Source organism: Flavobacterium sp. SP2 (genome assembly GCF_057626655.1).
Map to the genome: position 1 here is coordinate 1 of NZ_JBVHBT010000001.1, position 57,671 is coordinate 57,671.

The window sequence follows — 57,671 nt, forward strand, 5'->3', positions numbered from 1 at the left end:
GACAAAGTCCTTATCAATTGATAAGTCTATTAACTTTGCGGGCTTGATGGTTCACTTTGTCAGTTTTGGTTGTTAGCATAAAATTACGAATAATTCAATGCACAAATCTAAAGGCTGGGCTTGCGCTTGCTATTTTGTTCTTCGTGGAAAATAATCTGGTAGCTACAATTCTATCTTTCAAAGAAATTCAGTAGATTTGTTTTGGTTAGTGTTCGCAGCAGCAACAGAGCGAAAGCTTGGAAACTTTAACAGCAACAATTTCAATAATGACTAAAAAAACAACTCTTCTATTTTTAGCAATAATTACAACTCTTTCAGTCGGTTTTTTTGCTCAATCTAGGAAAGTAGAAATTGAAGACGAAAGATTCATCAGTTATATTGTAAATCCTAAAAAGCAGAATATTGAATTTTATTGGCAAAATGAAAATGGAAAAAGCTTTAAAAATGCTGAAAATCTAAAGTTGTGGTTAAAAACAAAAAAAAAGAAACTTGTGTTTTCAACAAATGGTGGAATGTACAAAAAAGACAATTCGCCACAAGGTTTATACATTGAAAACAAAATAAAGAAAGTTGCAATTGACACAACTTATGGAACTGGTAACTTCTATTTAAAACCAAATGGTGTTTTTTATATTTCAACTGATAGAAATCCAATTATATGCAAAACCAATGAATTTACAGACAATGGAAAAATAAAATTCGCAACACAATCTGGTCCAATGCTTGTTGTCAATGGAGAAATTCATTCTGCTTTCAAGGAAAATTCAACTAATTTAAATATTAGAAACGGTGTTGGAATTTTGCCTAACAACAAAATTATATTTGCGATGTCAAAAAGAGAAATAAACTTTTATGAGTTTGCAGAATATTTTAAAAAATTAGGTTGCAAAAATGCATTATATCTTGACGGTTTTGTCTCAAGAACATATTTACCTGAAAAAAATTGGTCACAAACTGATGGTGATTTTGGAGTAATCATTGGAGTTACAAAATAAATTAATAATTGCAGCTGTTAACATTGGTTTTCATCAATGGCGAGGCTTGCGCTCATCAGGAAAGTACGCTGATGCATTAAAATTTTGTTTATATTTGTTAGCGTCTGTGTTCAAAAAAGGCACTAAATGCAAGCCAAGAGACGCTGACTATTTTAGCAAAATTGCCGGATATATAGATAATCAAATTAAAAAATGAAAAAAATGAAAATTATAACTATACTTATTTTTACAATTACAATTACATCTTGCGGACAAAATAAAAAAAATGAAATCGAAAAAAATGAGATAACAAATACTACTGAATATAGTATTTATGAAAACAAGAGCATAAAAGAAGTTACTGAAAATTTACAAATTGGAATGATTAATTACCTTCAATATGCTGATAATGAATATACAAAAAAAGATGTAGAGAAGTGCATCAAAATAATCAAAACTTTTGAAGTAAATAGTGCTAAATCTAAATCTAAAATTGAAGGTCTAAAATTAATTGATAGTACCGTCATGCAATTAAATGAATTAAATAAAAAATGTGGAGGAAGATTAATTGAAACTGACCAAAGAGAAGCTATTTGCCATATAATCAATAGTATTGGATTTAAAAAAGGTTATAATTCTAAGAGTGAAGACACTACAGCAAAGTTAAGAGAATGGTAAAATCAAAAAAGAAACTAAAATTAAAAACAGCCACCAACAGCATTTTGAAGAAATGACAAAGCACTAGTTTTATAAGAAATCTGAAAGCTTTTTAATTTTAAAGTTTTCGTTATATTTGTGAAGGCTTGGTCTTGGTTCATCGCCACTTTATGAAGCTACAAAACGGTAGCAGCAACCAATAAAATATACTAGAAACTTGCAACCTACAATGTGATGACGGATGAGGAATTAAATCATTGGATAAAATTTAAATCATTAATTATTAGTGAACTTAACTTTTCACATAATAAACAAAATTTTATTGGTTTAACAATTAATCCCACTTTTGATGCCTATGAAACATTAAGTGTATCAAAAAAAAATAATACATTCGAATGGAAATATGCTTCATGGGATTCAATTACAGATTATCGAAAGTACAGTGAATTTAAGGATGAACGTATAAAACTAAAATTTGGAAAATTTATTCCTAGAATTTTAAATTTTAAGGGAGAAATTGACGCAAATTTCTATTTTGAAACAGAAAAAATCCTAGAAAACTTAAATCTAAAATCGTTTGTAAAGTTCGATTCAATAGGATTAGACGGAACACAATACCAAATTTCGATAGGTGATTATTACAGCCAGTCAACGTTCTCATGGTGGGAAAACCTGCCTGATGAATGGTACGAACTTGAATTTATATTTAAAAGACTTTTGGAGAATATTCAAATTGCAAGAAATCGATAATTAACTTAATTGACAGCTGGTAACAACCGTTTTGCGCAATTACTGAGCTTGCAGATGCTATTTTAGTATTCGTGGAAAATAACCAACTGATTACTACGCTATCTTTATAGGAAATTTTGTAGTTTTGTTTTGGTCAATGATTGCAGCAGCAACAGACGGCAAGCCTTAGAACGCAAGCAGCAAGTTAAAACCAACTGTATGAAAAGAGTACTTCTACTATTTATATTCTCTTTTGCAGCTTATGCTCAAAAAGGACAAGATGTGGAGCAGAATTTTACGAAAATTTTGAATGCTAAAAATTCAAAAGAAATTGTAAAATCGTCTGGATTTAAATACATCCAAAATCAATATGGAAAAAAGCTTTGTTATATTTAGCTAAATTTTTTGATCTTCCAACAAAAACAAATTTATTTTCAGATTGTCAGAATAGATACCTCACAAAAGGAGAAGTTGCTATTATAGTTGCCGATAGAATTGAAATGATGCCGTATTTCAATTTAACTGGTATTCAAAATTGTAATTTATCTCACTGTGAAAACAATTCAAATATAATTGAGTATTATTTTTCGCAAATAAGTTCATATTCCGAATTTCAAAGAAAATACTATCAATACTTACAATCAAAAAAATAAATAACCTACTGCCAACTGCCGTTTCAAGAAATGACAAGACACAAGATTTATAAGAAATCGAAAATATTTTTAATTCAAAGTTTTGTGTATATTTGTGAAGGCTTGGTCTTGGTTCATCGCCACTTCTTGAAGGCGAAACGTTAACTAAAATTTTAAGAACCAACATAATTGGAAAGAACTACAGAAATAATAAAAATAAACTCGGTTGGACAAATCCCAACAATTGAAACAATATTAGACATTTCTAGAGAACGGACTATGAAGCTTGTTTTTGATAAAAGCGTTCAAAATAAAAGAGAAGCAATTGGTCAGGATTTAAAAAACAAACTACTTAACTTTCAAATTGGAATACATACAATTGAACCAGAGATTAATATTGTAAAACTGATAACTGACAAAGAAATTGAAGATAATCAAGATTTTTTTGAACAATGTGCAAAAGATTATAGACAATTGGGAGAAGAATTATTGTTAAAGTTAGTTGATAAACTTGAACTGAAATTAAATAAAGACTTTCCAATGGAAACTTTTAACTTACTTAAACGAGACAAAAGACAAATTGGGAAACTTGAAGACTGGAGATATTTTGTTCACGGCTTTCATTGTGGTTTTGAAAACAACAGGACAGGACAAATTATAGAAGTTTCTCTTGTATTTGGAAAAGAATTTGGCGACTTAGATCCATATTTTTTTTCCAAGTTCATTAATTCAACACCAAAATATAGACCTTTACCTATTGAAATTTTTGAAGATTATGCAGACGGAAAAAGAATTAATGATAAAATGATTTCACTTGGTAAATTTGAAGAAATCAGTTCAAATATTGGCAATCATTATGGAATTGTTGTTAAAGACAGACAAAAAATAGAAATCAAATCATATTTGGAGCTGGAAAAAATCTACCAAGAACAAAACAAACCAAACCAAATAAAAAAACAAAATTCAACTTTTGGAAATTTATAGGACTAAAAAAATAAAAAACGTTTCGCAACAGCCGTTTCAAGAAATTACGAGACTTGGCATTTATAAGAATTGGTACTTTTTGAAACTAAATTTTGTCTATATTTAAAATAAAAAATGTTGAAAATCCGCAACTTAGTGAAGCGGCAACATGTTAGCAACAAGTTTATATGAACGAAATCGATAAAAATATTGTTAAAAGAATAATTGACGAAAATATCGGTCACGATTATACAATTGGTACAATCACCAATACTTCAAAATATATATTTATTAATTATAAACATAAAATTTATCAACTTGACGATGAAAGAGGACAATTAATTGGAACTGGTCCAATTGCGTTTAATAGAGAAACTTCTGAATATAAAATTCTTGGTTCAGGTGATTATATTACTAGTGATTATATTGATTATTTGCCAAAAGAAACGGAACGCAATCAAATAAATGAAAAAATTAATCAATTTGATAATATTGTAGTTAGAATAAAAAAAAGAAACTACATTAATACTGATGAATACTACTATCTTCTAGAAATTCTTGAAAAAGAATACAATGACTTTCAAGCTTACATAAAAATGGATAGAAACTTAGACTTATCTAGTCATTTTCTATTTGAATACGAAAACTCGCAGCATAAAAATAGAATAATTGAAATTTGGAAAATAATTCAATTTCCATATGCAATTCGAAATGGAAAAGAAATCATTTTGTATCGATCAGATAAAACCAGCTGTCAATAGCGCTTTCAAGAAATGACAAGACACAAGATTTATAAGAAATCGAAAATATTTTTAATTCAAAGTTTTGTTTATATTTGTTAAGGCTTGGTCTTGGTTCATCGCCACTTCTTGAAATCGCCGAACGTTGGCAGAGATTTTGAACGACAGAAACTAAAAGAAAACTTAAAATTATGAAAGAATATAAATTTGAATATTCTAATCAAAAATATGCGTCTAAATTATTTTTAATATGTATTGGGTTTTTCTTATTATCATTATTTGGAATTATTAGAATATCAAAAATTATTCAATTGCCTAAAATTTTATTTTTTCCATTAATTCTAATTTTATGTTTTGGTATTCCTTTTTTATTTTTTAGGTTAAATCGAAAGAAAATTCGAAAAATAGGTTCCGCAGAATTAGAAAATGAAAAAGTAAAAATTATACTTGAAAATGAAAAAAAGGAAATAGAATTTAATCAAATTGAAAATTATTTAGTTCAAGTTTATAATGGCACATTATTACAAATTAAACTCTTAAATGGTGAGAAATTCAAAATGTACTCAAATTCAAATTTTTGTAATACAATTGAATTTGACGAATTTAGTATTGATTTAGAAACTAAAATTCAGAATTTTAAAGAATTAAACAAAATAAATATTATTAGGAAAAGAACTTTTTTTGAAAGAGTTTGGATTTATCCATTTCTTATTATAATGACAATATCAGTAGTTATTATTGTTATTTACGGAATATATAAAGGAAGAGAAATTCCAACGCTAAAATTGATTGCGGCAATAGCTCCTCTACTGTCACTTTGGGCAGGATATTATGGAACCAAAAACAGAAGCAAAAAGAAATAAAAAAACCTACTGCCAACAGCCGTTTCACGAAATTGCGAGACTTGATATTTATCAGAATTGGTAATTTTTGAAACTAAATTTTGTCTATATTTGAAATTGTCAGTGATCAAGTACGCAACTTCTTGTAACTGCAAAACTGACTAAAACATTTAAAAAACTGCAAATGAAGATATTTTTATTAGGAATTTCATTTTTCCTGTCTTTTCCTATTAATGCACAAAAGGATGAAACCATAAAATGGATTAATGAAAATTCAATCAAAATTGAAGATGCTAATCCCAATACAAAACTTTCAATATTCAATGACAATATTCCAAAGAGATTTGAAAATGCAAAAATATTTGGATTTGGAGAAGCTACTCATCATGGAAAAGAGTTTTTCGATATAAAGGCTAAATTCTTCAAATATTTAGTCGAAACTCAAAATATCAAAGTTTTTATAATTGAAGATTCTTATCCTTCAGAAGCTGGAATAAATGAATGGATCAGTGGTGGTAAAGGTAATGCAGAAACTATTGCCAATTATTTCGGTATGGTTCCTTGGTATTGCAAAGAAATTGTAGACCTCTTAGAATGGATGAGAAATTACAACCTCAATAAAACAAAAGACGAGCAAATTCACTTTTATGGAATGGACATTCAGAACGTAAAAGGCATCAATCAAGAGATACGAAATGTAGTTAAAAAATATAACATTCCTATAAGTGAAGAACTTCTATCAGTAGTAGATTCGTGTGTGGATAGAAAAGTTGAATATAAGAAATCAAACGATTGGGCTACTATTCAAATTCCAAAGCTAAATGAAATTGAAAATGTTTTAGTAGATTTTCAAAAAAGTGTTAAAAATGAAGTTAATATTGAGTTCAATACTACAATTAGAGCCCTAAATTATTTAAAAAAATACACTTACTATGTACAAAATTATAATTTTCAAGACCGAGATTTGAAAATGTTTGAAAACGTTAAATGGATAATTGAAAATAAAGCAAAAAATGGAAAAGCATTTATTTGGGCGCATAACGAACATATAAATAATAAGGGCTTTGGAAATTACAGTAATCGAAACATGTATAATTTAGGCAGACATCTGAAAGAATATTATAAAGATGATTATTTTAGTGTAGGATTTGATTTTGGCAAAGGTACTCTTGGTGGCTATATTTTCAACAAAAATGAACCAGCTACGTTAAAAACTTATCAGATAAATGAACCATTTCCTAATACGTACGCAGAAACACTTAATGAAGCAAAAGAAGATATTTTCTTTATTGATATTTCAAAAGCATCAAATAATGATACCACCAATTTCTTCAAAAAGAAAAATAAACAACTAGTATTAGGTGCACCAGGTTATAATCCAGAACAAATTAAATTGTACACACAAAAATTTTCAGAAATGTACGACGGGTTAATCTTTGTAAAAAGTATTTCAGTTCCGAATTATAAATTGAGTGCAAAATAAACGTTGTAAAACAACAGTTTGCAACAATTGGGCTTGCGCTTTTTATTCTACGCTTCATGGAAAGTAAGCTGGTTACTACTACGCTATCTTTCTTAGAAATTTTGTAGATTTGTTTTGGTCAATCATTGAAACAGCAATTGGTGCAAACTGTATACGTTAGCAGTAATTAGAACAAACCTCCAATAAAAATAGAAAAAATGAAAATTCACAAAATGTTATGTATCTCATTGTTATTCATTTCCATTGCAGCGGTTTCTCAAGAAGGAAACAAATCTGACGCAGGCGGTTGGCCAGAAAGAAGTGAACTAGTAGGCATTTGGAAAATGGTAAGTTTTCCCAAACTAGAAAAAATGAATAAAGAAAATCCTTGGCCTCAACCCTATCAATGGTTTGCATTTTATGATGACGGCAGGGAATTTTCAATGATGACAGATAAAGATGCAAACTATACAAAACAAGAATTGCAACAGATTTTTGAAGCACTACCAAACAGCACTCCAACTTTTAAATATAATGGTAAATTCATGATTATTGTAAATCCTGAAATTAAGGATTACAGAGAAATTTGGGGTGTAAATTTATTTGCAAAAGATATTGGCAGCACTATAAAAAAAGGCGATTTAATGATGAGTTTAGATGATGGTAGTGGAAAAGGAAATAGCAGCATAATATATTATCGTTTGTTACGAAAAGTAGAATAACTACCGCTAACAGCCGTTTCTCTTAATTGCGAATTTTGTGGTAAATCACGTTCACGTTGCGCAAGAATTTTTATCTTTAACGGAAAATAAAAAGTTCCGAACTTCGCAACTGACGAGAAGCGGCGGAACGTTAGGAGAAATAGCACAAACCTCAAACTAATCAGACATTTTGTAATGGAAAAGAAAAACATTTTAGCTTTATTTCTTTATACATTTGGCATTTTATACATGCTAGATTGGATAATTTTTGTTGAGAAAAATAATGACCTATATGATGATTTCCCTACAATGAAAGCAAAATATATTTCGAGATTTCCAGATGCTTTAAAGCCTTTAATTGAAACTAATCCTCAACCAGCAGCTATTATATTTACAATATTATTTAGCCTTTGTGGAATAGTACTTATTCGAAATAAGAGTATAATTTTAAAATTTTTAGGAGTAATTTCATTCCTTTTAGCGTTTTGGAATTTATTTTCAATCATGTAATGAAAAAAGCTACTACTGCTAACAACGGTTTAAAGAAATTGGGGGTTTCGGGCTTAATTTAAAGTTTGTTTTGTACTTTTGAACTTCGGTCTTAATTGAAAGTTCTGGAATTACTAAATCCCCAACTTCATGAAGCCGCAGAACGTTACAAGCAATTTTGCCGAAAAAAAAATCGTATGAAAATTAGAATTTTACTACTTATATCATTCACATTTTTATTAGTTTCTTGTAAAAAGGAAATTATTAAGCCGAAATTTGAATATAATAAAAAGGCTAATGAACTTATTGAATATATTATTTCTCAAGAAAATTTAGATTGTTTATTAGATATCCCTAAAAAAAGTATGATTGAAATTGATACACTTGAAAGTCCAACGTTTCAATATGTCAATTATTACACTAAAAAACTTTCACTAAAAAACAAAAAGGAACTTGATAGCTTGAATAAACTTTCAGAAAATTTTGTATTAGATGAAAATATCTTGTTAAAAAGAAACATTAAAATAATAAATCGTGATTCACTAAGAATTTTAAATAAAGATTTGAATTTTCAAACAAAAATTTGTAAAGATTTAAAATATATATTGAAACCAATATTCAATAAAGAATATACAATTGCAATAATTGATTACGGTTATACAGGTATGTGTTTGAGTAATTTAAAAACTATATATGTTTACAAAAACAAAAAATGGAATAGAGTAAAAGATGAATATCAATAAAAACTGCTGGTGACAGCGGTTTCAAGAAATGACAAAGCACAAGTTTTATAAGAGATTTGAAAGGTTTTTAATTTAAAGTTTTCGTTATATTTGTGAAGGCTTGGTCTTGGTTCATCGCCAATACTTGAAGCCGCGACACGTTAGCAGCTATATTATACAACATAACATCCTGCATGAAAAGCATAACCGAAATTTTAGAATTCGTTAAAGAAGAAATTGGCACCAAAAAAGTAGCCGAAGATAGCGACATCGAAAATGATCTTGGTTGTTATGGAGATGATTTTCACGAATTGATTGAGAAATATTCGAAGCATTTTAATGTCGATATGACAACCTATTTGTGGTATTTTCATACTGGAGAAGAAGGTGTCGGAAGTATTGGTGGATTGTTATTTAAACCGCCTAATAGTCACGTCCAAAGAATAGCAGTTACACCAAATATGTTGCTTGAATTTGCACAAAAAGGAAAATGGAACATAGAATATCCTGAACACAAAATTCCCGGAAAGAGATACGATTTATTAATTAATCAAATAATCGTTGTGTTGGCAATAATTGGTGGAATTTGTTATTGGTTATTAAAATAAAATACAGCTGCTAACAGCCGTTTCTCTTAATTGCGAATTTTGTGGTAAATCACGTTCACGTTTCGCAAGAATTTTTATCTTTAACAGAAAATAATTCGCTCCGAACTTCGCAACCTTGCCAAGCGTCGGAAAGTTTGTGACTATTTTGCCCTAGCAGAAACGAAAACAAAACAGAAAATATGCTACCGACAGATTCTGAATATATAATGCTTTATATTTGTTACATTTTGTTACTTTTATATCTAGTTAGAGGATTGATTATTCATAGAAAAACATTTTTTAAAGTAAATCTTATATTTTACATAATTTATTTCTCTTTAATGGTATACCTATTTTCGGATGAAGAAAATTTCAAATACGGAAATTCTTTAGCAATTTTGTTTTACGGTGGATTATTTTTATTTGCACACTTAATACTAATTGGAATTACAAAAACTGCCGAAATAGTAATGCTCAAAAGAAAAAAACATAAAAACAATTAATGTTTAACTTAAAATTGCAATTAAAATTAAATACTAAATTATTGAAATTGAATGATTACTAATTCAAAAAAGAAATGCATAAAGTTTTTGAAATAATAACTGAAATTATAGGTTGGATTCAAATTGTATTGTCGCCTACTCTGCTTGGAATTGGTTTTGGTTTTGGAATTTATTATTATTTCCCAAACCAAAATGGAATGATATTCGGAATTATTATTTCGGTTATTGGTTTTATTATTGGACTAATTTGGGCGACCAAAAAATTTAAAACAACTGGAACAATTCATTTTTTATCAAGAATTAGTGCAACTCCAGAATTAGACAACATAGAAAAAAATGAAGATGGTAAAACAGAAAGTGGAAAAAATAAAAATAAACATTAACAGCCGTTTCAAGAAATGGCGAGAGATATGAAAAATTCACATTTTTCTTTCGCATGACATTTTATCTTTGATAGAAAATAATCAGTTCCGAAGTTCGCAACCTCGATAAGCACCTACCCGTAAGACGCAAGCAATCAGAAACCGGAAAACTACAAACAAATAATGAAGCACATCAAAGCATTTTATAGGCTAACCTTATCGTACTTTAAAAAACAATGGGATTTTGAAGATTATCCATTAGAAATTTGGAGAAACGAAAATGCAGAACAAGAAGATATTAAATATGTTGCAAGTTTAACAAATTGGTGTCTGTTTATGGAGCATGGAGCAACTTCAGAAATTGCAAAACAAAAACTCAAAGATAAATTCCGTAACTATAGAAATGAAAATAGCAAACTTCCAAGACCAGGAAGTACTGTCCCAATTCAATTTGCATGTACAATTGAAATTGAAAAATATGAACATATAGCAGTTGACTTTTTTAATAGAATTATTGAAATGGATTATTATAGCTGTTTTATTTCTGATGAAAGTAGTCTCTATGAATTTGGATTTGAAAAAAAAGATCCAATTGAATAAATTAAGGAAGAATATAATATTGAACCAGACGAAAGTTTAGTTTTATATCTACTATTCAAGCAAATACATTTTGCAATCGCCTAACTCTCGTTTGGTTTAATAACTTGTTTTGTCTTTCTTGGAAAATACTCCAAATTTCAGTATTTCTTATTACATTTTTCTTTAACTTGCGATTACTACGCCAAGCGACGAAACAGTAGTGACAAGCCTAAAAAAACCAATTTCATGATATTATGAATTTAGAAGTACAACACATAGAAGTTCACGTTTCATCAATAGAAAACGCAAAAGATTTTTACGTTACCAAACTTGGTCTTGAAATTATTGAAGAAACTCCTGCTATTAATTTGTTTTCAGTTAAAGCTGGAAATGTAAGAATTTCTATTTTCGCTGGTTATGAAGTTAATTCTAATCGTAATGAAAAAATGACCAGCACTCACATTATCTTCAGAACTAATAGTATATATAAAACTGTCGAAGAGTTAAGAAATAGAGGAATTGTCTTTACTAGTGAAATTTTTGAAGCTTCTGGTTTCCTTAAAGGTATTGCTACAACTGATCCTGATGGGAACATAATAGAAATTGCAGAATACTTGCGAGATCCTTTAAAAAAACAATAAAACTAACTAAAAATCCAAACGCTAACATCAGTTTTCGTCAATGGCGAGGTCAGAGCCAATCAGGAAAGTACGCTGGTGTAATTAAATTTTGGTTATATTTGATTGGTCCGTGCTAAAAGTTGCCACTTTATGCAGCCATGAGACGTTATTGATAATGTTATTAACTATGAAACTGAAAATAATTTCAATAGTAATATTTTTAATATCTACACACATAAAAGTAGATTATACTCCTTACTCAATTATTGAACTGGTTGAAAAGGCCGAAGTAATTGGTAGATGCAAAATAATAACAGTTAGCAAAGATACTTTCACAGTTGAATTTGAAGACATAATAAAAGGCAAACCAAATAAACAATTAGAGATCGTCAAATTTAAGAATTGGACTTGTGCATCTCGCTGGATAGATTATAAAGTTGGCCAAACAGAATTGATTTTTTTAGAAAAGAACGAAAAAGGATGGCAAGCATTAGGCTCAGGAAATGAGGGTGAGGTATTTATACAAGATAATTCCATTTTTTATAGACACTATATTCCGGTCAGAAAGAAAAACGAAATGTTTGAACTTCAAGGAAAAAAATATTTTGGATTAACTTTTAACTACGCAGAAGTAAAAGATGCAATCACTTATTACTTGACAAATTCGAGTAATCTCAAGAAAATGAAAGAAGAAGAAATTAAAAATTTCAAATCTGACAATTTATTTCTTCAAGGCATAATTAATTGTGCGACTCACTCTTTTAATTAAATAAACACTATCGATATCAACGGTTTACTTCAATGGCAAAGGCTTGGGCTATTTCAGCAAGCGCTTGGTGAGAGAATTCATTCCTTCGGAATGGCGTCAAGTGTTTTAAATTTTTCGGTATATTTGTCAAGGTCAGTGTCAAATCATTGCCAATGAAAGCCAGCCGCCGAAGGTTGTAGTGCATAACTGAAAAAATGAACGTAAATGAATATATTTCCAATTAAACATTATGAAATAGAATTATTAAATGACAGTTCGAAAGCATTATCGAAATTGGAAAACAATACGATGATTACGGATTCTCTTTCTTCAGAATGGACTAAAAAAGCGTTTATTGGACAAGTAAATGCAAACGGATTTAAAATAATCACATCAGAACCTGGACGTGGAGCATTTTGTGTTTTACATGGAAAATTAGAATCACAAAAAGGATTAATTGAAATTACAATTAATAAAGCGTTCCGTATAATGTTATCAATCATATTTTTATTTCCAATCGTTGGATTTATTATATCATTTTTTATCAAGGAGATTGAAGTTTCAATTGCACTAATTCTTCCGACATTAATGTCTATTGTGGTTTTTAGATTTATAATAACTGAAATCGCATTTAGAATTATTTCTAAAAACGGTTTGAAAAAACTAACTGAAATAATCGGAATTACAAACCTAAGGGAAGTGCAAAATACGTAGCCATTTGCGAAATGAAAAGCAATAAAACCAAAAACAAATTGAAATTAAATTTAAATAGTAAAAGTTTGTTCATATTGTTACGCCCTACAACACACGCTACAAGCAATATGGGCATGTGGCTTAATGGAAAAATTGGTTTGTATTTGGAGGATTTGGTAAATCCGAAAGATAACGCTTATTTAACACCAAACTGCTTGTATCGCAAGAACGTTAGCAGTACCCCTATTTGAGCACCTTGAAAACAAAGAAAAACATAACGAAATATTTAATTGTATTAATAACTGTAATATTATCAGTTTTTGTATTTCTATATTTCTATACAAAACCAAACGTCAAAATAATCATTGCTAAAAAAAATGAAAAGAATAAAAAAATGTACCCTAAAAGCTGTTTCTTAAAGTTTGAAAATACAGATTTCTTAATTCAAAATATTTATAGATATAAAAACGGAATACTTAATGAATATTGGTTTCTTGGAAGTGAAGGATTTGCAGTTGAAAAATTAGGCTTTTTAGAAAATGATTATAGCAATGAACAAAAACCTTATAAATATCTAAATTCAGTTAATGATAAAGAACACTTAAAATTCGGTAATAAAAGTTATAAAATTGACACAATACAAGGCGATACAATAATTTCGAAAATTGATAAAAATAAAATAATAATGTTCATAAAAGAACGCGAATAGTAAGAATAACTACCGCCAACAAAGAACTGTGCTTAAAAACAAACTTAAGACGGTTCCGCTTCATTGGGGATTTGCGATTGATTTACTTGCTTTTTTGTATTTATACTATTTTGGCTAATCCAAAAATTCTCTGTTAATTTGTCCGCAACAAAGGCGAAGCCTAAGGACGATAGCGACAAGATTATGAAAAATCTAAACTACCTATTATTTTTTGCTTTTTTTCAACTGACATTTGGACAGGAAAGAATAATTACTGGAAAAATTTTAGATGGGAGTAGTAATTTAGAACCTTTTCCTGGCATTCAAATTACTAGCAACTCAAAAGTGATTGCTACAACTGATTTAGACGGAAACTTCCAATTTACTTTAACTAGTGAAATCAAAAAAATAGAAATTAATTGTATCGGAATTCAAGAAGAGCAAGTTATTATTGCTGAAAATTGCAATCACATAGGATTAATTGTACTTAATGAGTCATCATATTGTTTTGCTACTTTAAAAGAAGCTGAACGAAAAAGAAAACGTCATAGAAAGAAAGTGCTACCGAAACTCTATGCGGAAGCTTACGATAAAAAATTGTTTGGAATGTAGCAACACATTCCGCATGGTCTCTCTACCTTGCGGAATTTTTGATTCTATAAAATTGAAGAACTTTAGCAACGCTTTTATCACATTCAGTTAGGAAGCTTTAGACCTTTTTAACTCCGTAAAGTTAGGAGACCAAGCGGAGCGTGACTTATTATGAATCAGAATGCCCTTTAAAAAGTGTTGCTTTGATGAAAGTCCGAACTTATATCATCGCGTATTTTTGTTTCTAATACTGTGGACAAATTGTCGAAGCCTTGTCGAGAAAATGTCGAAGCCTTGTCGAGAAGTTGTCGAAGCCTTGTCGAGAAAATGTCGAAGCCTTGTCGAGAAGTTGTCGAAGCCTTGTCGAGAAAATGTCGAAGCCTTGTCGAGAAGTTGTCGAAGCCTTGTCGAGAAGTTGTCGAAGCCTTGTCGAGAAGTTGTCGAAGCCTTGTCGAGAAATTGTCGAAGCCTTGTCGAGAAGTTGTCGAGGCTGCGTCGAGAAATTATTGAATTCAATTCGGAAGAGTTCAAAAAAAGATGTCCTTAAAAAGCAGCCACTAACAAAGGCTTCAAGAATGACAAGACACGGGATTTATAAGAAATTATAAAGGTCTTTAGTTTAAAGTTTTATTTATATTTGTAAAGGCTTGGTCTTGATTCGTAGCCACTTCGTGAAGCCGAGACTCGTTAACAACAATACTATTTGGACATTCAGTTTTAAAAAACTACTTTTGATACTATCAAATGATATTATCAATGAAGCCACCATATGACATTACTCCTACGATTTTAAAATTAATTACTTCCATATCTGAAAAGCTTGGAGAAGTAAATGCCAATTACCTAAGCAAACAATCACCTCAATTAAGAAAACAGAATAGAATTAAAACAATCCATTCTTCTTTACAAATTGAAGGCAATACATTAACAGAAGAGCAAATCACTGCCTTAATTGAAAATAAAAGAATTATTGGTCCTGAAAAAGATGTTTTAGAAGTATTAAATGCAATTAAAGTTTACGAAAAACTTGAAGAATATAAATTCAATTCAGATAAAAGCTTTTTAAAAGCTCACCTCCTACTAATGAATGGATTAATTGAAAGTGCTGGAAAATACAGAACGAAAGGAGTTGGAATAGTGAAAGGAAATAAAGTGGAACATGTGGCTCCACCTTTTGAAAATGTTCCTTTTCTCATGAAAGATCTATTTGACTATTTGAATGACTCAGAAGAAATAACATTAATTAAAAGTTGTGTTTTCCACTATGAAATGGAATTTATTCATCCTTTTTTGGATGGGAATGGAAGAATGGGAAGATTGTGGCAAACTTTAATATTAATGCACGAATATCCAATATTTGAGTTTTTGCCTTTTGAAACTTTAATTAGCCAAACACAAGATGAATATTATAAATCGCTGTCGCTTAGTGATCAAAATGGGAAATCAACATTCTTCATTGAATATATGCTTGATGTAATTAACAAATCTCTAGAGAACTTACTTAGTTACAACAATAGAATTTTAAAAGATATTGATCGTTTAGAATACTTCATAAAGCTTGGTGCGAAAGTATTTACTCGTAAAGATTATATGAATACATTCAAAGATTTATCATCCGCAACTGCAAGTAGAGATTTGAAAAAAGGAATTGATTTACAACTATTTGAAAGTGTTGGAAATCTGAATAAAACAAGATACTTTGTAAAATAATTACTGTTGTTAACATTGGTTTGCATCAATGGCTTGGCTTGGGCAAGTCAGGAAAGTACGCTGGTGATATAAATTTTTAGTTATATTTGTTTAGTCCGTGCTGAAAGTCGCCACTTCGTGAAGCCGAGACTCGTTAGCAGCAATTTTAATACACATCACGATCATGACAAACTTAAATAAAAAACTACTTACGATTTATCTAAGTTTAGGTATAATTTTCTTTATTGCAGTGATTTATCTATTTGTGAAAAACGAAATTTTGCCTGAAATAAATTCAGATATAAGCCATAAAGTACGGCTGACTAGTGTAAGAGTAATTAAAAATGATTACTATAACCTGAAACTAGTGGAAGATGGTACTAGATATCCTGAAGAAGAAAGTATGGTCGATAGGTCAATTCGTGAAAAATGGCAATCGTTTTTCTTATTGGTTAATCAAACAGACAATTTAACTTACCTGCAATCAAATCCATTTTACGTTAAACGTTTTAAATCACCATTTTCAGTCGGATTTTCAGATGATGAAATAATTCCATTAACAACATTAAATGATAAATACAGATTAGATATTCAAGAAGATGGAAAAATAATTACTAGTTTCGAAGTACCTAATTTAAATAATCTTTTGGCCATTAGTGAAAAGTATGATACTGTCACTGCCGAAAAAACAATAAAGCTTGTGAGCACTGACAAAAGAGTTATTCTTTTTTTAATCTTTACAATAGACTAACAAAAAACAACTGCTAACAACGGTTTCAAGAAATTGCGAGGCATGGCATTTATCAGTAATCGGAAAGGTTTTTAATTATAAGTTTTGTTTATATTTGTAAGTTTCAGTGAATTAAGTACGCCACTTCTTGAAGCGGCTACACGTTAGCAGTAACTATATGAAAAACGAACTTAAAATATTACTATTTAGCACTTTGCTCCTCTTTGTTTCTTGTAAACAATCGAGTGAAATCAAAACTGAATATTATCAAAATAGAGAATTAGTTCCAAATCCAGAAGGAGTACAAAAAGATAATTTATCAGTTTCTGAAGCAAATAATGAAGAGTGTAAATGCGCAGAAAATGATTTTGCAGGTACAAAAACAGATACAGTTTATCAATTATCTAACGGAAAAAGAATTGCATTATGTGGTTATAGAAATGGTGAAAACAAACCAATAGATTTTTCTGAATTTGTTCTAACTATTTGTGGAGAAAAAAAGATAATTGATTTTTGGGGCGCAACAGAAACGTGTAATTTAAAAACAACAAAAGACACTTTAATTGTTGAAGAACTAATTAATTTACCAACTGGAAAAAACAGAACTTATACTTCAACTATTTGGAGCATTGAAAAATTTCACTTTCAAAATGAACAATTAAAAAGAAAAAAATTTCTTAATCAAGAAATTAGAAAATATAATAACGCTGAAATATTACTTACTTTAAAAGAATTTGAAAGCGCAGACGAAAAACTTAATGATGAAAAAATGCAATTAGTGAATCGGCTTTTCATTGCAACAATCTCAAAAAACAATAAAGCACGTGACTATTTTTATAAATTCGAAAATAGATACAAACCTGATGGAGCGTTTTTGGAAGAGTATAGCGATTTAAAAACAATGCTTGAAGTTTGGGATAAACAAAAATAGCTACTGCTAAAAGGCGTTTGGCGAGATTGCGAATTTTGTAGTAAATTCACCTCTTTCTTTCGCAAGAATTTTTATCTTAGTAGTAAATATGTCTTTACGAAATTCGCCATTTCTTGAAGCCGAGAAACACAATAGGACACCTTATCAGAATCCATGAGAAAATATATTTTTTTAATTTTACTTTCAAGCTTTTGTGCTTATTCACAAAATAAGTTTATTCAAGTGAACGACTCAATTGTAAAGCAAAAGTTTGAAGAAATAGCTATGGTCAAAAATGAAAATAAATATCGGGGTCGTACTACTTTGTCTTTTCAATGTGAAAATAAGAAAGAAATAGAGTTTTCAGATACTGATTCTGACGAAAATTTTGTGAAATTTGAAGAGCTTGGTGTAATTAAAAACACAATCATAGTTATACAAAAAATAGAATATAATTCAGAGAGCTACATATTATTGGAAACCAAAAGTTGCAGACAACTACTACTTGAAGGTTTTCCGTTGAGAATAGAAAATACCGAAAAGTATATAGTTTTAAATAATCCTGGAACTGACGAAGCATATAACATGCAGATTCTTGAATATAAAAATGACTTTTTTGAAATTAAACACACTATTTCATTTCCAAAAGAGATTACTCCAAAAAGAATTCAGAAAGTTGATAATAAAGAAGTGATTGTAGTGGACACTGAAAAAAGAATGTGGAAAACTGAATTGTAATGGCGCTATATAAATGCGATTACTATTCCTTAAAAGAACAACAAATTTTATGAAGACATTTCTTTTTATATTTTCATTGATAACTTTAGCTTCATGCCAATTTGAAAGTAAACCGAAACGTTCATTTATTGAATCAATTAAACAAGAAGATACTACTTGCTTAAAAGAAATTTCAGAAGCAGAAAAAGAAATAAAAAATGGTAAATTAACTTATTGTCATCATTCAGGGAATATTTATAATCATTATCTACGCTATGAAAAGGAATTAATAGAAATACTTAAAGAAAACAATCTTGAATTTAGAAATGAAGGCTCTTCTTGTATTGTTTACGAAAATCAAACTGAAGATTGTTATTGCAAATTAATGGATGAAAAAATTAATCAAAAATATGGAGAAAAATTTGTCGACTCATTGCTAAATAGCGCAGATGAGAAATATTTAAATAAGCATATTAATGACACAATGTATTATGCTAAATGTGATATAAGACCAAATTATCCAAATGACAAGGATGATAGCGAAGATGAATATAGTGAAGTAATGCAAGACGAAATTGATAAAGCAATTATCTACCCAAAAGGTTATGTAAAAAGACCTAATTATGATGTTTCAGCTTTTGTAAATATATATTTCTTTGTGGACAAATATGGAAATGCAAAAATTACAAATTTTGGATTTTTATTTGAAATAAAATCTAATCATAAATTTGAAAAATATTTTGAAAGTGAATTGAATAAAATTATTAAAACGAAAGAATGGAAACCTGCCCAGATGAGAAAACGAAATGTAAATTCTAACATGGTTTTGAGATATGGTTTTGAGTAAAAATATAACAGCCGTTGCAAGAAAGGTTGTGGCTTAGGATTTATCAGAAATAGGAAAGGTTATTAATTATAAGGTTTGTTAATATTTGTAAAGGCTTTGTCTTGGTAGTTCGCAACTTTATGAAACTACGAAACGTTCTGCGTCATTATAGAAAACCCGTAATAGAAAATGAAATTTATCAAATTAGCTTTAATCATATTGATTTTCACGTCTTGTTCAGAAAAATTTACAACTGTAGATGAGTATATAAATTTACCTGTCAAATTCGCAAAAACAAAAATTACTTATCCAACAAATGATTTTTCAATCTTAATTCCAAAAAATTGGTATTGGAAAGTTGAAGAATATGACAATAAAAAAATAATTCATGGAATTGATGCTGGACAAACAGATTCGATAACAAGATTTACTAAAATAATCTCTGTCCAAAAGTATAAAAGCGAAGAAAATAATAACGATTTGAAAACAGAATTTGAATCAATGAAAAAGTTAATTGAGAAAAATTCTAATGAAAAAATTGTAGAAAGTGGTAAAACAAAAAATACAAGTTATGAATCTTACTTTTTTCACTTTAAATCGGATAATAAAAAATCTACAAAAACAATTTCTTTACTTTTAAAAAGCAAACAGAAAGGTGTATATTACTCATTAACTGCTTCTTGTCAATTGGAAGATAATCTTGAAACTAATATGAGTATTATGTTGAAATGTTTGAATAGTTTTGAAGAAAAATAATGTCGAACGCACAACAGGAGTTTGGCAAGATTGCGAATTTTGCAGTAAATTCAAGTTTAAGTTTTACAAGAAATTTTATATTTGATAGAAAATATAAAGTTCCAAACTTCGCAACTGACGAGAAGCGCAGAAACTTTGCCAGTAACTTTCACTACGTAAGCATAAAACGAGAAAATGATAACTTCAGAAGAATTGATTACCGCTGTAGAAAATGATGAGACAGAAAATAACTTTAAACCTGTTGCGGAAAATTTACTAGAAGCAATTAGCGATTGGCCAACAGAATTAAGCGAATCAAGTGAGCTTATATCCCAATTGAAACTCGAAATAAATGCGAAACTTACATTTCAGAATATTGAAAGGTTTTCAAAAACTTTAAGCGTGGAAAAAGAAGCGTGGAAAAGGGAATCTCTGACTTCATTGTTAAAAGTATTTGAAATTGAACAGAATGAAAATGTTGGTGGAGAAATAGAATTGGAAGTGTTACTAGAAAGAATAGCAAACCGTAGAAAATAAAAGCTACTGGTAACAGCCGTTAAAGAAATTGCTACACAAGGGATTTATCAGAAATAGGAAAGGTTATTAATTATAAGGTTTGTTTATATTTGTAAAGGCTTGGTCATGGTAGTTCGCAACGTCTTAAAATCAGAAAATGCTGGTAGAAAAAAGTCAGCAAAATAAATCAAATGAAAAAAATATTCTACATTGTCTTTTTATTTTTGACACTTCCGATATTCAGCCAAGAAAGAGAAGCCACAATTATTTTTATTGATTCAACTTCAATAAAAGGATATGGAGAAATTAAAAATGAAAAAATCTATTTCAGAGTTGATTTAAAAAGTGAAAAAAGTGAATGGAAATATGATACTGCTAAAGGATTAATTTTTTCAGGTTATGGATTCACTGAAAAATATGAATATATCAAACCCGATAAATATTCGAAACCAATAATTATGCAAGTTATTGAAGAAGGAAATGTCAATTTATATAAAAAATCCTTTTATGGATTAAAAATAAATACAGGTTTTAATACTTCTGGACGAATCATCGATTATGATTTTTCAAGTGCATACTATGTTAAAAAGAATAATGAGGCAAATGCGACAGAATTAACATTCAGTTTTAAAAGTAGATCATTAAGGTACTTTTTTGATTGCCCAGCTGTAATTGAAAAAATTAAAAAAAGAGAATTTAAAGTTAGTACAATACCCGAAATGATCTATTATTATAATGACTATTGCGGAACAGAAGATGAAAATTAAAATGCACTTCTAATTAAAGCTTTTTTAAGAAATTGGTTTTTTCAAACTTAATTTTAAGTTTGTTATAAAAATTTAATTTTTTGTGATAATCATAAGTTTATGGAACCACTTACCTATTTCGTTTAGTCAAAAAAATGTAGTATGATTAAATACCTTACCAAAAAAATCAAAACATGAAAAAACTATTAGTACTACTTTTTATGATTTCTATTATAACGAATTGTAAAAAATCAGAAAACGATATAGAAAATAAAACTATTGAAAAACAAGTAGTTACAAAAAAAGATGAACCATCTGAAAAAGAAAAAGTAATCAAGCCTGAGTTGAACCAAGACTTATGTCATTTTTCAAATCCTGATACTTCGGTTGTGGGTATTAAAATTAGTAATGTAGAAAGTACTTTAGATATTTTAGGTGAAAAAACTAGCTTAAGAGGTGACACAACGCACTATTTTTATTCGAATGACAAAAAACAACAACTTGGTTTAACAGTTCATCCAGGTAGTTATCGCAGTCAAGTAAGTATTTTTAAGATTTCTTATTCGGAAAATTCAAATGAAAATAATAAGCTACTAAATTTTACCGAATTTAAAACCGAACAAGGAATTAAACTAGGTTTAAGCAAAAATGAAATTATTAAAAAGCTCGGAAATTGCTATACGACAAAAGACAGTTCAAAAAACAGCATTGAACTTAACTACAGAATTGAGCAACCCAATGATAGTAAAACCAAATTGTTGTACAATAACAACATGCCTATTTATTATGCTAGTTACAAATTTAAAAATAACAAACTTAAAAATATAGAATTTGGATTTGAATATCCATGATTAGAACCATTGCAGTAATAAGATAAAAAGCTTGACTTAAAGTTTGTTTTTTGTTTTTGAATTTGAACTTAAATTAAAGTTATCGGCTTATAAATACTATACTTTTTAATTAAAGACATAAAATCCTTCAGTAATTATATGAAAAACGGAATAAGAATACTTGTACTTTTAATTTTTAATTTGAATTGTGGTCAAAATAAAATTAACTCTGAAAAATTTAAAGAACTTGAACCAGCAGTGTGGCAAAACATTTGGGATAAAGTAAATTCAGATAAATCATTAATAATAGATACAATTTCATACGACGAAATTCCTAAATCTTTAGATTTTAAAGGAACAGTGGTAGAAGCACTAAAATGGAACGACTCTTTGGGTGAAAACATTTTAATTCAAACTGTCACAGGACAATTTAATTGGAAAGACTACGATGAAAATTCAACTAGTTTTGTTCTTCAAGATAAATCAGAACTTTATGCGTATCTATTTAGAAAAACCAATTTAGAAACAGAATTCACTCGTATTTGGAAATTATATGATTTTAATAAATGTTACGGCGTTGATTGGTACACCGGTTTTATTCCAAAAGCAACTACTATAACAGATGTAGATACAGATGGTATTACTGAAATTACTTTGCCGTACGTAATTATCTGCCGAGGCGGAATGGATCCTGGCGATATGAAAATTATTATGTATGAAGACAATACTAAATATGCTTTAAGAGGAACAACCATGATGATGTGTACTAGTAAAGAACCTTATGGCGGAAAATTTGAAGCAAGCGAAAACACAAAGAAAAACAGTGTGATTTATAATTTTTTAAAAAACCGTTGGGAATTGCACAAATGCGAACAAGAGCGATATTATTAAAAGGCCAACAACAGTAGTTTAAAGAAATTAAGTTTCAATTTTCATGTACGCCTATGTTAAACTTTTGGATATTAATTTTTGATACTAATTCACTAATTTAAAAAAAACAAAAATTCTAAATCCAAAAAAAACTTCACTACGTAAATTAATACAATTAATTTACACCCCATGAAATCAATTGATCAAATAAAATTTGATAAAAAATTTGGAATTATAACTGATAAACAAATCATTATCAATGCTGGCAATGCTATTGAAAACAAAATTTCTATAGCATCAATAAGTAAAGTTAAACTCATTAAACAAAGAGTTTTTTATACCAATTTGGCTTTTCTAACTACAAGTATCGTGGCAGCTATTTTTCTTTTTATCAATACCGAGATACATTTAACTATAACGGTAACGTTAGGTTTATTATCAATAGCATCATTAATCTATGCATTTATTCATAAATTTTATTTTTACAAAATAGTCATAAAGCTTAATAATAATGAACAACACTCCCTAAAAACAAGTCAATTGAATCGCAAAAACATAAAAGAATTCTATTATGCTATTTTTGAAAGAGTAAAAAAAAATGATGGTATAACCTACCTATCTGCTACAAGTTAGGTAGTGCAACTTCACCATCCCAATTCATAAAACCTCCAATCAAATTATAAGTTTTTTCAAAACCAAGTTGGTTCATAATAGTACAAGCTTGTTGGCTTCGGCTACCTGCTTTACAATACACATAATAACTTTTCGATTTGTCAAGTTCTTCCAATCTGTATATAAAACTTTGACCTTTAAATAGATCATTTATAATCGCGTTCGGAATTATCCCTTCGCTACATTCTTCTTCGGTTCGTACATCTATAATTATTGCATCAACATCACTTTCAAGCTGTGCCTTCCAATCTTCCTTAGATAAATTCATACTAGTATTTTTTTTTGTAAAAATACATTTTTTAGAATATATCTGCAACATAGTACAAGTTCAACTACTTTTCTAGATAACGAACTATTAACAAAAAAATAACAATACATTTGTATATACAAATAAAAAAGTTTTTACATTTGTACCTACAAATATCGCAAGTACCAATATGACAATTGAAGAAGTAATAAAATCGAATGTAACACTTACGGATGCTAAGAAAATCATCCTAAATGTTATGTATACTCAAAATGTAATTGGAGATAAATTTAATGAAGTATTGAAACCTCATGAATTATCTGGCGAACAATACAACGTATTGCGTATTTTACGAGGTCAAAAAGGAACTCCTGCCAACATGTGTGTGATTCAAGAACGAATGATTGCTAAAAATAGTAATACTACGCGACTGATAGATAAACTGCTTCTTAAAGATTTGGTAACTCGTGATGTTTGCCCTGACAATCGAAGAAAAATCGAAGTTCAAATAACACAAAAAGGTTTGAATTTATTAAAAATTTTAGATGAAAAAGTAGTGCAACACGAAGAACTATTTGCTAATAATTTAACCAAAGAAGAACTTATCACTTTAAACAATTTACTAGAAAAATACCGACAATTAAAATAAAAATTAACTATGAGCAATTTTATTCAAGATGCCAATTGGCGTTACGCAACCAAAAAATTCGATGCAACTAAAAAAGTTTCTACCGAAGATATAGCAACTTTAAAAGAAGCTATTCGTCTTTCTGCATCATCATACGGATTACAACCTTACCAAGTACTAATTGTAGAAAATCCAGAAGTAAGAGCACAATTGCAGCCCGTTTCATGGGGTCAATCTCAAATTGTAGATGCATCACATTTATTCGTATTTGCAATTGAAACCAATTATGGCGATTCACAAATAGATGCCTACATCAATAACATAATCGAAACAAGAGGCGTTCCTGCAGAAGCTGTTGAAGGTTATGCGCAAATGATGAAAGGCAATATTTCTTCACTTCCAGAAGACGTAAGAAACAATTGGGCAGCAAAACAAGCTTACATTGCATTAGCTAATTTATTAAATGCTGCAGCAGAACTAAAAATTGATGTTACACCAATGGAAGGTTTCGTTCCAGCAGAGTACGATAAAATTTTAGGTTTACCAGAAAAAGGTTTACATGCAACACTTGTAGCAACAATAGGTTACCGAAGTGAAGAAGATGCTACACAAGGGTACAAAAAAGTAAGAAAATCTAACGAAGATTTATTCATAACAATTTAATAATCAATAAATACTTAAAAACAATGAACAATTTAAAAACCATCGCATTGGCATTATTTGTAGCCGTTTCAACAATCGCTACAGCACAAACTAAAAAAGTTGACGTAAGCAAAAGTACCATCAACTGGGTTGGAAAAAAAGTAACAGGTTCACACTCTGGAACTGTTGGAATTAAAGAAGGGTCTTTAATTTTCAAAGGAAAAAAATTAACTGGTGGAACTTTCACTGTTAACACAGCATCTATCGAAGTAACCGATTTAAAAGCTGGTCAAGGAAAAGAAAAATTAGAAGGACACTTGAAAGCAGACGACTTTTTTGGAACAGACAAGTACCCAACTTCTAAATTAGTTTTCAAAACTATCGCTGATAAAGGAAACGGAGTTTACACAGTAACTGCCGATTTAACAATAAAAGACATCACAAGTCCAGTAAAATTTGATTTAACTGTAAAAGGAAACACTGCAACTACAGCATTCAACGTAGACAGAACTAAATACGGAATCAAATTTAAATCTAAAAACTTCTTCGAAAATCTTGGAGATAACGTAATCAACGACGATTTCGAATTGACTGTTTCATTACAGTTCTAATAAAAAAAATAAAAATTGCTATAAAACCTTAAGGAGAAATCTTTAAGGTTTTTTTCTTTTGGGCAAGTGCGCCGAAAAAAGCGCACCTGGCTATCCATTCCCAAACTTTTATTTTTTAAAAAGAAAAAAAATAAAAGGTTTTCCATTACTATCCTTCTTGCAACTGCAACAAATCATAAAATTTACAAAAATTACCAAAACAAATTTGTAATATTAAAAACTATCTATACATTTGCTTCACAAATAAGTACAATGAACAACATTTTAAACAATACTTGGTGGTGGAACAATTTACGTCGTGCGTCGTGAACAAAGTTCCTATAAGTATATTTTAAATCTAAATATCACAAAAAGGCTTGTCAATCACGACAAGCCTTTTTTTTATGCTGAATTTATTTCAGCATTTCAACAAATAAAAAGTAAAAAATAATATGAAGACCTACATTTTAAAAACTAATTATAAGCAAATACTCGCCGACACAATTACACCTGTTAGTATTTACCTAAAAATTCGCGATAAATTTCCAAATAGTATTCTGTTAGAAAGCTCCGATTATCATGCCAACGACAACAGTTTTTCGTACATCTGTTGCAATCCAGTAGCTTCTATAAAAGTTGAAAACGAAATTATTTCTAAACAATATCCAGACAATACAACGCAAGAAATAGCAATTACAAACCAAACCAACGTTGCCAACGAAATCCAGCTATTTGCATCTCAATTTCAATCCAACAACGAAAAATTTAAGTTCATCACCAACGGACTTTTTGGCTACATAAACTACGATGCAGTTCGTTATTTTGAGAAAACAACCATCAATAAAAAACCTAATTCCCAAGATATTCCAGATCTATTTTACGCAGTATATCAAAACATAATTGCCATAAATCATTTTAAAAATGAAGCGTATATTTTCTGTCATTCTTTAGATGATAAAAACAATACCGACGAAATTATTCAGTTACTTCAAGCGCGCAATTTTGCTTCATATACCTTCAAAAAAGAAGGCGAAAAAACATCCAATATATCCGACGCAGATTTTAAAGCGAATGTAACGTTAGCCAAACAGCACTGCAAACTTGGAAACGTATTTCAACTGGTTTTGTCAAAACGATTTTCACAAAAATTCAAAGGTGACGAATTCAATGTTTACCGCGCATTACGAAGCATAAATCCATCTCCTTACCTATTCTTTTTTGATTACGGAAATTTTAAAATATTTGGATCATCACCCGAAGCACAATTAATCATAAAAGATAGAATTGCAGAAATTCATCCCATTGCAGGAACTTTTAAAAGAACTGGAAATGATGAAGACGACGCCATTTTAGCCAAAAAATTGTCCGAAGACAGCAAAGAAAACAGCGAACATGTAATGCTTGTCGACTTAGCCAGAAATGATTTAAGCCGCAACGGAAATAATGTTACTGTAGAAAAATACCGCGAAGTTCAGTTTTTTTCGCACGTAATTCACTTGGTGTCTAAAGTTACAAGTACCTTATTTCCAAAAGCCAATTCGATGCAAGTAGTAGCCGACACCTTTCCTGCAGGAACATTATCTGGCGCGCCCAAACACAAAGCAATGGAATTAATAAACGAAATAGAAACCACAAACCGCAGTTTTTATGGCGGAGCAATTGGCTTTATGGATTTTAATGGAAATTTTAATCATGCCATCATGATTCGAACTTTTCTTAGTAAAAATCACAATTTACAATACCAAGCTGGAGCCGGAATTGTAGAAAGTTCTAACGAAGAAGACGAACTAACCGAAGTTTATAATAAATTAGGCGCATTAGACAAAGCATTAGAAATTGCAGAAAACATTTAACAAAATAGTACAATCTAAAAACTTAGAATCTCAGAAACTAAAAAAACATGAAAAACATAGTAGTCATAGACAATTACGATAGCTTCACTTACAATCTAGTCCACTATCTAGAAGATTTGAATTGTACTGTAACAGTTTTACGAAACGATGAGTTTGAGCTAGAGGAAATCGAAAAATTTGATAAAATACTACTTTCACCTGGACCAGGCTTGCCATCTGATGCCGGATTATTGAAAGCTGTAATTCAAAAATACGCACCAACCAAAAGTATTCTAGGTGTATGTTTAGGTCAGCAAGCCATTGGAGAAGTGTTTGGAGGAAGCCTTACTAATTTAGAAAAAGTCTATCACGGAGTGGCATCAAAAGTTCAAATAATTGTAGATGATGAATTTATTTTCAGTGATTTAAATAAAACTATAGAAGTTGGTCGTTACCACTCATGGGTTATATCTAAAGAGAATTTTCCAGAAGAATTAGAAATAACGTCACTTGATGAAAACGGCGAAATCATGTCTATTAGACACAAAATATTCGATGTTAAAGGCGTTCAATATCATCCCGAAAGTGTTCTTACACCAAACGGAAAGAAAATTTTAGAAAATTGGATAAATTCTTAATATCAAATTTTAAATATTAGATATCAGATATATTAAAAAATTCCTTTAGGTCAAAAATAAAACATGAAAACAATACTAAATCGATTGATAAATCACGAAATACTTACCAAAGAAGAAGCAAAATCTATTTTGGTACACATTTCCACAGGACAATATAATACAAGTCAAATTGCGGCATTTTTAACCGTTTACATGATGCGAAGCATTACTATTGAAGAGTTGGCAGGTTTTCGAGAAGCTTTGTTAGAATTATGCATACCTGTAGATTTTTCACAATACAACACTATCGACTTGTGTGGCACAGGTGGTGATGGAAAAAACACGTTTAACATTTCAACTTTAGCGTCATTTATTACAGCAGGCGCAGGAATTAAAGTTGCCAAACACGGAAATTACGGAGTTTCCTCTGTCTCTGGATCAAGCAACGTAATGGAAACTTTAGGGATTAAATTAAGTTCTGACGCCAATTTTCTACAAAGCAGTATGGATAAAGCTAATATTGCTATTTTACACGCACCACTATTCCATCCTGCTATGAAAAATGTAGGTCCAATTCGGAAAGAACTAGGCGTAAAAACATTCTTCAACATGTTGGGACCAATGGTCAATCCGTCGTTTCCACAAAATCAATTGGTAGGTGTTTTTAGCCTTGAGCTAGCAAGAATGTACAGTTATTTGTATCAAAATACCGACACCAACTTCTGCATTCTACATGGCTTGGACGGATTTGATGAAATATCATTAACCGACGAAACGAAAATAATCTCAAGAAACACCGAAACCATACTAAAACCATCAAGTTTTAATTTAGAAAAACAACTTTTACAAGATATTAAAGGTGGTGACACAATTGAAGAATCGGCAGCTATTTTCTATTCAGTAATTTCAGGAAAAGGAACCGATTCTCAAAACAATGTTGTATTAGCAAATGCTGGATTGGCAATTGCTACAGTAGAAAATACAAGTATTTTGGACGGATTTGAAAAAGCCAAGGAAAGCCTTTTCAGCGGAAAAGCATTAGAAAAATTAAAACAATTACAACAACTAAGCAAATGAATATTTTAGATAAAATAATAATCGATAAACGTAAAGAAGTACTATTAAAGAAGTCACTAATTCCAGTCACACAATTAGAAAATTCTGTGCTTTTTGGAAACAGAACCATTTCATTGAGTAAAAATTTACGAGCAAGTAAATCTGGAATTATCGCTGAACACAAGCGACGTTCTCCATCGAAAGCCGAAATAAACTACAACTTGACGGTTGAAGAAGTAGTAAAAGGATATGAAAGCGCTGGTGTATGTGGTATTTCAGTTTTAACTGATGGAAAGTATTTTGGCGGTTCGCTAGACGATTTATTACTAGCAAGAGCTTCTGTTAATGTGCCACTTTTACGAAAAGAATTTATAATTGATGAATATCAAATACTAGAAGCTAAAGCATTTGGAGCCGATGTGATTTTGCTAATTGCAGCGGTTTTAACACGAGAAGAAATTAAGAATTTATCTGAATTTGCGCATTCTTTAGCCTTGGAAGTTTTGCTAGAAGTTCACGACGAAGAAGAGTTAAACAAAGCTATTATGCCTAGTTTAGATATGATTGGCGTTAACAACAGAAGCCTAAAAACCTTTGAAGTTAGCCTTGATATCAGCAAAGAATTGGCTTCAAAAATCCCAAATGAATTTGTAAAAATTTCAGAAAGTGGCATATCAAGTTTTGATTCAGTTAAAAAGCTACAAAACTTTAATTATCAAGGATTTTTAATTGGCGAAAATTTTATGAAAACTACCAATTCTGGAAAAGCGGCCAAAGAATTTATTTCAAAACTAGGCTTATGAAACTAAAGATTTGCGGCATGAAGAATTCAGAAAATATTCTTGAAATCGCCAAACTCAAACCCGATTTTTTAGGATTTATTTTTTGGGAAAAATCAGCACGCTATTTTGACGGCATTATACCAAATCTTCCCAAGTCAATAGCAAAAGTTGGCGTTTTTGTGGATGCTTCTGTCAATGAAATAATGAGTAAAGTAATAGTACATAATTTAGAATTTATACAATTACATGGAAATGAAAGCGCCGAATTTTGCAAGAATGTAAAAAGTAAATTGTCAGAAAACAGGATTATCAAAGCGTTCGCAATTGATTCTGCATTTGACTTTGCAATTTTGAAAGAGTACGCTTTGGTTTGCGATTATTTCTTGTTTGATACCAAAGGGAAATTACCTGGTGGAAACGGAACTGCTTTTGACTGGAATTTACTCAAAAACTACTCATTAGAAACACCATTCTTTCTTAGCGGAGGCATTGGTTTACAAGATATTAAAAAAATTAAGGAATTCAAAAATTCAGTTGTTTCAAATAAATGTTTCGCACTAGATGTAAACAGTAAATTTGAAATTAATCCCGGATTAAAAAACGAAAAAGAACTATCACTATTTAAAAAATTGCTACATGAAAACTAGTTACAATGTTGATGAAAATGGCTATTATGGTCAGTTTGGCGGCGCATTTATTCCCGAAATGCTATACCCAAACGTTGAAGAATTACGTCTTAATTACCTAAAAATTACTGCCGAACCATCGTTCAAAAAAGAATTCATGGAATTACTCGTTGATTATGTCGGTCGTCCTACTCCACTCTATTTTGCAAAGCGATTATCCGAAAAATACAATACAAAAATATACTTGAAACGTGAAGATTTATGCCATACCGGCGCTCACAAAATCAATAATACCATCGGACAAATTCTAGTTGCAAAAAAACTGGGTAAAACCAGAATAATTGCAGAAACCGGCGCTGGTCAACACGGTGTTGCAACCGCAACTGTTTGTGCCTTAATGGGATTGGAATGCATTGTTTACATGGGAGAAACCGACATAAAACGTCAAGCTCCAAATGTTGCAAGAATGAAAATGCTTGGCGCGGAAGTTCGTCCGGCGCTTTCAGGTTCTAAAACTTTGAAAGATGCAACGAATGAAGCGATTAGAGATTGGATCAACAATCCCGAAAACACCTATTACATTATCGGTTCTGTAGTTGGTCCGCATCCTTATCCTGATATGGTCGCGCGGTTTCAAGCCGTAATATCAGAAGAAATAAAAGCACAATTATTAGAAAAAGAAGGTGTTGAAAACCCAGATTATGTAATAGCGTGTGTTGGTGGAGGAAGCAATGCAGCCGGAGCTTTTTATCATTTTTTAGACGAAGAAGAGGTGCAGATTATTGCTGTTGAAGCTGCAGGAAAAGGTGTCGAATCTGGCGAAAGCGCAGCAACTTCTATCTTAGGGAAAACAGGAATTATTCACGGAAGTAAAACGTTGCTGATGCAAACTAACGACGGACAAATTACCGAACCGTATTCGATTTCTGCAGGATTGGATTACCCTGGCGTCGGACCTTTACATTCACATTTATTTGAAACTAAACGTGCTGAATTCATTGCGATTACAGATGAAGACGCGATGCAAAGCGGTATAGAATTATCTAAAACAGAAGGAATAATTCCTGCAATTGAAACTGCTCATGCCTTTTCAGTTTTAGATAAAAAACAATTCAAACCAACTGACATTGTGGTAATTAACCTATCGGGTCGCGGTGACAAAGATCTTAATACTTACATTGATTATTTTAAATTATAACAGATGAATCGTATAAATTCAAAATTAGCAGAAGATAAAAAACTACTATCTATATATTTCACAGCGGGTTACCCGGAACTAAACGATACCGTTTCAATAATTCAAGAGCTAGAAAAAAGCGGAGTCGATATGATTGAAATCGGACTTCCCTTTAGTGATCCTCTTGCAGATGGGCCAACTATTCAAGCGAGTTCGACAGCTGCATTACACAACGGAATGACAACCGAATTGTTGTTTGAACAATTGAAAAACATCCGAGAAAGTGTGCAAATACCACTTTTGATTATGGGGTATTTCAATCCGATGTATCAGTATGGCATTGAAGCTTTTTGTCAAAAATGTAATGAAATCGGCATCGACGGATTAATCATTCCTGATTTACCTTTACTAGAATATCAAAACCAATACAAAGAAACATTTGAATCCAATAATTTAAAAAATATATTTTTAATTACACCGCAAACATCAAGTGAGCGAATTCAGCAAATTGATGCCATTTCAGACAGTTTTATTTACATGGTTAGTAGTTCAAGTGTAACAGGAAGTAGTGAAGGATTTGGAGAAAATGAAGCCCATTATTTCAAACGAATTGCAGCATTAAATCTTAAAAATCCACAAATAATTGGATTCGGAATCAATTCTAAAACTACATTTAACAACGCAATTACACATCAAAAAGGAGCTATAATTGGCAGTGCCTTTATTAATTTTCTTACTACCAATGGAAAGAACTCTATTGAATCATTTATCAATAATATACTTTAAGTAATTTTATTTAAACTATTTATTTTCAAATTAATAAACCTAAGCAATAGATATTACCTATTGCTTTTTTATTGTTAATAAAATGTTAACAAACGGATTAAACGGTCGTTTAAATTAAACAAATGTTTAATTTTGTAGTCGAATTTAAAATCACATTTGTAAAATGGAATTTAATGAAAAGCAAATCGAAATTCTTCAAGTCGCAGAAAAGCTATTTGCCGAAGAAGGTTTTGACGGAACATCAGTTCGTGCCATTGCAAAAAAAGCTTCTATCAACATTGCAATGATTTCCTATTACTTTGGTTCAAAATCTAAACTTTTAGAAGCAATTGTACTTTATAGAATTGGAAGTTTAGGATTAAAATTAGAGAATTTAGTTCAGGAAGACATCTCTCCTATTCATAAAATTGAACGTATTATTGAGTACTACATCCATCAGGTTAACTCGAACAGAGATATTCATCAGATTTTACATCAAGAAGCTAACAACAAAAAACGCGACATCAATCTTGACGCTTTTACAGAAGTAAAAAAGAACAACTTACAACTTGTTACCAGCATTGTAAAAGAAGGTCAAGAACAAGGTTTATTTCAGCCCAACGTAAATGTTGCACTCCTTTCTCCCATCATCATCGGATCATTAGTATATTTTCATATGAATAAAGCTCTTTATCATGATTTGTTTGGTTTGACTACAGATGAAGATTTTACCCATTATATAGAAACCGAACTCACACAACACATTCAAAAAACAATTAAAGCACTTTTAGTTTATGAAAATTAAATCTATTCTATCGCTTACTTTTCTATTATTAGGAATTGTAAGCATGCAATCGCAAGAGCGAAAAACCCTTTCGTTAAAAGATGCTATTGAAATTGCAATTACTAAAAGTAACGAAGCTAATTTGGCAAATACTCGCGTAGAAACATCTAAATTAGAATTAGAATCGGTTAAAAATAATTTGTATCCAAGCGTTAAAATTTCGGGACAATATTTACGATTGACAAATGCCGATGTAAAATCGAATTTAGGTTCTGCATCTAGCGATCCTAATGCCGAACCTTCTGCTTCGCCTAAAATAAGTCAGTTATTACTCGGTCAAGCCAATGTTGCAATGCCTATTTTTAGTGGATTTAAACTAAAAAACAATATTATTGCATCGGATAATTTATACCAATCACAAAAATTTTCAGCTTCGCATACCAAAGAGCAATTGGCTTTAGAAGTAGTAGAATTGTTTGCCAATCTTTACAAAGCACAAGAAATGGCTAAACTAATATCTGAAAATATTAAAAGCGCCAAACAACGTGTAAAAGATTTTTCGGCTATGGTTGATAATGGTTTATTGGCAAGAAACGACTTATTGAAGGCGCAATTGCAGGAATCCAATATTCAACTTTCGCTAGACAACGCAATCAAAAATTCTAATGTTATCACTTATCAATTGGTTACACTTTTACAATTGCCAGAAAATACGATCATCGATATTGATATTGAAACTATCAAAAACGATATGGCAAAAAATCAAAGTTTAGTTTTGGAAGCCCAAAGAAGTGATTTAGAAGCTTTAAATTTCAGAGAAAAAGCATCTGAAGCTGGAGTAAAAATTGCAAAATCTAATTACTATCCTTCACTTTCCTTAATTGGCGGTTATATTGCTTTCGATTTGAAAGATGTTTTAACAGTTTCCAATGCGGTGAATTTTGGAGTCGGTGTCAGTTATGATTTGGCTTCAATTTTTAAAAACTCTAAAGAAGTAAAGCTTGCCAAAAGCCGTGTGGAAGAAACTAAACAAGCCGTAGCAATTTTATCGGATAGAATAAAAGAAGAAACCCACGAAGCTCAAGAAAACTACAATTTATCGTTAAAACAAAATGAAGTTTATAAACAAGCTGAAATTCAAGGAACCGAAAATTACCGAATTGTTAAAGACAAATACGATAATAGTTTATCAGACACCAACGATTTATTAGAAGCCGATGTACAACAACTTCAAACCAAAATCAATTTGGCATTATCACAAGCCGATATTGCTTTAAAATATTATCAATTACAATTTGCATCAGGAAAATTAATCAGTTCATTCAACTTAGCTCAAACAAAATAATTCACTCATGGAAAAGAAAAAAACCAACAAAAAATTCCTTTTTATTTTCATTGCACTTTTCACTTTAGGAGTGATTTATGGAAGTTACAAATATATTCATTCTTTATCGCACGAAACTACCGATGATGCGCAGATAGAGAAAAACATGAATCCAATAATTCCGAGAGTTTCTGGTTACATAACTAAAGTTTATGCCAAGGATAATGATTTTGTTAAAAAAGGCGATACATTATTTACAATTGACAACAGAGATTATTTGGTTAAAATTGAAGAAGCACAAGCCGCATTGATTGCAGCCGAAGGTAATTTGGCGGTATCAAAAGCAGATATTGGAACATCACAAGCTGGAGTTTCAGTATCTGATGCCAACGTTCAATCGGCAAGCGGAAGTATCGAAACTGCTAAAATTAGATTAACAAGAGCAACGAACGATTTTGTGAGATATAGCAATCTGTACAAAAACCAATCGATTACCAAACAACAATTTGAACAAGCCGAAGCTGCTAAATTGGAAGCACAAAGTCAGTTACGAATTTTACAAGATCAACAAAAAGCAAGTGCTTATCAAAAGACTGTTGCATCATCTAGAACGACAGTTTCTGGAAAACAGGCTGAAGTTGCTGCTGCCAATATAAAACGAGCTCAGGCAGTCTTAAATGCTGCTAAATTGAATTTAGAATATACTGTTGTTACTGCAACTGTTGACGGTCAAGTATCTAAAATTGCCATTCAACCTGGTCAATTTATTCAACAAGGACAATCGTTATTTTACATCATCAATAATTCAGAAGCGTGGGTTATTGCAAATTTTAAAGAAACCCAATTAAACAAAATGGTGGTTGGACAAAAGGTAACTATAAAAGTTGACGCTTATCCTGACACCGATTTTGTTGGAACAATAGCGTCATTTTCTCCAGCAACTGGTTCACGATTTTCTATTTTACCTCCAGATAATGCTACAGGCAATTTTGTTAAAACTATACAACGTTTACCAGTTAAAATTTCAATCGACCCGAGTAATGATGTTGAAAAACTAAAATTGTTACGACCAGGTATGAATGTTGACGTAGATGTACTTTTGAAATAGTAGATGTACTTTTGAAATAATAGTATTTTTTCGATACTAGATTACACTATAAGTTACTTACTAAAGTTTCTTTCAATCTAAATCTATTATATGATATTTAAAATCTAATATTTAATATTAAAATTAAAATGGCAGTAAATGCACAAGCAGACGATTTAGTAGAATACGGCTTTAGAAGGATTATAATTACAATAACAGCGGTACTTTGTGCGTTGCTTGAAATTGTAGACACAACTATTGTAAATGTAGCATTAACCAACATGCGTGGTAGTCTTGGTGCTACATTAACCGATGTGGCTTGGGTAATTACAGCCTATGCAATTGCTAACGTGATAGTGATTCCGATGACGAGTTGGTTGTCACAACAATTTGGAAGACGTAACTACTTTGCCGTTTCGATTATAATTTTTACCGTTTCATCATTTCTATGCGGAAACGCTACCAACATTTGGGAATTGGTAGCATTCCGATTTGTTCAAGGTCTTGGTGGTGGCGCGCTTTTGGTTACGGCGCAAACCATTATTACCGAAAGTTATCCGGTTGCCAAACGAGGAATGGCACAAGCTATTTATGGAATGGGTGTAATTGTTGGTCCAACACTTGGTCCACCATTAGGAGGTTATTTGGTAGATCATTTTTCATGGCCTTATATTTTTTACATCAATATTCCAATCGGAATTATTGCTACATTATTAACATTAACCTTTGTAAAAAGCCCTAAATACGGTGAGAAATTAAAGGCCAATCAAGTTGATTGGTGGGGAATTTTATTCTTGACTGCATTCATTGGTTCGTTACAATTTGTTTTGGAACACGGTCAGCAAGACGACTGGTTTAACGATCATTTAATTGTAATTTTAAGCATTATATCACTAGTCGGCTTACTTCTTTTCATTTGGCGAGAACTGACTTATGAACATCCTATTGTAAATTTAGGTGTTTTAAAAGATGGTAATTTACGAATCGGAGTAGTAATGTGTTTCATCTTAGGTTTTGGATTATATGGTTCTACTTTGATAATTCCTATTTACACGCAATCAATACTTGGATGGACAGCGACCGATGCCGGATTACTACTAATACCAGGTTCGATAACGACCGCTTTTATGATGCCAATTATTGGAAATTTAATTCAAAAAGGCGTTCCTCAAGGATATATGGTCGGATTGGGATTCGTGATTTTCTTTCTCTTCACCTTCATGATGCGCAACATAATGACGCCTGATACTGGCATTGAACACATGTTTTGGCCTTTAATTTTGCGTGGTGTTGGTTTAGGATTATTATTTGTACCGATAACCACTTTATCATTATCCACTTTAAGCGGAAAAAGTATTGGAGAAGGCGCGGCTTTTACTGGAATGATGCGTCAACTTGGAGGTTCATTCGGAATAGCAATTATAACCACATTCATCACGCGTTTCAGTCAAGAACACCGCGTCAATTTGGTATCGCATTTGGATGGAAGCAAACTCGAAGTACAACAACGAATAGCACAATTGCAACAAGCTTTTATCAGTAAAGGATTTACACCCAACCAAGCATTAGACAAAGCCTATCAAGCTATGGAATATACAATTACCAAACAAAGCACTGTGTTATCTTACATGGATATTTTCATGTATCTTGGTATTATGTTTTTGTGTTGTATTCCAATTATATTTCTAATAAAACGCGGAAAGAACAAAATTAATCCAGCCGATGCCATGCATTAATTTTAATAATCAGTCTCTATTTATTATTTACAGAAACTAGAACTTATTAACAATTATGTTAAAATAAAAAAAATATTTTTATATTTGATTGATTGTAAGACAATTATTAATTAAATAGTAGGCGTTATGGGATTTTTTAGTAATAAAGAAAATAAAATAATTAAGGAACTTTGCACTAAAAGTGAAGCCATTAGTAAAGATATTACAAGAGAAATAGACGAACTATTTATAGAATTAAAATCAGAATACGAGCAAAGTCAAGAAATTGTAAGTGAATTCAGCTCGTTTGTAAATGAATTAAAATCAAAATTAAGTGCAGACGATGCCAAAAAGTTATTAGAATTTTCAAGCAAAATAGATTCAGTAAAACGTTGCGCTCGAAAAGGTGTTGAAGCTATGAGAGAATTATCTCGAGAACAACGAAAAGCCACTCGAGAAACCATTAGAGAATACCAAGAATATTTATACGTTTAATTAAATTATTAAGTCTCGTAAAATTTACGAGACTTTTTTTATCTAGTAAAAACCAATTTGTTTCCACTACTTAAATTAGAGTCGAAGGCATAACCTTCGTAATCAAAACCTTTAAGTTCCTCTATAGTTTCAACGTTTTTATCAATAATATAACGCACCATCAAACCTCTAGCCTTTTTTGCAAAAAAACTAATCATTTTCAGTTTTCCGTCTTTATAATCTTTAAACTCTGGAGTTATTACTGGAACTTTCAATTTCTTTACATCAACGGCGTCAAAATATTCGTTACTTGCCAGATTCACGAACAATTCGCCATCCTGAATTTCATCATTAAGAGCTTTAGTTATGGTAGGTTTCCAAAATTCATACAGATTTTTGTTTTTTCCAACAGGCAATTTTGTTCCCATTTCCAAACGGTAAGGCTGCACTAAATCTAAAGGTTTTAGCAAACCATAAAGTCCAGAAAGTATTCGCAATTTATTTTGTAAAACTTCTATTTTATCTTCAGGCAAAGTGTAAGCATCTAATCCTAAATATACATCGCCATTAAAAGCATAAATAGCTTGACGAGCATTTTCAACTGATAATTCTGATACGTTCCGTTCTTGATTTCGTTGCCAATTCAAATCCGCTAATTTATCAGATATACTCATCAACTCCATTAGTTGCTTCGGTTTTTGTTTTTTCAAAACCTTATCGATTGATACTGATTGTTTTACAAAATCATAATTAGTAAATGAAGTAACTGGTATTTGCGTTTCAAAATCAAGTGACTTTGCAGGAGATAGTACAATTTTCATAGCTTTCAATTAATTTTCAAATTTAGACATTCTCATTTATTTTATAACTATGATAAAATGATTTGTTTCGATTGAATTATTGATAAAATCAATCAATAAATTTTCTATTAAAAAAACTTGCAAGCAGTATCAAAACCAATGGATACAAAACAATATGAAACCTGTCGCCTTGATCGCTTGAAATTCCTGAAACAAATAAAATATAAAAAAAAGCTACTGCAACAACAGAAAGAAATCCGTCTTTTTTAAATCGAACTAAACAATTCATACTCAGCAAAAAACCAATAAGGGTTAAAATACAATTTTGCAATTTGGTAATTACTTTAAAACTATATTGAAAAAAATCAAAATAAAAAGTGTTCGAATTGTTTTCTAATGCATGAATTGAAGCACTTCCTTTCGAAGAATTTATTAAAATAGTAGTGAAATACGCTTGAATTAAATTGGGCAAATTGTACCGAATTTGAAAAACCAAATCTTCTTGGGCAACTTTTTTCTGTTCAGAACTTGGTAATTTTAAAAAATACCGATACCGCTCATTTTCACCTTGCTTAAAAGTTGATTTATTTTTCAAACAATCAGCTCTAGTTCCTAAATAATTATAGTACGTAAAAGCATCAATATAACTAACTGTATAATTTCCGTATTGTGATTTCATCGATTGTATTTGAAAAAACAACAATCCGAAACTTAAAAAAAGTAAAAATGATAACCTATTAAAAAACAATGATTTCCATTTCTTAAAGCAGGCAATGAGCACTACAACTAATAAACCCATCGACAAGGGTTTTATTAAGATAGATAACGTAAGTACAACAATACCTAAGAGTAGAAACTTAATTTGCTTCTTACAATAAAAAGAGTTGATGAAAAACAAAGACACTAATATAAAAAAGATATAAATCGGTTCCGACAAAAGCTTGAAGTTTATTGCCAGATTTCCGATGCATAAAAGAAATAGCAGGCTTGCTGCAAAAGCCCACTTCTCGCCTACTCTAATTTTACATATTTTAAAAATCAATAGTGAACTCAAAATCCAGCAAACACAATTTATAATAAAACTCCATATGTAAACGGATTGTACTGGAAAATTAAACAACAATGGAAAACCTTGAATAGCAGCAATTAAGAAGGGTCTGTCATCACTTGGCAACTGCTGATTGTATAATTTTAAAGCAGCTTGTAGAAAACTACCTTCATCGCCAACAACCGAATTACTAATGGGTAATTGGCATAAAAAAGTAATGAGAACTATCCAAGAAAGAGCAAAAATAACCAACCAAAATTCTTTATCTATTTTTCTTAGCATAGCAAATTATATCAAAACAAATGTAAAGAAAATTGAAGTTACGTCATAACATAATTAACAAAACAAGAAATAATGTCATAAAAACATATTAATTTCACCAAATTTAACAAAATAAATGCCATTTTGTCGTTAAATTTGAATTGGAACATATATTGACGCGTTTCTTATAAAATTAAGAAAACAAAATTAAAAATATATGAGTAGTAACAATTTAACCATTAAGTCGCAAGAAGCGTTGCAACAAGCACAGCAAATTGCGCAAAGTTACGGTCACCAACAAATAGAAAACGAACACATTTTTAAAGGAATTCTAGAAGTTGATGAAAATGTAACTCCGTTTATTTTAAACAAGCTCAATGTAAATATTGATTTGTTTAAAAAGATTTTAGACAGTACAATCCAGAGTTTTCCAAAGGTTTCTGGTGGCGATATACTGTTTTCTAGAGATGCTAATACGTCATTAACCGAAGCAACAATTATTGCCAAGAAAATGAACGACGAGTATGTATCAATAGAACATTTATTGCTAGCAATTTTTAAATCTAAAAGTAAAGTTGCCCAAATTTTAAAAGACCAAGGTGTAACTCAAAAAACGCTAGAAGCCGCTATTCAAGAAATTAGAAAAGGAGAAAGAGTAACCTCGGCATCGGCTGAAGAAACCTACAATGCTTTAAATAAATACGCTCGAAATTTAAACGACTTAGCTCGAACTGGAAAATTAGATCCGGTTATTGGTCGCGATGAAGAAATTCGAAGAGTATTGCAAATTCTAACTCGAAGAACCAAAAACAATCCGATGCTTGTCGGCGAACCTGGCGTAGGTAAAACCGCTATTGCCGAAGGCCTTGCACACCGAATTGTAGATGGCGACGTTCCAGAAAATCTAAAAAACAAAATCATCTTTTCATTGGATATGGGTTCGCTTATCGCTGGTGCAAAATACAAAGGCGAATTTGAAGAACGATTAAAAGCCGTTGTAAAAGAAGTAACGTCATCTGATGGAGATATTGTACTTTTTATTGATGAAATTCACACGCTAGTTGGCGCTGGTGCTGGTGAAGGCGCAATGGATGCTGCAAATATTTTAAAACCTGCATTGGCTCGAGGTGAACTTCGTGCTATTGGTGCGACAACGCTCGATGAATATCAAAAATATTTTGAAAAAGACAAAGCGTTAGAACGTCGTTTTCAAAAAATTTTAGTTGACGAACCTGATACCGAAAGTGCAATTTCTATACTCCGTGGAATTAAAGAAAAGTATGAAACCCACCATAAAGTCCAAATAAAAGATGATGCAATAATTGCTGCTGTCGAGTTATCACAACGCTACATTACCAATCGCTTTTTGCCCGATAAAGCAATCGATTTAATTGATGAAGCGGCTTCAAAATTGCGAATGGAAATCAACTCTAAACCAGAAGAATTAGATGTACTTGACCGAAAAATAATGCAACTAGAAATTGAAATTGAAGCCATAAAACGTGAAGTTGAATATTCGTCGAACTCCTATGAAAACGATAGCAATGTAAGACAAAACGATCAGAATAAATTGAAAATTTTAAGTTTAGACTTAGCCAATTTAAAAGAAGATCGCAATGAAATTTTTACCAAATGGAAGTCAGAAAAAGACGTAGTAGATGCCATTCAAACCGTTAAAAAACAAATTGAAGATTTCAAAACCGAAGCCGAGCGCGCTGAACGTGATGGCGACTACGGAAAAGTTGCCGAATTGCGCTACGGAAAAATTAAAGAAGCTCAAGAAGAACTTAACGCATTACAAAAACAAATACAAGATAATCAAAACGGAACTTCATTAATTAAAGAAGAAGTTACAAGAGATGATATTGCAGAAGTTGTGGCAAAATGGACTGGAATTCCGATTACCAAAATGCTTCAAAGCGAACGAGAAAAGCTACTCAAACTTGAAGACGAATTGCATTTGCGAGTTGTTGGACAAGAAGAAGCAATTCAAGCAGTAAGCGATGCCGTTAGAAGAAGCCGTGCCGGTTTACAAGACATGAAAAAACCAATTGGCACATTTCTATTTCTTGGAACTACCGGAGTTGGAAAAACCGAATTGGCCAAAGCACTGGCCGAGTATCTATTTGACGACGAAAATGCATTAACCCGAATTGATATGAGTGAATACCAAGAACGACACAGCGTAAGCCGATTAGTTGGCGCACCTCCAGGATACGTGGGCTACGACGAAGGTGGGCAACTTACTGAAGCCGTGAGAAGAAAACCGTATTCGGTAATATTACTAGATGAAATCGAGAAAGCACATCCCGATACCTTCAACATCTTGCTGCAAGTTTTAGATGAAGGAAGACTAACCGATAATAAAGGACGATTGGCCGATTTTAAAAACACTATCATCATCATGACATCCAACATGGGAAGTTCCATAATTCAAGAAAAATTTGAAAACTTAAAAGGAAGTATCGAAACCGCAACCGAAGCTACAAAAGTTGAAGTACTTGGCTTGCTTAAGCAAACAGTTCGTCCAGAATTTATAAACCGAATTGATGAAATTGTATTGTTTCCACCATTAACAACCGACAATATTACTAAAATTGTAGGATTACAACTCAAAAATGTAATTAAAATGTTGGCACAACAAAACATAATCATGGACGCTACACCAGAAGCAATTACCTACCTTGCGGATAAAGGTTACGATCCACAATTTGGTGCACGACCTGTAAAAAGAATGATTCAACGCGAGGTTTTGAACCAACTCTCGAAAGAAATTTTAGCTGGTAAAATCGGAACTGATAGCATTATTTTGTTAGATAGTTTTGATGGCGAATTGGTTTTTAGAAACCAAACCGAATTAATTCAAAATTAAAATAATTTTTGGGAGCAAATGGCTTGCGCATTACAATATACGTCATTCCAGCTTTCCATTTCAATAAAAAATGCCTCCAAACACTGGAGGCATTTTCTATTTTCACTGCAATCTGGGCTATTTCAATACAAGCAATTACAATAAAATACTATTTAATATTCACGCATTTTTTCAAATGTTGTGGCTAATACTTTTTTACTTTTTTCTAAAGCAACATAAAACGATTTTTCAAGTGTATCCGAATAATCCGTAACGGCAATAGGTTGCTTTTTCTCAAGACGAATTTCAATCAAACAACGTTTGTCATTAAGCCCAAATTTTCCACTATTTTCATCACCAAAATGAACTTCAATACGTGTAATTTTATCCTCAAATCGAGCTAATTCTTTTTCCAATTCGGCAGTATAATACTTTACCAATCGTTCGCTTCCTTCTACGTTTTTGTCAGTGTTAATTTGAATTTGCATGGTTAAATTTTTTAATGTTTTTATAAATTTAAAACAATCTATTTTGTTTTCATAACCACTTATAATAACATTATGAAAACTATAAGTATTAATTAACACTTTTAATACCTAGTGCTGCAATCAAAAAAAAGGCGCGAAAAAATTCGCGCCTTTCAAAATATATTTTTTTAAATTATTTTTTATCTTTAGTAAAATCAAATTTTTGACCACTTACTTCCAATGTAAAAGCATCTTTTGCATTGTTAAACTGCAATACCAAACCAGCTTGGTCTAAAGTAAACTTTCCGTTTCCTTTATCTTCTAATCCTACCGATGGTTGTCCAGTAGCATTAATAATTAGAGTTCCATCTTCTTCGGTAAAATTAATTTTAATTGGAATTTGCTTGCTAGAAAAATCTCCTAAATAAGCATCCATATTTGCCGATTGTAATACACCATTTTTAGCATTTGTCCATACGTTATTTTCATCGTTACTATCTGGTAAAACATGATCTGGATCTAATGTAATTGATTCCAATTCTTCAGTCGAATCGTATTTGAATGTCCAAGAAACATTGCGTTTCCAAATTTCAACTGGTAACGATTTTCTTGAAATTGCACCACTTTTAGTTTTTACCTCAATTACTACTGGCATTGGCATCTTTTCAAGATTTTCAATAGTAATTATTGCACCATTTTTAGCATCGTTTTTTACATATTTTACGCTAACAATACCTTGATCTAAACTCCAATTGTTTACAAACCAACTTCTCCAAAACCAACCCAAATCTTCTCCAGCTACATTTTCCATTGTTCTAAAAAAGTCATCTGGAGTTGGGTGTTTGTAAGCCCACCGTGCCACGTAAGTTCTAAAAGCATTGTCAAAACGCTCTGCACCAAGTACATGATTACGCAACATATCCAATCCAGAACCTGGCTTGTAATAGGCTAAAATACCCAAATTAGCTTCTTTTAAATTATCTGGTGCAGCCATAATTGGTTCCATTTCTGGATTGGTTAACGTTCCAGAAGCGTCATGCATATTGGTAACTGGCTGCTTGTATTCGCCATTATTAAAATCTTGCGAACTCAATCCGTTAATGAATGTATTAAAACCTTCATCCATCCATGCGAATAATCGTTCGTTAGAACCTACAATCATAGGAAACCAAATGTGACCAAATTCATGATCGGTTACACCCCATAAATCGGCTGCTTTCGACTCATATCCACAAAATACAATTCCAGGATATTCCATTCCACCTTCATTTCCTGCAACGTTTGTCGCTGCTGGATAAGGATATTCAAACCATCTTTTAGAATAATTTTCTATAGATGCTTTAGTATATTCTGTACTTCTTTCCCACGCATTTCCACCATTACTTTCAACTGGATAAGCTGAAATTGCTAACGATTTTTTACCGCTTGGCAAATTAATTTTTGCAGCATCAATTATAAAAGCTGCCGATGAAGCCCAAGAAGCATCACGAGCATTTTTAAGTTTGAATTTCCATGTTAACGTACTTTTTCCTGCAGGACGAGAGGAAGCATTGGTAACTTCTTCAGCCGAACGAATCATAACTGTTTTATCACTAGTCTTAGCCGTTGCCCAACGTTTTTGCTGCTCAGCCGTGTAAACCTCAGTTGAATTTTGCAATTCACCAGAACAAACTACAATATGATTAGCTGGTGCTGTTATCGAAATATCATAATCACCATATTCTAGATAAAACTCACCTGCTCCAAGATATGGATTTGTATTCCAACCCAACACATCATCATAAACACACATTCTTGGATACCATTGCGCTATAGTAAATATTTTTCCGTTTTTAGTATCTAAAATTCCAGTTCTATCTGATCCATATACTGGTGAAACATAAGAGAATTCGATTTTAAGTTTTACGCTTGCACCGTTTGCTTTCAATTCTTGTGGAAGATTTACTTGCATTCTAGTATCAGTAATGGTGTAAGTTGCGTTGGTCTCAACCGATTTTCCTGCAACCAACGAAAGTACTTTAACTGATTTTATTTTAAAACCACCATCAAAATCTTGACCTTTCGCTCCGTTTCTACTTCCTTTTACAGGAATAATTGCGTTACCACGAGAATCTTTTTTAAATAAATTTTGATCTAAATTCATCCAAAGAAATCCTAATTTATCTGGACTATTATTGGTGTAGGTTAAAATTTCAGAACCCGATATTTCACTAGTTTGATCGTTTAGCGTTGCCGAAAGTGTATAATCAGCACGATTTTGCCAGTATTTTGCACCAGGTTGTCCACTTGCAGAACGTGTTTCAGTTCCGTTTTTGGTATAAAAATTATTACCAAAAGCCTCATTGTAATTGTAGTTGTTAACTGGTTTTCCTTCTTGCGCTTGTGCAACAGCAAGTCCAAAAAACAAAGCTACCAATGGAAGCACCTTAAAAAAATTGTTTTTCATGAGTTTAAGTTATTTTTTTTGATTGACAAATTAAAGAAAAAAATGCTCTCGATAATTTCGAAAGCACTTTTTTTCATTAGTCTTAACAATTCGATTTTTGTTACGCAGATTTGAAAATTCTATTAATTGGAATAACATTACCTTGTTTTAAAATCACTCTGTTTTCAGTTAAACCCCAAACGGTCGTTTCAACAACCTTCTTAGATTGGTTGTCTTCAAAATAAATTTTTGTTTTAGAATGTTCTAAATTTCCTAATGATAATGCACGATTGAGCTCTGAGTATCTCTGTTTAATTTCTTCTTTACTCTGTAAAACATCGGTATCTGGAAAATGCAAATTGGATATCGTTTCTTTTTCTATTGTTTCAAATTCTGTACTCATAACGCACTGGTTTTAATAAATTACTTTTATTTGGGAAAACTAAAATTAATAAAATATATTTACACAACCTATTTTTTTAATCAAATATTAAGAATTCCATTGAAAACAACAATCAATAATTCCAAAATCGTTGCACAATTCAATACTAAAGGAGCCGAATTGTGTTCGCTCAAAAACATACCAAACAACCGCGAATATATTTGGGAAGGAAATGCTGAATTTTGGGGTAAACATTCGCCTGTTTTGTTTCCAATAGTTGGAACATTGCGTAACAATACCTATAACTATAACAATAAAGAATACAACTTATCGCGTCACGGTTTTGCAAGAGATTGTGATTTTAAGATTGTGTATCAGCAAGAAAATGAAATTGTTTTCTCCTTAGAATATGACGATGCAACTTTAAAAATATATCCATTTCAGTTTGAACTACAACTAAAATATAGTTTAACCGAAACCACTTTAACCATAAGTTACACAATTATTAATAAAGACAAAGTTGTAATTCCGTTCTCAATTGGAGCGCATCCTGCATTTGCCTTGCCAACTAATTTTGAAAATTATTCATTACAATTTCAAGAACAAGAAACTTTACAATGCTATGTTCTTGAAAATGATTTGGTATCTGATAAAAATTTCGATGTTCATTTAAAGAATAAGAAATTACCGCTATCCTATTCTACTTTTGAAAATGATGCTTTGATATTCAAATCACTAAAATCTAAAGAAATTACAATCGTTGAAAATCAAAAAGAAATTTTGAAAGTAAGTTTTTCAGATTTTAAAAATTTAGGAATATGGACCAAAGTCAACGCTCCATTTATTTGTATCGAACCTTGGTTAGGATATTCGGACACCCTAAATTCGAATGGCAAAATAGAAGAAAAAGATGGCATACAAATTGTTAAAGAAAACGAACAATTTGAATGCTCTTTTACGATAGCAATTTTATAAATTCAAAAAATGATTTATGCTTACAATTAACTTCCATCCTTTTAAAAATCTAGAAACCAATCGATTATTATTACGAAGAGTTGCAGAAACCGATCTCGAAGAAATCTTAAAACTTCGTGGTGATGAACAAACGATGAAATACATTCCAAGACCTTTGGTTACCACGACCGAAGAAGCGCTGGCACATTTCAAAATGATTGATTCTAAAATAGAAAGCAATGAAGGAATAAATTGGGCAATTACACTAAAAGGAAATCCTAAACTTATAGGAATAATTGGTCATTACCGAATTCAACCCGAAAATTACCGTTGCGAAATTGGTTATATGATTTTGCCAGAATATTGGGGAAAAGGGATTGTAACCGAAGCCGTAAAAGTAGTTTTGGAATACGGATTTGAAGATTTACAAATGCATTCTATCGAGGCAGTTATTGACCCTGAAAATAAAGCGTCGGAACAGGTTTTACTAAAAAATGGTTTTGTAAAAGAAGCACATTTTTTAGAAAACGCATTCTATGAAGGCAAATTTTGGGATTCAGTAATTTACTCTATTTTAAAACGAAATTTTAAAAAATAATAAAACAAACCAACCAATACTATGAACGAATTTGAAAAACAATACGAGGAGTTACAGAACTTTCTAAAGTTTGAAGACTTTTCTATTCTTACCAAGAGAATAATCGATTTGACATTGGATACTGAAGATGTAAATCAGTATAAAAAAACCAATGAATTTCTAATTTGGCTTGATAAAAATGAAGCTGTAACCGAGGAAAAAAAAGAAAAATACCAAGCAATATTATCCAATTTGCATGCTGTTTTAAGTTCCAAGCCACTTGCCAATAAAGAAGTTTTGGTTTCAACTTCGGGTTTAATTAAAAGTTATGGTGTATCAAGTTTCGGACTTGGACCAATAGATCTAGAATTGCGCCAAGGTGAAATTTTAGGATTGGTTGGAGAAAATGGAAACGGAAAAACAACGTTGTTGCGAGCATTGTGTGGAGAATTATTTGCTACAGCAGGAAAAATAAAATATCATTTTAACCACGAAGATCAATTTGATTTAAGAACGCAACTGGTTTACATTCCGCAGCGCACCGATTCTTGGTATGGTTCCATGTTTGAAAATTTACAATTTACGGCTTCTAGTTACGGTTACCAACCCGAAGAAAACGAATTGCTAGTAGAACTTATAATTGCACGATTGGGTTTACGAAAATTTAGAAATCACAGTTGGAAAAGTTTGTCGTCTGGTTACAAGATGCGTTTTGAATTGGCAAGAATGCTGCTTAGAAAACCTAAAATACTGCTAATTGATGAACCGTTAGCAAATCTTGATATTTTGGCACAGCAAACCGTTTTAGAAGATTTTAAAGCTATAGCAAAATCGCCTTTTAGACCAATCGGAATCGTTTTAAGCTCACAGCAATTGTATGAAGTAGAAAAAACTTCCGATCAGGTTATTTTCTTAAAACATGGTAAACAAAAAAATCTTCACGAAAAATTCGTTTCCAATGAAGAAGAACAAATAGTCAATGATTTAGTAATAGAATTTGAAAGTTCGTTTACACAAAACGAGCTTGGAGAATTATTTACAAAACTAGAAATGATTTCATTACAGTTTAATGGCGGAACTTATATTGTAACTTTTCCAGATAAAATTTCAGTGTATGATTTCATGAAATTGCTAATCGAAAGTAAAATTCCGGTACACTATTTCCGAAATATTTCTAATTCAACCCGTCGCTTTTTCGTATCTTAAATCTTAAAACTATGTTCAAAAATATTCAAAAATACCTTCTTATAAATCAACCACTTCTGTGGAATTTAAAAATTGTACCTCTTACAGCTTTTGCAATTATCTTTCATTTAGTTTTCTTTATTCTTGGTTATTATAACGGTGGTTTAAATTTTACAGAAAGTGAAAACAGTTACAGTTTTAATGCTGGCGAAGGAACTTTAATCTTTTTTAGTGTTCTGTTATCCATTTTATCTTTGATACTTTGGTTGGTTTTTTACTTTAAAAACAACGCTTTAAAAACATTTTATCCCAAAAACAATTTTTCATTGTTTAAAGAATGGCTGTTAATTTTATTATCCTGTTTGTTAATCGTAACTTTTCTAGTCAGTTATTTTTACGGAAAAGAAACCCGAGTTCGTAGTTATTTTTCAGAAGCCGAAGCCAAAAAACGCTGCGAAACATTGGCAATGGGTTCGTTTTTTGTAAACGGTTCGTATGCGTATTATCAAAATAATTTTGCGGTAGAAGCTGCTGTAGAAGTTGATGCTGTAGATACCGCTGCAATTGCAATTGATTCTGTAGAAGCTGTACAATTAAAAACTCATTTTACTTACAAAGGAAAATCGTATTCAAACAATTCGCTGTTAAATAAAAACATTAACGATTATAGTTTTTTTGATTCCGAAAAAGATTCAATTCTAAAAGAACGGATCAAAACGTGGTTGGTAAATAACCAAAAAGATTCGGTTCGCAACCTGATGAAAAACTATTTAAAAATTGCGAAAGAACATGATTTAAAAGCAAGTATTGATGAAAATAAGTGGGTAGAATTGACTTATGATTATCCAAATTTCGAAATATATAAAACCATAGGAAGCGAAGAGCGCGATATATATTACCAAGAAAACTTCAACAACAATAATGCGCCAAAAATTGATACCACCGAGCAATACATAAGAACAATCAACAACCAAGAATACTTGTACAACAAGTTCTATGTTCCCGAAAAGCAACTGCATTATTCCTATAAAAAAATTGCTGATAGTTACAACAATCCCGACATCAATTGGGCTACATTTTTAATCTCGCTTTACGTAGCCTTCGGAATTTCACTTTTAGTATTTTCATTCCGTGTAACATCAGGAAGAAATTGGCTAATAGCGGTTGTTTCGTTAGGAATTATAAACATTATAATGGGAATAATTACAGCAATTTTCGGTTCACAATATGTATACTTCTCTGGAATTTTGCTCTTATTTCTTTCCTTATTTGGCTATTTTTTAGTGGTGATTTACAGAAAAAAATCGAAAGGAATTTCGGGGATAACTATTAACGCCATGCTTTGGATGTTACCAGCCTTTACACCAATAGTATATTATTTAATAATCGAAATTGCAAAAGAACTAAGTGGTTACAACGATGCTTTTGGAGAATCGCGCGACATTATTTACCCGAGATTAACCTATTTTCAAGACCCCGATACACTCTTTGTATTAACCTATTTAAACTTGGTTTTTGTTGTCTTGATAATGCTTGTCTTATCTCGAAAAATCAAACAATGGCGTGGCGTTGCCGAAGCGTAACTAATTTTTAGAAGCGCATGGCTTGGGCTTTATCAACCATGGTAATTCCTGCTGTACGTTTTATCTTTTATAAAAAAATCCTTTCCGAAAAGAAAGGATTTTTTTATAAAAGGATGCCACTGCCATCAGGGCTAATGAATTTTTTGTATTGATTATTTATTCAGTTTTGGTACTGTTCTAATGTACAAATTTTCAACTTTAGTTCTTGCCCAATCGGTTTTTCTTAAAAAAGTCAAACTCGATTTTATAGAAGGATTGTCAGTAAAACATTTAATTTTTACAAATTCACTTAGGGTGTCAAATCCGTAATAGTCAACTAAATCTTCAAGAATTTTTTGAAGCGTAACACCGTGTAACGGATCTTTAGATTGTATCATGCTGCAAATTTATAAATTAAATTGCACTTTCGTTCAATTGTCATTACATTTGCAAACTTATGATTAAAACTGCCAACATACTCAACAAGAAAGCCCGATTCGATTATGAAATTCTCGAAACATACTCGGCAGGAATTGTTTTAACAGGAACAGAAATAAAATCGATTCGATTAGGAAAAGCAAACATTACCGAAAGTTTTTGTGAGTTTAATGATAACGGAGAACTTTTCGCAATCAACACTTCAATCGAAGAATATGCTTTTGGCAATCAGTTCAACCACAAAGCTAGAAGCGAACGCAAACTACTACTTAATAAAAGAGAACTAAAATCACTTTCAAAAAGCGTTGAAACTAAAGGTCTAACTATTGTACCGCTTCGACTGTTTACGAATGAAAAAGGGTTGGCCAAATTAGAAATTGCCTTGTGCAGAGGAAAGAAAACCTACGACAAACGCGAATCTTTAAAAGAACAAGACACCAAACGTGATTTAGCCCGAATTAAAAAAGAATTTAATTAAATTTTTTAAAAAGAGTTGCTTTTATTTTTTTTACAATAAAAATATGACTAAATTTGTCATGAAAATAAAAGTCATAGATATGAAAACTTTATTGAAAAATGCAAGAGAATTAAAAGGTTTAAAAACTCGTGAGTTGGCACAACAATTACAAATTGATCAAGCATTAATTAGTAAGTTTGAAAACGGCACAAGAAAACCAACCCGAGAACAAGTAGTAAAACTGGCTCAACTGTTAGATATAGATTACGAAACACTAATGATTGCGTGGCTTAAAGAAAAAATTCTTTATGAAATTGGCGATGATGATTTGGCAATGAAAGCAATGAATCAAGTACGAGAAGAGCGCGCCATTTATAATAAAATCAGTCCAAAGCTGTCCACAAGTTTAACTACACTACTTGATGAAATTGATGTTTTAAAAAGTAAATTAGAAAAATTTAGAAAGTTTGATAGTTTCAAAATCGCACAAGCGTTAGAATTGGAATACACCTTTGAAAGTAATAGAATTGAAGGAAACTCTTTAACGCTAAGAGAGACAGATTTAGTCATAAACGAAGGTTTAACAATTTCTGGAAAAAGCATGCGCGAACATCTTGAAGTCATAAATCATGTTGAAGCTATTGCTTACATAAAACAATTAATGGATAGAAATTTCTCTTTTAATGAAAGAGAGGTTTTAGCAATTCATAATTTAATACTTCGAGGAATAATTCCAGAAGACGCTGGTCGTTACAGAAGAGTTCAAGTAATGATAAAAGGAAGTGCACACATGCCGCCGCAACCTTTTATTGTTCCTAAAGAAATGGAAGATTATTTTATATGGTATGAAATAAATAAAAATAAACTTCATCCTGTAGTTTTAGCCGCAGAAATGCATCAAAGATTAGTAACAATTCATCCATTTATAGATGGTAATGGAAGAACTTCGCGCTTGGTTATGAATTTGATATTACTACAAAACGGATTTGTAATTGCCAATATTAAAGGTGATTATGAAACCAGAATGAGTTATTATCAATCGTTAGAAACTTCACAAACCAATGGTAATAAAGAAGATTTTTTGCTATTTGTGGCAACAATAGAAAAAGAATGTTTAGAACGCTACTTGTCTATAATCGAGCAATAATACGTAGTAAAAAACCCATCTTATTTTCTACAATAAGATGGGTTTTATTTTAATTGCTATTTAAATCCAACAATTTGTTCTTCGGTTGCGATTATTTCATCTACATACTTTTTATAATCTTGGTACTCAGCAATTGTAATATTATCCCAAGGAATGCTAACTTGTCGCGTAACTTTTAACGAATTTGGTTTAACCAGTTCAAAACTTATATCGTATTTATGATTTTTATATTGGTAGGTTTTACTTTCTGGAATCTCTGTAAACTTTTGATTTTCAGGAATATTCAATACAATTGTATTATCGTAATTCGAACTGTTCTCATAACTAAAGTATTGAATATCGTATTTTCTATCTTCTAATGAAATTATATCTCGTGTGTACACTTTATCAAGAAAAGGTAATTCTGTAATTTTTAAATTTCCAACTGATTTAAGTTTTTCTGCAATTGAAAATTTGGTTTCAAAAGTAATGTCTTTATCAAAAATTTCGTTTGTAATGACTTTGGCAGATTGTAAAGTAACTACTTTTTTAGTATTAGAATTGTATTCTTCCTCTATTTTTTTCTTACGAATATCTTCTGTTGTCGCAGTCGAAAACAACTCGTTATAATATGATTTATTAGCACCTTGAACAGTAAATGTGTTGGTGAAACTCTTAGATTTATCATCGATAGAAATTACTGTCGTAGTCGCATTTGTATTTTTAATTGCATTATCAAACGGAATATTTATTATTTGAGATTTTTCATTTTCAGCTTTGTCAAACGAAATTACAAGTGCATTAGCTTTGAACAATGAACTTGGCAATGCTTTAAATGGCATGTATTTATCTGTCAATTCAAGAAAATAGTCTTTTCCGTCAAGCACAACTTTTACAATACAATGATTAAAATCGTTTGATGGCAACAACATTGATGTAAACCCATTATCGTTTGTACTTACTAAAACCAAATTAGCTTTTAAACCTGCAAGTTCAGACAATGCTACGAAAAGAGTTGATACATCTTTACAATCACCTAGTTTTGTAGTTATTGTTTTTGATGGTTTTTGAGGTACATAACCGCTTTGCCTAAAATCTAAAGAGCTGTAAGTGATATTATTACCAATATAGGAATATATTTTTTTTGCAATATCTTCTTGCGATAATGAAGCAAATCCAGCTGGAAAAATTTCGTTAAAAGTAGTTTTAGTTACTTTATCAATTTTTAAACTTTTCTTTACTAAATCAGAATACCAATTGGATATTTCTTTCCACGATTTAATTGTTGAAATTTTAATTGTATTGGTTAAATCTCCATAAACTGGCGAATATGATTCGTTTAAATTCATTGCAGGAACGTTGGTTCGTTTCCAAATCGTACACGTCTTATTGTTAATTTTCTTGGTGGTTGATGGAACCGATCCGTTTACAAATTCTGAAATAAATTCAGTTCCTTGTGGATAAATAAATCCGAATATAGCTTCAACTTCTGGATAAGAACTATTGAAATAACAGGACAAATCGAAATCTTTATAAAATCTACCAGAAGCATTTTCATATCTTTCATATTGAACATAAATTACATCACCCACTTTTAAATCGGTAAAAACTAGAGTACCATCACCTTCTTCTGCTGGAACTATTGAACCGTCAATTTTTACAATTTCCGATTTTAAAATAGTGTTGCTGTAGGAATCTATCGAATATTCTTTCATTTCTTCAATACCTTTTTCAGAAGTAATTTCATATAAAAAAGTTACCTTAGATTTTCGTCCTCCTTCTGGCAGTACATTTACAATATATTCATCTAATAAAGTCGTAACTCCGTAGTCACCTTTTAATGTAGTGTTTCGGCGCTGTTTAATAACTTTATAAATATCTTTAGTTGCGACTTCTTCAATCTCGTCTGGTGTCTTCGTAATGTCGTACAATTGTTTTCTTAAAGTACTGTTCGCTGAATTATGAGAAAGTGACATTCTAAAATACTTTTCGGCTTCTTTTACATTATTTAAATAATTAAAAACCATTCCTTTCTTCTGCATAAATGAAAATGAATAAGGAAAATTTAGTAAGGCTCTATCAATTTCAGTTTGCGCCTCGGCATATCTTTTTTCATCTATTAAAATAGAAATATAATCGTTTCGCATTGCATTGGAATAAGCATATCGATTACTTGCGTCATGGACTATCTTTTCAACTTCGGCTTTTCTATCGGCAGCATTGTAATAGTTAATTAGGAGGTTTAAAGCCTCTAAGTTATCTTTTTTGGCAACCAAATCTTCCAACATAGAAATGGTTTTAGCTTTATTATTTTTAAGACTTTCGTAAACTGGCGAAAATGATGTTACATAAAATTCATTGTTATCTGAACTTGCAAATAATCTTTCAATTCCTTCAAGCATAAGGTTGACATCGGCCTTTCTTGATGCTAAAATGAAATCGTATAATATGGTAATCATGTCCGATTTTATAGTTTTGGCTTTTTCCCTAAACTTCTCAAGTTCAACAATATTTGCAGTCTTTAACCACTCACTATCTTGAATTTTCTTTAAAATATTGTAATAATAATATTCATCGTTTACTTCCATATTCGATGCAATTTCCTCTACTTCTTGCTCTTCATTTTTATTGGCATAATTCGTCATTTGCATTACTTGAATCAAAGATGATTTTGGGTATTTCGCAACTAACTTTTCTAGTACATCATTCGCTAAATCATTTTTACTGTTATTAGAATAAGCTTCAAAAAGCAAAATTTGATACAAAACATTTTCTGGATTTTTAGCTATTTGCTTTTTAAAATATTCTTCAAAATCTGGATTTAATTCAATAGGATTTAATTTTTCTAAATTAGACTTAGAGTAAGGTTGAAAAGAATTATAAAATTTTAAATTAGAGATTTTAGCTGAATTTTCATCCGTTATTGACATGAAAAAATTATCATTACTTGCTCTTGTAGAAGACTTGACCAACAACCTATTCATTCCTTTTGTCAAACTAAATTGTAGTTTATAGGCATTCAAATCAGTATTTTGAGCTGTATTGTTTACATATATTTCAACATCGTTTACAAATATTTTTATTGAAGAACTTGTTCCAAAGTTGAGTTGTACAATTCTATCAGCATCTGATTCAATAAAAACTTGAGCATACATAATTCCATTTCCATACTCAGACTCATTAGCATAAAAATGAAAACCTTCATTCTGTTTATCAACAGGAACGTACCAACCTACTTTACCATTACTATTAGCATCAAAAAGTTTATCGCTTTTGGCATATATTTCAGGTTCGTATTCAGTTTCCAAACCACTATCGTTCAAGTTCTCAAATACGCCACAATACTGCCAATCTTCAATTGCATTTAGCTTCTTCATTTGGCTGTAATAGCCATCCATATTTTTACGTTTTCTGTCGCAAACCCCTTTATAGTATATCGTTAGCACATCATTGCCAAAAAATTCGCTAGCTGCTAAATGGTCTATTTTTTTATAGGTATAATCATTAAAACCATTTGCAGTTGTATTATCCATCATATACGGCTTGTACCATAATGGATATAAATATTCTTTTTGCTTACAAACACTTATAAATTTTTGAAGAAATGCATCGTCAAAACTCAATTTACCTAATTCATAATCTAACATTCCGTCTAAGATTAGATAATCTACGTTAGAATTAATTTTAGACTTCAATTCTTTATCAAATAATTTTCGTGCATCAACACGTTTATTGGCAAGTAATAAATCCCAAACTTTTTTCTCAGTATCTTGTGCAAACGAAATTGATACAAAAAGAATACAAATAGCAATAATTTTTTTCATTAATTCTAGGGTTGGTTTAGATTGACAATATAGTAATTCTTAAAAACAATATGGACTACTAATTTTTATTTTCTAACAGCGGTACAAATTTAAAATCACCAAATTCATGTTTTTCAAATTGTGTTTCGTTTTTACGAATTAGCATCGTCATAATTTGATCTTTTTCGCCGACTGGAATGACCAATTTACCGCCAATTTTTAACTGCGCCATTAATGGTTTTGGAATAATTGGCGCACCTGCTGTAACGATAATACTATCAAATGGTGCATGATTTCGTAATCCTTTATAACCATCGCCAAACGATAAATGCTTCGGTCGAATTCCAAGTTTTGGTAATAATAAAGAGGTAGTTTTAAACAATTCATTCTGTCTTTCAACTGAATATACTTTTGCGCCTAGCAAACATAAAACAGCTGTTTGATAACCACTTCCAGTTCCAATCTCAAGAATTTTATGGTCTTTTTTTACTTCCAATAACTGACTTTGAAATGCTACAGTATAAGGTTGTGAAATTGTTTGACCAGCAGCAATAGGAAATGCTTTATCTTGGTAAGCAAAATCTTCAAAGCTAGAATTCAAAAATAAGTGTCTCGGAATTTTTTTAATCGCTTCCAATACATTTTTATCTGTTATTCCTTTTTCTTCTAAAACTTTAGCCAGTTGATTTCTAAGTCCTTGATGCTTGTTCGTATCTTTCAATTTGGGTGTAAATTTGTTTCCGTAAAAATAGAAAACAAATTATCAATTATCAATTACGATTTATCAATTAATTAGTATTTTTGATAAAATTTTATTCTATGCTTAAAGTTGGCGTTTTAGGTGCTGGTCATCTCGGAAAAATACATTTACGATTATTAAATCAATCAGAAAAATATGAACTAGTTGGTTTTTATGATGAAAATCAAGAAAACGGAGCTAAAATTACAGCCGAATTTGGGTACAAACAGTTTGATACCATTGCCAAATTAATTCATGCTGTAGATGTCATAGATATTGTAACTCCTACTCTTTCTCATTACAAATGCGCCAAGGTTTCTATCAAAAGTGGTAAACACGTTTTTATTGAAAAACCAATTGCAACAACTGTTGAAGAAGCTGAAGAAATTATTGCATTGGCAAAAGAATACAATGTAAAAGGTCAGGTTGGTCATGTAGAACGATTCAATCCTGCCTTTATAGCGGTTAAAGATCAGATTGAAAATCCGATGTTTATAGAAACACATCGACTTGCCGAATTTAATCCGCGCGGTACAGATGTTCCTGTGGTTTTAGATTTGATGATTCACGATATTGATGCAATTCTGAGTGTTGTTAAATCAAACGTAAAAGCGGTGCATGCAAGCGGAGTTTCCGTTTTGAGTCAGTCGCCCGATATTGCCAATGCTAGAATTGAATTTGAAAACGGTTGCGTTGCCAATATTACTTCTAGTAGAATTTCGATGAA

At 31.1% G+C, this 57,671-nt stretch carries 63 protein-coding genes (1 of these 63 running past the window's edge); 54 read left to right on the forward strand and 9 right to left on the reverse strand.

All coding sequences use genetic code 11. The features are described from left to right. The first annotated feature begins 266 nt into the window (after positions 1-266). The 31 genes from ACZ098_RS00005 to ACZ098_RS00155 all read left to right on the forward strand — a co-directional run bounded on the left by ACZ098_RS00005 (position 267) and on the right by ACZ098_RS00155 (position 23,484). Positions 267-995: a phosphodiester glycosidase family protein gene (locus tag ACZ098_RS00005; protein ID WP_487309674.1), complete on the forward strand. Its 729-nt coding sequence runs from the start codon at positions 267-269 to the stop codon at positions 993-995. A 201-nt stretch (positions 996-1,196) separates the two neighbouring features. Beyond that, positions 1,197-1,652 carry a hypothetical protein gene (locus ACZ098_RS00010; RefSeq protein ID WP_487309675.1) on the forward strand — a complete coding sequence of 152 codons (456 nt, stop codon included), beginning with the start codon at positions 1,197-1,199 and terminating at the stop codon, positions 1,650-1,652. 213 nt (positions 1,653-1,865) lie between these two features. Continuing rightward, positions 1,866-2,381 carry a hypothetical protein gene (locus ACZ098_RS00015; RefSeq protein WP_487309676.1) on the forward strand — a complete coding sequence of 172 codons (516 nt, stop codon included), beginning with the start codon at positions 1,866-1,868 and terminating at the stop codon, positions 2,379-2,381. Positions 2,382-2,579: 198 nt separating this feature from the next. Next, positions 2,580-2,756: a hypothetical protein gene (locus ACZ098_RS00020; protein ID WP_487309677.1), complete on the forward strand. Its 177-nt coding sequence runs from the start codon at positions 2,580-2,582 to the stop codon at positions 2,754-2,756. Positions 2,757-3,181: 425 nt separating this feature from the next. Next, positions 3,182-3,976 carry a DUF6896 domain-containing protein gene (locus tag ACZ098_RS00025; RefSeq protein WP_487309678.1) on the forward strand — a complete coding sequence of 265 codons (795 nt, stop codon included), beginning with the start codon at positions 3,182-3,184 and terminating at the stop codon, positions 3,974-3,976. Positions 3,977-4,143: 167 nt separating this feature from the next. Continuing rightward, positions 4,144-4,716: a hypothetical protein gene (locus tag ACZ098_RS00030; protein ID WP_487309679.1), complete on the forward strand. Its 573-nt coding sequence runs from the start codon at positions 4,144-4,146 to the stop codon at positions 4,714-4,716. Positions 4,717-4,886: 170 nt separating this feature from the next. Next, positions 4,887-5,558, forward strand: coding sequence for a hypothetical protein (locus tag ACZ098_RS00035; RefSeq protein ID WP_487309680.1), 672 nt, complete (start codon positions 4,887-4,889; stop codon positions 5,556-5,558). A 163-nt stretch (positions 5,559-5,721) separates the two neighbouring features. After that, complete coding sequence (locus ACZ098_RS00040; RefSeq protein WP_487309681.1) at positions 5,722-7,020, forward strand: erythromycin esterase family protein; 1,299 nt, start codon at positions 5,722-5,724, stop codon at positions 7,018-7,020. A gap of 197 nt (positions 7,021-7,217) precedes the next feature. Beyond that, a complete protein-coding gene (locus ACZ098_RS00045) occupies positions 7,218-7,721 on the forward strand; it encodes a hypothetical protein (RefSeq protein WP_487309682.1) in 504 nt (167 codons plus the stop codon). A gap of 174 nt (positions 7,722-7,895) precedes the next feature. Beyond that, positions 7,896-8,210, forward strand: coding sequence for a hypothetical protein (locus ACZ098_RS00050; RefSeq protein WP_487309683.1), 315 nt, complete (start codon positions 7,896-7,898; stop codon positions 8,208-8,210). 176 nt (positions 8,211-8,386) lie between these two features. Continuing rightward, positions 8,387-8,932 carry a hypothetical protein gene (locus ACZ098_RS00055; protein WP_487309684.1) on the forward strand — a complete coding sequence of 182 codons (546 nt, stop codon included), beginning with the start codon at positions 8,387-8,389 and terminating at the stop codon, positions 8,930-8,932. A gap of 173 nt (positions 8,933-9,105) precedes the next feature. Continuing rightward, the gene (locus ACZ098_RS00060) at positions 9,106-9,519 is read left to right on the forward strand and encodes a DUF1493 family protein (RefSeq protein WP_487309685.1); all 414 of its coding nucleotides are present in this window, start codon (positions 9,106-9,108) and stop codon (positions 9,517-9,519) included. Between the two features lie 179 nt (positions 9,520-9,698). Further along, positions 9,699-10,001, forward strand: coding sequence for a hypothetical protein (locus tag ACZ098_RS00065; RefSeq protein WP_487309686.1), 303 nt, complete (start codon positions 9,699-9,701; stop codon positions 9,999-10,001). Positions 10,002-10,075: 74 nt separating this feature from the next. After that, positions 10,076-10,384: a hypothetical protein gene (locus tag ACZ098_RS00070; protein WP_487309687.1), complete on the forward strand. Its 309-nt coding sequence runs from the start codon at positions 10,076-10,078 to the stop codon at positions 10,382-10,384. Between the two features lie 162 nt (positions 10,385-10,546). Continuing rightward, a complete protein-coding gene (locus tag ACZ098_RS00075; protein WP_487309688.1) occupies positions 10,547-10,963 on the forward strand; it encodes a hypothetical protein in 417 nt (138 codons plus the stop codon). A gap of 233 nt (positions 10,964-11,196) precedes the next feature. Continuing rightward, a complete protein-coding gene (locus tag ACZ098_RS00080) occupies positions 11,197-11,583 on the forward strand; it encodes a VOC family protein (protein ID WP_487309689.1) in 387 nt (128 codons plus the stop codon). A 166-nt stretch (positions 11,584-11,749) separates the two neighbouring features. Further along, positions 11,750-12,331, forward strand: a complete 582-nt coding sequence (locus ACZ098_RS00085; protein WP_487309690.1) for a hypothetical protein — start codon at positions 11,750-11,752, stop codon at positions 12,329-12,331. Positions 12,332-12,535: 204 nt separating this feature from the next. Continuing rightward, positions 12,536-13,024, forward strand: a complete 489-nt coding sequence (locus ACZ098_RS00090) for a hypothetical protein (RefSeq protein ID WP_487309691.1) — start codon at positions 12,536-12,538, stop codon at positions 13,022-13,024. A gap of 373 nt (positions 13,025-13,397) precedes the next feature. Further along, on the forward strand, positions 13,398-13,712 hold the full coding sequence (locus ACZ098_RS00095) for a hypothetical protein (RefSeq protein ID WP_487309692.1): 315 nt from the start codon (positions 13,398-13,400) through the stop codon (positions 13,710-13,712). Positions 13,713-13,895: 183 nt separating this feature from the next. Then, entirely contained in the window at positions 13,896-14,303 is a 408-nt protein-coding gene (locus tag ACZ098_RS00100; protein WP_487309693.1) for a peptidase associated/transthyretin-like domain-containing protein, read from the forward strand. A gap of 735 nt (positions 14,304-15,038) precedes the next feature. Beyond that, positions 15,039-15,992 (forward strand): Fic family protein, encoded by a 954-nt coding sequence (locus ACZ098_RS00105; protein WP_487309694.1) that lies wholly within the window; start codon positions 15,039-15,041, stop codon positions 15,990-15,992. 163 nt (positions 15,993-16,155) lie between these two features. Then, positions 16,156-16,722, forward strand: coding sequence for a hypothetical protein (locus ACZ098_RS00110; RefSeq protein ID WP_487309695.1), 567 nt, complete (start codon positions 16,156-16,158; stop codon positions 16,720-16,722). 157 nt (positions 16,723-16,879) lie between these two features. Further along, entirely contained in the window at positions 16,880-17,632 is a 753-nt protein-coding gene (locus ACZ098_RS00115; RefSeq protein ID WP_487309696.1) for a hypothetical protein, read from the forward strand. A 222-nt stretch (positions 17,633-17,854) separates the two neighbouring features. Then, complete coding sequence (locus ACZ098_RS00120; protein ID WP_487309697.1) at positions 17,855-18,349, forward strand: hypothetical protein; 495 nt, start codon at positions 17,855-17,857, stop codon at positions 18,347-18,349. A 49-nt stretch (positions 18,350-18,398) separates the two neighbouring features. Then, positions 18,399-19,175, forward strand: coding sequence for a hypothetical protein (locus ACZ098_RS00125; protein WP_487309698.1), 777 nt, complete (start codon positions 18,399-18,401; stop codon positions 19,173-19,175). Between the two features lie 168 nt (positions 19,176-19,343). Further along, positions 19,344-19,910 (forward strand): hypothetical protein, encoded by a 567-nt coding sequence (locus tag ACZ098_RS00130; protein ID WP_487309699.1) that lies wholly within the window; start codon positions 19,344-19,346, stop codon positions 19,908-19,910. Positions 19,911-20,084: 174 nt separating this feature from the next. Beyond that, on the forward strand, positions 20,085-20,426 hold the full coding sequence (locus tag ACZ098_RS00135) for a hypothetical protein (protein ID WP_487309700.1): 342 nt from the start codon (positions 20,085-20,087) through the stop codon (positions 20,424-20,426). Between the two features lie 170 nt (positions 20,427-20,596). Then, a complete protein-coding gene (locus tag ACZ098_RS00140) occupies positions 20,597-21,172 on the forward strand; it encodes a hypothetical protein (protein ID WP_487309701.1) in 576 nt (191 codons plus the stop codon). A 173-nt stretch (positions 21,173-21,345) separates the two neighbouring features. Continuing rightward, positions 21,346-22,002 (forward strand): hypothetical protein, encoded by a 657-nt coding sequence (locus ACZ098_RS00145; protein ID WP_487309702.1) that lies wholly within the window; start codon positions 21,346-21,348, stop codon positions 22,000-22,002. A 138-nt stretch (positions 22,003-22,140) separates the two neighbouring features. Then, entirely contained in the window at positions 22,141-22,872 is a 732-nt protein-coding gene (locus ACZ098_RS00150) for a M949_RS01915 family surface polysaccharide biosynthesis protein (RefSeq protein WP_487309703.1), read from the forward strand. A 168-nt stretch (positions 22,873-23,040) separates the two neighbouring features. Continuing rightward, a complete protein-coding gene (locus tag ACZ098_RS00155; protein WP_487309704.1) occupies positions 23,041-23,484 on the forward strand; it encodes a hypothetical protein in 444 nt (147 codons plus the stop codon). Here ACZ098_RS00155 and ACZ098_RS00160 read toward each other — a convergent pair. Then, positions 23,474-23,791: a rhodanese-like domain-containing protein gene (locus tag ACZ098_RS00160; protein WP_487309705.1), complete on the reverse strand. Its 318-nt coding sequence runs from the start codon at positions 23,789-23,791 to the stop codon at positions 23,474-23,476. The genes ACZ098_RS00155 and ACZ098_RS00160 overlap by 11 nt on opposite strands. Before the next feature lie 169 nt (positions 23,792-23,960). Here ACZ098_RS00160 and ACZ098_RS00165 point away from each other — a divergent pair, with 169 nt between their 5' ends. From ACZ098_RS00165 to ACZ098_RS00235, 15 genes are all read left to right on the forward strand, one after another. Then, the gene (locus ACZ098_RS00165) at positions 23,961-24,419 is read left to right on the forward strand and encodes a MarR family winged helix-turn-helix transcriptional regulator (protein ID WP_487309706.1); all 459 of its coding nucleotides are present in this window, start codon (positions 23,961-23,963) and stop codon (positions 24,417-24,419) included. A gap of 9 nt (positions 24,420-24,428) precedes the next feature. Then, positions 24,429-25,061: an NAD(P)H-dependent oxidoreductase gene (locus ACZ098_RS00170; RefSeq protein WP_487309707.1), complete on the forward strand. Its 633-nt coding sequence runs from the start codon at positions 24,429-24,431 to the stop codon at positions 25,059-25,061. 23 nt (positions 25,062-25,084) lie between these two features. Then, positions 25,085-25,651: a YceI family protein gene (locus tag ACZ098_RS00175; RefSeq protein WP_487309708.1), complete on the forward strand. Its 567-nt coding sequence runs from the start codon at positions 25,085-25,087 to the stop codon at positions 25,649-25,651. Between the two features lie 431 nt (positions 25,652-26,082). Then, positions 26,083-27,483 (forward strand): anthranilate synthase component I family protein, encoded by a 1,401-nt coding sequence (locus ACZ098_RS00180; protein ID WP_487309709.1) that lies wholly within the window; start codon positions 26,083-26,085, stop codon positions 27,481-27,483. A gap of 47 nt (positions 27,484-27,530) precedes the next feature. Beyond that, entirely contained in the window at positions 27,531-28,100 is a 570-nt protein-coding gene (locus ACZ098_RS00185) for an anthranilate synthase component II (RefSeq protein WP_487309710.1), read from the forward strand. 63 nt (positions 28,101-28,163) lie between these two features. Continuing rightward, the gene (trpD, locus tag ACZ098_RS00190) at positions 28,164-29,156 is read left to right on the forward strand and encodes an anthranilate phosphoribosyltransferase (RefSeq protein WP_487309711.1); all 993 of its coding nucleotides are present in this window, start codon (positions 28,164-28,166) and stop codon (positions 29,154-29,156) included. After that, positions 29,153-29,938: an indole-3-glycerol phosphate synthase TrpC gene (gene trpC, locus ACZ098_RS00195; RefSeq protein WP_487309712.1), complete on the forward strand. Its 786-nt coding sequence runs from the start codon at positions 29,153-29,155 to the stop codon at positions 29,936-29,938. The genes trpD and trpC overlap by 4 nt, the downstream gene beginning before the upstream one ends. Beyond that, entirely contained in the window at positions 29,935-30,564 is a 630-nt protein-coding gene (locus ACZ098_RS00200) for a phosphoribosylanthranilate isomerase (RefSeq protein ID WP_487309713.1), read from the forward strand. The genes trpC and ACZ098_RS00200 overlap by 4 nt, the downstream gene beginning before the upstream one ends. Further along, positions 30,554-31,741 carry a tryptophan synthase subunit beta gene (gene trpB, locus ACZ098_RS00205; protein ID WP_487309714.1) on the forward strand — a complete coding sequence of 396 codons (1,188 nt, stop codon included), beginning with the start codon at positions 30,554-30,556 and terminating at the stop codon, positions 31,739-31,741. The genes ACZ098_RS00200 and trpB overlap by 11 nt, the downstream gene beginning before the upstream one ends. A gap of 3 nt (positions 31,742-31,744) precedes the next feature. After that, the gene (gene trpA, locus ACZ098_RS00210) at positions 31,745-32,506 is read left to right on the forward strand and encodes a tryptophan synthase subunit alpha (RefSeq protein ID WP_487309715.1); all 762 of its coding nucleotides are present in this window, start codon (positions 31,745-31,747) and stop codon (positions 32,504-32,506) included. 163 nt (positions 32,507-32,669) lie between these two features. Continuing rightward, the gene (locus ACZ098_RS00215; RefSeq protein ID WP_487309716.1) at positions 32,670-33,290 is read left to right on the forward strand and encodes a TetR/AcrR family transcriptional regulator; all 621 of its coding nucleotides are present in this window, start codon (positions 32,670-32,672) and stop codon (positions 33,288-33,290) included. Further along, the gene (locus ACZ098_RS00220) at positions 33,280-34,614 is read left to right on the forward strand and encodes a TolC family protein (protein WP_487309717.1); all 1,335 of its coding nucleotides are present in this window, start codon (positions 33,280-33,282) and stop codon (positions 34,612-34,614) included. The genes ACZ098_RS00215 and ACZ098_RS00220 overlap by 11 nt, the downstream gene beginning before the upstream one ends. Before the next feature lie 7 nt (positions 34,615-34,621). Continuing rightward, the gene (locus ACZ098_RS00225) at positions 34,622-35,701 is read left to right on the forward strand and encodes an HlyD family secretion protein (RefSeq protein WP_487309718.1); all 1,080 of its coding nucleotides are present in this window, start codon (positions 34,622-34,624) and stop codon (positions 35,699-35,701) included. A gap of 128 nt (positions 35,702-35,829) precedes the next feature. Beyond that, a complete protein-coding gene (locus ACZ098_RS00230) occupies positions 35,830-37,416 on the forward strand; it encodes a DHA2 family efflux MFS transporter permease subunit (RefSeq protein WP_487309719.1) in 1,587 nt (528 codons plus the stop codon). Between the two features lie 126 nt (positions 37,417-37,542). Next, on the forward strand, positions 37,543-37,890 hold the full coding sequence (locus tag ACZ098_RS00235; protein ID WP_487309720.1) for a hypothetical protein: 348 nt from the start codon (positions 37,543-37,545) through the stop codon (positions 37,888-37,890). 38 nt (positions 37,891-37,928) lie between these two features. On the opposite strand, the gene yaaA is transcribed toward ACZ098_RS00235, so the two are convergent. Beyond that, a complete protein-coding gene (yaaA, locus tag ACZ098_RS00240) occupies positions 37,929-38,690 on the reverse strand; it encodes a peroxide stress protein YaaA (protein WP_487309721.1) in 762 nt (253 codons plus the stop codon). 88 nt (positions 38,691-38,778) lie between these two features. After that, entirely contained in the window at positions 38,779-39,999 is a 1,221-nt protein-coding gene (locus ACZ098_RS00245; RefSeq protein WP_487309722.1) for an ArnT family glycosyltransferase, read from the reverse strand. 196 nt (positions 40,000-40,195) lie between these two features. On the opposite strand from ACZ098_RS00245, the gene clpB reads away from it, so the two are divergent. Continuing rightward, complete coding sequence (gene clpB, locus ACZ098_RS00250; RefSeq protein WP_487309723.1) at positions 40,196-42,850, forward strand: ATP-dependent chaperone ClpB; 2,655 nt, start codon at positions 40,196-40,198, stop codon at positions 42,848-42,850. 152 nt (positions 42,851-43,002) lie between these two features. Here clpB and ACZ098_RS00255 read toward each other — a convergent pair whose 3' ends face one another. From ACZ098_RS00255 to ACZ098_RS00265, 3 genes are all read right to left on the reverse strand, one after another. Beyond that, a complete protein-coding gene (locus ACZ098_RS00255; protein ID WP_487309724.1) occupies positions 43,003-43,317 on the reverse strand; it encodes an HPF/RaiA family ribosome-associated protein in 315 nt (104 codons plus the stop codon). Positions 43,318-43,489: 172 nt separating this feature from the next. After that, a complete protein-coding gene (locus ACZ098_RS00260) occupies positions 43,490-45,742 on the reverse strand; it encodes a M1 family metallopeptidase (protein ID WP_487309725.1) in 2,253 nt (750 codons plus the stop codon). Positions 45,743-45,842: 100 nt separating this feature from the next. Next, positions 45,843-46,124 carry a hypothetical protein gene (locus ACZ098_RS00265; RefSeq protein WP_487309726.1) on the reverse strand — a complete coding sequence of 94 codons (282 nt, stop codon included), beginning with the start codon at positions 46,122-46,124 and terminating at the stop codon, positions 45,843-45,845. Positions 46,125-46,154: 30 nt separating this feature from the next. Here ACZ098_RS00265 and ACZ098_RS00270 point away from each other — a divergent pair, with 30 nt between their 5' ends. From ACZ098_RS00270 to ACZ098_RS00285, 4 genes are read left to right on the forward strand one after another with little or no spacing between them, the layout of a single operon-like run. Next, positions 46,155-47,078: an aldose 1-epimerase family protein gene (locus tag ACZ098_RS00270; protein ID WP_487309727.1), complete on the forward strand. Its 924-nt coding sequence runs from the start codon at positions 46,155-46,157 to the stop codon at positions 47,076-47,078. 16 nt (positions 47,079-47,094) lie between these two features. Beyond that, the gene (locus tag ACZ098_RS00275; protein ID WP_487309728.1) at positions 47,095-47,655 is read left to right on the forward strand and encodes a GNAT family N-acetyltransferase; all 561 of its coding nucleotides are present in this window, start codon (positions 47,095-47,097) and stop codon (positions 47,653-47,655) included. Positions 47,656-47,676: 21 nt separating this feature from the next. Next, positions 47,677-48,840, forward strand: a complete 1,164-nt coding sequence (locus tag ACZ098_RS00280; protein WP_487309729.1) for an ABC transporter ATP-binding protein — start codon at positions 47,677-47,679, stop codon at positions 48,838-48,840. Between the two features lie 11 nt (positions 48,841-48,851). Next, positions 48,852-50,402 (forward strand): hypothetical protein, encoded by a 1,551-nt coding sequence (locus tag ACZ098_RS00285; protein ID WP_487309730.1) that lies wholly within the window; start codon positions 48,852-48,854, stop codon positions 50,400-50,402. Between the two features lie 152 nt (positions 50,403-50,554). Here the strand turns inward: ACZ098_RS00285 and ACZ098_RS00290 are convergent, their stop codons facing one another. Continuing rightward, positions 50,555-50,779, reverse strand: a complete 225-nt coding sequence (locus ACZ098_RS00290; RefSeq protein WP_487309731.1) for a VF530 family protein — start codon at positions 50,777-50,779, stop codon at positions 50,555-50,557. Between the two features lie 59 nt (positions 50,780-50,838). Here ACZ098_RS00290 and smpB point away from each other — a divergent pair, with 59 nt between their 5' ends. Next, positions 50,839-51,297, forward strand: a complete 459-nt coding sequence (smpB, locus tag ACZ098_RS00295; protein ID WP_487309732.1) for an SsrA-binding protein SmpB — start codon at positions 50,839-50,841, stop codon at positions 51,295-51,297. 79 nt (positions 51,298-51,376) lie between these two features. Then, a complete protein-coding gene (locus ACZ098_RS00300; protein ID WP_487309733.1) occupies positions 51,377-52,423 on the forward strand; it encodes a Fic family protein in 1,047 nt (348 codons plus the stop codon). 56 nt (positions 52,424-52,479) lie between these two features. Here ACZ098_RS00300 and ACZ098_RS00305 read toward each other — a convergent pair whose 3' ends face one another. Beyond that, the gene (locus tag ACZ098_RS00305; protein ID WP_487309734.1) at positions 52,480-56,226 is read right to left on the reverse strand and encodes a transglutaminase domain-containing protein; all 3,747 of its coding nucleotides are present in this window, start codon (positions 56,224-56,226) and stop codon (positions 52,480-52,482) included. 58 nt (positions 56,227-56,284) lie between these two features. Beyond that, positions 56,285-56,926, reverse strand: a complete 642-nt coding sequence (locus tag ACZ098_RS00310) for a protein-L-isoaspartate(D-aspartate) O-methyltransferase (protein WP_487309735.1) — start codon at positions 56,924-56,926, stop codon at positions 56,285-56,287. Positions 56,927-57,024: 98 nt separating this feature from the next. On the opposite strand from ACZ098_RS00310, the gene ACZ098_RS00315 reads away from it, so the two are divergent. Continuing rightward, positions 57,025-57,671: the 5' portion of a Gfo/Idh/MocA family protein gene (locus ACZ098_RS00315; protein WP_487309736.1), read on the forward strand. The gene runs 322 nt beyond the window's last position; the window shows 647 of its 969 coding nt (coding positions 1-647); the start codon lies at positions 57,025-57,027; its stop codon lies off the right edge, out of view.

Excerpts from the sequence above, each read along its gene's own strand:
- ACZ098_RS00005 (WP_487309674.1), top strand. The coding sequence starts at position 267 with ATGACTAAAAAAACAACTCTTCTATTTTTAGCAATAATTACAACTCTT.
- ACZ098_RS00010 (WP_487309675.1), top strand. The coding sequence starts at position 1,197 with ATGAAAATTATAACTATACTTATTTTTACAATTACAATTACATCTTGC.
- ACZ098_RS00015 (WP_487309676.1), top strand. The coding sequence starts at position 1,866 with ATGACGGATGAGGAATTAAATCATTGGATAAAATTTAAATCATTAATT.
- ACZ098_RS00020 (WP_487309677.1), top strand. The coding sequence starts at position 2,580 with ATGAAAAGAGTACTTCTACTATTTATATTCTCTTTTGCAGCTTATGCT.
- ACZ098_RS00030 (WP_487309679.1), top strand. The coding sequence starts at position 4,144 with ATGAACGAAATCGATAAAAATATTGTTAAAAGAATAATTGACGAAAAT.
- ACZ098_RS00035 (WP_487309680.1), top strand. The coding sequence starts at position 4,887 with ATGAAAGAATATAAATTTGAATATTCTAATCAAAAATATGCGTCTAAA.
- ACZ098_RS00040 (WP_487309681.1), top strand. The coding sequence starts at position 5,722 with ATGAAGATATTTTTATTAGGAATTTCATTTTTCCTGTCTTTTCCTATT.
- ACZ098_RS00045 (WP_487309682.1), top strand. The coding sequence starts at position 7,218 with ATGAAAATTCACAAAATGTTATGTATCTCATTGTTATTCATTTCCATT.
- ACZ098_RS00050 (WP_487309683.1), top strand. The coding sequence starts at position 7,896 with ATGGAAAAGAAAAACATTTTAGCTTTATTTCTTTATACATTTGGCATT.
- ACZ098_RS00055 (WP_487309684.1), top strand. The coding sequence starts at position 8,387 with ATGAAAATTAGAATTTTACTACTTATATCATTCACATTTTTATTAGTT.
- ACZ098_RS00060 (WP_487309685.1), top strand. The coding sequence starts at position 9,106 with ATGAAAAGCATAACCGAAATTTTAGAATTCGTTAAAGAAGAAATTGGC.
- ACZ098_RS00065 (WP_487309686.1), top strand. The coding sequence starts at position 9,699 with ATGCTACCGACAGATTCTGAATATATAATGCTTTATATTTGTTACATT.
- ACZ098_RS00070 (WP_487309687.1), top strand. The coding sequence starts at position 10,076 with ATGCATAAAGTTTTTGAAATAATAACTGAAATTATAGGTTGGATTCAA.
- ACZ098_RS00075 (WP_487309688.1), top strand. The coding sequence starts at position 10,547 with ATGAAGCACATCAAAGCATTTTATAGGCTAACCTTATCGTACTTTAAA.
- ACZ098_RS00080 (WP_487309689.1), top strand. The coding sequence starts at position 11,197 with ATGAATTTAGAAGTACAACACATAGAAGTTCACGTTTCATCAATAGAA.
- ACZ098_RS00085 (WP_487309690.1), top strand. The coding sequence starts at position 11,750 with ATGAAACTGAAAATAATTTCAATAGTAATATTTTTAATATCTACACAC.
- ACZ098_RS00090 (WP_487309691.1), top strand. The coding sequence starts at position 12,536 with ATGAATATATTTCCAATTAAACATTATGAAATAGAATTATTAAATGAC.
- ACZ098_RS00095 (WP_487309692.1), top strand. The coding sequence starts at position 13,398 with ATGTACCCTAAAAGCTGTTTCTTAAAGTTTGAAAATACAGATTTCTTA.
- ACZ098_RS00100 (WP_487309693.1), top strand. The coding sequence starts at position 13,896 with ATGAAAAATCTAAACTACCTATTATTTTTTGCTTTTTTTCAACTGACA.
- ACZ098_RS00105 (WP_487309694.1), top strand. The coding sequence starts at position 15,039 with ATGAAGCCACCATATGACATTACTCCTACGATTTTAAAATTAATTACT.
- ACZ098_RS00110 (WP_487309695.1), top strand. The coding sequence starts at position 16,156 with ATGACAAACTTAAATAAAAAACTACTTACGATTTATCTAAGTTTAGGT.
- ACZ098_RS00115 (WP_487309696.1), top strand. The coding sequence starts at position 16,880 with ATGAAAAACGAACTTAAAATATTACTATTTAGCACTTTGCTCCTCTTT.
- ACZ098_RS00125 (WP_487309698.1), top strand. The coding sequence starts at position 18,399 with ATGAAGACATTTCTTTTTATATTTTCATTGATAACTTTAGCTTCATGC.
- ACZ098_RS00130 (WP_487309699.1), top strand. The coding sequence starts at position 19,344 with ATGAAATTTATCAAATTAGCTTTAATCATATTGATTTTCACGTCTTGT.
- ACZ098_RS00135 (WP_487309700.1), top strand. The coding sequence starts at position 20,085 with ATGATAACTTCAGAAGAATTGATTACCGCTGTAGAAAATGATGAGACA.
- ACZ098_RS00140 (WP_487309701.1), top strand. The coding sequence starts at position 20,597 with ATGAAAAAAATATTCTACATTGTCTTTTTATTTTTGACACTTCCGATA.
- ACZ098_RS00145 (WP_487309702.1), top strand. The coding sequence starts at position 21,346 with ATGAAAAAACTATTAGTACTACTTTTTATGATTTCTATTATAACGAAT.
- ACZ098_RS00150 (WP_487309703.1), top strand. The coding sequence starts at position 22,141 with ATGAAAAACGGAATAAGAATACTTGTACTTTTAATTTTTAATTTGAAT.
- ACZ098_RS00155 (WP_487309704.1), top strand. The coding sequence starts at position 23,041 with ATGAAATCAATTGATCAAATAAAATTTGATAAAAAATTTGGAATTATA.
- ACZ098_RS00160 (WP_487309705.1), bottom strand. The coding sequence starts at position 23,791 with ATGAATTTATCTAAGGAAGATTGGAAGGCACAGCTTGAAAGTGATGTT.
- ACZ098_RS00165 (WP_487309706.1), top strand. The coding sequence starts at position 23,961 with ATGACAATTGAAGAAGTAATAAAATCGAATGTAACACTTACGGATGCT.
- ACZ098_RS00170 (WP_487309707.1), top strand. The coding sequence starts at position 24,429 with ATGAGCAATTTTATTCAAGATGCCAATTGGCGTTACGCAACCAAAAAA.
- ACZ098_RS00175 (WP_487309708.1), top strand. The coding sequence starts at position 25,085 with ATGAACAATTTAAAAACCATCGCATTGGCATTATTTGTAGCCGTTTCA.
- ACZ098_RS00180 (WP_487309709.1), top strand. The coding sequence starts at position 26,083 with ATGAAGACCTACATTTTAAAAACTAATTATAAGCAAATACTCGCCGAC.
- ACZ098_RS00185 (WP_487309710.1), top strand. The coding sequence starts at position 27,531 with ATGAAAAACATAGTAGTCATAGACAATTACGATAGCTTCACTTACAAT.
- trpD (WP_487309711.1), top strand. The coding sequence starts at position 28,164 with ATGAAAACAATACTAAATCGATTGATAAATCACGAAATACTTACCAAA.
- trpC (WP_487309712.1), top strand. The coding sequence starts at position 29,153 with ATGAATATTTTAGATAAAATAATAATCGATAAACGTAAAGAAGTACTA.
- ACZ098_RS00200 (WP_487309713.1), top strand. The coding sequence starts at position 29,935 with ATGAAACTAAAGATTTGCGGCATGAAGAATTCAGAAAATATTCTTGAA.
- trpB (WP_487309714.1), top strand. The coding sequence starts at position 30,554 with ATGAAAACTAGTTACAATGTTGATGAAAATGGCTATTATGGTCAGTTT.
- trpA (WP_487309715.1), top strand. The coding sequence starts at position 31,745 with ATGAATCGTATAAATTCAAAATTAGCAGAAGATAAAAAACTACTATCT.
- ACZ098_RS00215 (WP_487309716.1), top strand. The coding sequence starts at position 32,670 with ATGGAATTTAATGAAAAGCAAATCGAAATTCTTCAAGTCGCAGAAAAG.
- ACZ098_RS00220 (WP_487309717.1), top strand. The coding sequence starts at position 33,280 with ATGAAAATTAAATCTATTCTATCGCTTACTTTTCTATTATTAGGAATT.
- ACZ098_RS00225 (WP_487309718.1), top strand. The coding sequence starts at position 34,622 with ATGGAAAAGAAAAAAACCAACAAAAAATTCCTTTTTATTTTCATTGCA.
- ACZ098_RS00230 (WP_487309719.1), top strand. The coding sequence starts at position 35,830 with ATGGCAGTAAATGCACAAGCAGACGATTTAGTAGAATACGGCTTTAGA.
- ACZ098_RS00235 (WP_487309720.1), top strand. The coding sequence starts at position 37,543 with ATGGGATTTTTTAGTAATAAAGAAAATAAAATAATTAAGGAACTTTGC.
- yaaA (WP_487309721.1), bottom strand. The coding sequence starts at position 38,690 with ATGAAAATTGTACTATCTCCTGCAAAGTCACTTGATTTTGAAACGCAA.
- ACZ098_RS00245 (WP_487309722.1), bottom strand. The coding sequence starts at position 39,999 with ATGCTAAGAAAAATAGATAAAGAATTTTGGTTGGTTATTTTTGCTCTT.
- clpB (WP_487309723.1), top strand. The coding sequence starts at position 40,196 with ATGAGTAGTAACAATTTAACCATTAAGTCGCAAGAAGCGTTGCAACAA.
- ACZ098_RS00255 (WP_487309724.1), bottom strand. The coding sequence starts at position 43,317 with ATGCAAATTCAAATTAACACTGACAAAAACGTAGAAGGAAGCGAACGA.
- ACZ098_RS00260 (WP_487309725.1), bottom strand. The coding sequence starts at position 45,742 with ATGAAAAACAATTTTTTTAAGGTGCTTCCATTGGTAGCTTTGTTTTTT.
- ACZ098_RS00265 (WP_487309726.1), bottom strand. The coding sequence starts at position 46,124 with ATGAGTACAGAATTTGAAACAATAGAAAAAGAAACGATATCCAATTTG.
- ACZ098_RS00275 (WP_487309728.1), top strand. The coding sequence starts at position 47,095 with ATGCTTACAATTAACTTCCATCCTTTTAAAAATCTAGAAACCAATCGA.
- ACZ098_RS00280 (WP_487309729.1), top strand. The coding sequence starts at position 47,677 with ATGAACGAATTTGAAAAACAATACGAGGAGTTACAGAACTTTCTAAAG.
- ACZ098_RS00285 (WP_487309730.1), top strand. The coding sequence starts at position 48,852 with ATGTTCAAAAATATTCAAAAATACCTTCTTATAAATCAACCACTTCTG.
- ACZ098_RS00290 (WP_487309731.1), bottom strand. The coding sequence starts at position 50,779 with ATGATACAATCTAAAGATCCGTTACACGGTGTTACGCTTCAAAAAATT.
- smpB (WP_487309732.1), top strand. The coding sequence starts at position 50,839 with ATGATTAAAACTGCCAACATACTCAACAAGAAAGCCCGATTCGATTAT.
- ACZ098_RS00300 (WP_487309733.1), top strand. The coding sequence starts at position 51,377 with ATGAAAACTTTATTGAAAAATGCAAGAGAATTAAAAGGTTTAAAAACT.
- ACZ098_RS00305 (WP_487309734.1), bottom strand. The coding sequence starts at position 56,226 with ATGAAAAAAATTATTGCTATTTGTATTCTTTTTGTATCAATTTCGTTT.